The 56,665-nt window shown below is 71.1% G+C and carries 52 protein-coding genes, 1 pseudogene and 1 riboswitch (2 of these 54 only partly in view); of the genes and pseudogenes, 10 read left to right on the forward strand and 43 right to left on the reverse strand.

What is annotated here, in order from left to right; translation table 11 throughout:
• Both ACWCRD_RS35680 and ACWCRD_RS35685 read right to left on the reverse strand, forming a co-directional pair.
• A protein-coding gene (locus ACWCRD_RS35680) for a phosphotransferase family protein (protein ID WP_450969870.1) crosses the window boundary here: on the reverse strand, positions 1–542 show its 5' portion. It extends 556 nt beyond the left edge of the window; 542 of the gene's 1,098 nt are visible here — the first part of the coding sequence; its start codon is at positions 540–542; the stop codon falls past the left edge of the window.
• Between the two features lie 12 nt (positions 543–554).
• The gene (locus tag ACWCRD_RS35685; protein WP_450969871.1) at positions 555–1,655 is read right to left on the reverse strand and encodes a hypothetical protein; all 1,101 of its coding nucleotides are present in this window, start codon (positions 1,653–1,655) and stop codon (positions 555–557) included.
• A gap of 139 nt (positions 1,656–1,794) precedes the next feature.
• Here ACWCRD_RS35685 and ACWCRD_RS35690 point away from each other — a divergent pair, with 139 nt between their 5' ends.
• Positions 1,795–2,043: a hypothetical protein gene (locus ACWCRD_RS35690; RefSeq protein WP_450969872.1), complete on the forward strand. Its 249-nt coding sequence runs from the start codon at positions 1,795–1,797 to the stop codon at positions 2,041–2,043.
• Here ACWCRD_RS35690 and ACWCRD_RS35695 read toward each other — a convergent pair.
• The 5 genes from ACWCRD_RS35695 to ACWCRD_RS35715 all read right to left on the reverse strand — a co-directional run bounded on the left by ACWCRD_RS35695 (position 2,006) and on the right by ACWCRD_RS35715 (position 8,370).
• On the reverse strand, positions 2,006–3,178 hold the full coding sequence (locus tag ACWCRD_RS35695; RefSeq protein ID WP_450969873.1) for an acyl-CoA dehydrogenase family protein: 1,173 nt from the start codon (positions 3,176–3,178) through the stop codon (positions 2,006–2,008). The two genes, ACWCRD_RS35690 and ACWCRD_RS35695, sit on opposite strands and share 38 nt — an antisense overlap.
• 313 nt (positions 3,179–3,491) lie before the next feature.
• Positions 3,492–4,151 (reverse strand): TetR/AcrR family transcriptional regulator, encoded by a 660-nt coding sequence (locus ACWCRD_RS35700; RefSeq protein ID WP_450969874.1) that lies wholly within the window; start codon positions 4,149–4,151, stop codon positions 3,492–3,494.
• Positions 4,152–4,317: 166 nt separating this feature from the next.
• Positions 4,318–5,691: a peptidase C39 family protein gene (locus ACWCRD_RS35705; protein ID WP_450969875.1), complete on the reverse strand. Its 1,374-nt coding sequence runs from the start codon at positions 5,689–5,691 to the stop codon at positions 4,318–4,320.
• 204 nt (positions 5,692–5,895) lie between these two features.
• Positions 5,896–7,350 (reverse strand): amino acid permease, encoded by a 1,455-nt coding sequence (locus ACWCRD_RS35710; protein ID WP_450969961.1) that lies wholly within the window; start codon positions 7,348–7,350, stop codon positions 5,896–5,898.
• Positions 7,351–7,419: 69 nt separating this feature from the next.
• The gene (locus ACWCRD_RS35715; protein WP_450969876.1) at positions 7,420–8,370 is read right to left on the reverse strand and encodes a hypothetical protein; all 951 of its coding nucleotides are present in this window, start codon (positions 8,368–8,370) and stop codon (positions 7,420–7,422) included.
• Between the two features lie 219 nt (positions 8,371–8,589).
• Between ACWCRD_RS35715 and ACWCRD_RS35720 the strand changes: the two genes are divergently transcribed.
• Positions 8,590–9,243 carry a uridine kinase family protein gene (locus ACWCRD_RS35720; RefSeq protein WP_450969877.1) on the forward strand — a complete coding sequence of 218 codons (654 nt, stop codon included), beginning with the start codon at positions 8,590–8,592 and terminating at the stop codon, positions 9,241–9,243.
• 427 nt (positions 9,244–9,670) lie between these two features.
• Positions 9,671–11,536 (forward strand): AAA family ATPase, encoded by a 1,866-nt coding sequence (locus ACWCRD_RS35725; protein ID WP_450969878.1) that lies wholly within the window; start codon positions 9,671–9,673, stop codon positions 11,534–11,536.
• 130 nt (positions 11,537–11,666) lie between these two features.
• Here ACWCRD_RS35725 and ACWCRD_RS35730 read toward each other — a convergent pair whose 3' ends face one another.
• The 9 genes from ACWCRD_RS35730 to ACWCRD_RS35770 all read right to left on the reverse strand — a co-directional run bounded on the left by ACWCRD_RS35730 (position 11,667) and on the right by ACWCRD_RS35770 (position 18,984).
• Complete coding sequence (locus ACWCRD_RS35730; RefSeq protein ID WP_450969879.1) at positions 11,667–12,752, reverse strand: hemolysin family protein; 1,086 nt, start codon at positions 12,750–12,752, stop codon at positions 11,667–11,669.
• The gene (locus ACWCRD_RS35735; protein WP_450969880.1) at positions 12,749–14,074 is read right to left on the reverse strand and encodes a hemolysin family protein; all 1,326 of its coding nucleotides are present in this window, start codon (positions 14,072–14,074) and stop codon (positions 12,749–12,751) included. The genes ACWCRD_RS35730 and ACWCRD_RS35735 overlap by 4 nt, the downstream gene beginning before the upstream one ends.
• A 176-nt stretch (positions 14,075–14,250) precedes the next feature.
• The gene (locus ACWCRD_RS35740) at positions 14,251–14,694 is read right to left on the reverse strand and encodes a PH domain-containing protein (protein ID WP_450969881.1); all 444 of its coding nucleotides are present in this window, start codon (positions 14,692–14,694) and stop codon (positions 14,251–14,253) included.
• Positions 14,695–14,718: 24 nt separating this feature from the next.
• Positions 14,719–15,567 carry an ATP phosphoribosyltransferase gene (gene hisG, locus ACWCRD_RS35745; RefSeq protein ID WP_450969882.1) on the reverse strand — a complete coding sequence of 283 codons (849 nt, stop codon included), beginning with the start codon at positions 15,565–15,567 and terminating at the stop codon, positions 14,719–14,721.
• A gap of 64 nt (positions 15,568–15,631) precedes the next feature.
• Positions 15,632–15,904 carry a phosphoribosyl-ATP diphosphatase gene (locus tag ACWCRD_RS35750; protein WP_344405831.1) on the reverse strand — a complete coding sequence of 91 codons (273 nt, stop codon included), beginning with the start codon at positions 15,902–15,904 and terminating at the stop codon, positions 15,632–15,634.
• Positions 15,905–15,938: 34 nt separating this feature from the next.
• Positions 15,939–16,424: a 6,7-dimethyl-8-ribityllumazine synthase gene (gene ribH, locus ACWCRD_RS35755; RefSeq protein ID WP_450969883.1), complete on the reverse strand. Its 486-nt coding sequence runs from the start codon at positions 16,422–16,424 to the stop codon at positions 15,939–15,941.
• 30 nt (positions 16,425–16,454) lie between these two features.
• Positions 16,455–17,744 (reverse strand): bifunctional 3,4-dihydroxy-2-butanone-4-phosphate synthase/GTP cyclohydrolase II, encoded by a 1,290-nt coding sequence (locus ACWCRD_RS35760; protein WP_450969884.1) that lies wholly within the window; start codon positions 17,742–17,744, stop codon positions 16,455–16,457.
• Positions 17,741–18,382 (reverse strand): nicotinamide riboside transporter PnuC, encoded by a 642-nt coding sequence (pnuC, locus tag ACWCRD_RS35765; protein ID WP_450969885.1) that lies wholly within the window; start codon positions 18,380–18,382, stop codon positions 17,741–17,743. The genes ACWCRD_RS35760 and pnuC overlap by 4 nt, the downstream gene beginning before the upstream one ends.
• On the reverse strand, positions 18,379–18,984 hold the full coding sequence (locus tag ACWCRD_RS35770) for a riboflavin synthase (RefSeq protein ID WP_450969886.1): 606 nt from the start codon (positions 18,982–18,984) through the stop codon (positions 18,379–18,381). Before ACWCRD_RS35770 ends, pnuC begins: the two co-directional genes overlap by 4 nt.
• A gap of 149 nt (positions 18,985–19,133) precedes the next feature.
• A riboswitch (FMN riboswitch) is annotated at positions 19,134–19,264 on the reverse strand.
• A gap of 231 nt (positions 19,265–19,495) precedes the next feature.
• On the opposite strand from ACWCRD_RS35770, the gene ACWCRD_RS35775 reads away from it, so the two are divergent.
• Both ACWCRD_RS35775 and ACWCRD_RS35780 read left to right on the forward strand, forming a co-directional pair.
• Entirely contained in the window at positions 19,496–20,386 is an 891-nt protein-coding gene (locus tag ACWCRD_RS35775) for an RNA polymerase sigma-70 factor (RefSeq protein ID WP_450969887.1), read from the forward strand.
• 91 nt (positions 20,387–20,477) lie between these two features.
• Positions 20,478–21,218, forward strand: a complete 741-nt coding sequence (locus ACWCRD_RS35780; protein ID WP_450969888.1) for an SDR family oxidoreductase — start codon at positions 20,478–20,480, stop codon at positions 21,216–21,218.
• A gap of 34 nt (positions 21,219–21,252) precedes the next feature.
• On the opposite strand, the gene ACWCRD_RS35785 is transcribed toward ACWCRD_RS35780, so the two are convergent.
• Complete coding sequence (locus ACWCRD_RS35785) at positions 21,253–22,713, reverse strand: ROK family transcriptional regulator (RefSeq protein WP_450969889.1); 1,461 nt, start codon at positions 22,711–22,713, stop codon at positions 21,253–21,255.
• 142 nt (positions 22,714–22,855) lie between these two features.
• On the opposite strand from ACWCRD_RS35785, the gene ACWCRD_RS35790 reads away from it, so the two are divergent.
• Complete coding sequence (locus tag ACWCRD_RS35790) at positions 22,856–24,067, forward strand: MFS transporter (protein WP_450969890.1); 1,212 nt, start codon at positions 22,856–22,858, stop codon at positions 24,065–24,067.
• Here ACWCRD_RS35790 and ACWCRD_RS35795 read toward each other — a convergent pair.
• Together ACWCRD_RS35795 and ACWCRD_RS35800 are read right to left on the reverse strand one after the other, a co-directional pair.
• Positions 24,027–24,485, reverse strand: coding sequence for an acyl-CoA thioesterase (locus ACWCRD_RS35795; protein ID WP_450969891.1), 459 nt, complete (start codon positions 24,483–24,485; stop codon positions 24,027–24,029). The two genes, ACWCRD_RS35790 and ACWCRD_RS35795, sit on opposite strands and share 41 nt — an antisense overlap.
• A gap of 99 nt (positions 24,486–24,584) precedes the next feature.
• Positions 24,585–25,844, reverse strand: a complete 1,260-nt coding sequence (locus tag ACWCRD_RS35800) for an alginate lyase family protein (RefSeq protein ID WP_450969892.1) — start codon at positions 25,842–25,844, stop codon at positions 24,585–24,587.
• A 124-nt stretch (positions 25,845–25,968) separates the two neighbouring features.
• Between ACWCRD_RS35800 and ACWCRD_RS35805 the strand changes: the two are divergent.
• A pseudogene (locus ACWCRD_RS35805) lies at positions 25,969–26,248 on the forward strand (nitrate reductase); the annotation flags it as partial.
• 87 nt (positions 26,249–26,335) lie between these two features.
• Here ACWCRD_RS35805 and ACWCRD_RS35810 read toward each other — a convergent pair.
• Positions 26,336–27,451, reverse strand: coding sequence for a glycoside hydrolase family 6 protein (locus ACWCRD_RS35810; RefSeq protein ID WP_450969962.1), 1,116 nt, complete (start codon positions 27,449–27,451; stop codon positions 26,336–26,338).
• Positions 27,452–27,613: 162 nt separating this feature from the next.
• Here ACWCRD_RS35810 and ACWCRD_RS35815 point away from each other — a divergent pair, with 162 nt between their 5' ends.
• The gene (locus ACWCRD_RS35815; RefSeq protein WP_450969893.1) at positions 27,614–28,300 is read left to right on the forward strand and encodes a DUF5995 family protein; all 687 of its coding nucleotides are present in this window, start codon (positions 27,614–27,616) and stop codon (positions 28,298–28,300) included.
• A 34-nt stretch (positions 28,301–28,334) separates the two neighbouring features.
• The gene (locus tag ACWCRD_RS35820; protein ID WP_450969894.1) at positions 28,335–29,264 is read left to right on the forward strand and encodes an LLM class F420-dependent oxidoreductase; all 930 of its coding nucleotides are present in this window, start codon (positions 28,335–28,337) and stop codon (positions 29,262–29,264) included.
• Here ACWCRD_RS35820 and ACWCRD_RS35825 read toward each other — a convergent pair.
• From ACWCRD_RS35825 to fmt, 14 genes are all read right to left on the reverse strand, one after another.
• Positions 29,261–30,961: a flavin monoamine oxidase family protein gene (locus ACWCRD_RS35825; protein ID WP_450969895.1), complete on the reverse strand. Its 1,701-nt coding sequence runs from the start codon at positions 30,959–30,961 to the stop codon at positions 29,261–29,263. The genes ACWCRD_RS35820 and ACWCRD_RS35825 overlap by 4 nt on opposite strands.
• 55 nt (positions 30,962–31,016) lie before the next feature.
• Positions 31,017–31,805: a carbon-nitrogen hydrolase family protein gene (locus tag ACWCRD_RS35830; RefSeq protein WP_450969896.1), complete on the reverse strand. Its 789-nt coding sequence runs from the start codon at positions 31,803–31,805 to the stop codon at positions 31,017–31,019.
• 289 nt (positions 31,806–32,094) lie between these two features.
• Complete coding sequence (locus ACWCRD_RS35835) at positions 32,095–32,472, reverse strand: DUF742 domain-containing protein (protein ID WP_450969897.1); 378 nt, start codon at positions 32,470–32,472, stop codon at positions 32,095–32,097.
• Entirely contained in the window at positions 32,469–34,406 is a 1,938-nt protein-coding gene (locus ACWCRD_RS35840; RefSeq protein WP_450969898.1) for a nitrate- and nitrite sensing domain-containing protein, read from the reverse strand. Before ACWCRD_RS35840 ends, ACWCRD_RS35835 begins: the two co-directional genes overlap by 4 nt.
• A gap of 56 nt (positions 34,407–34,462) precedes the next feature.
• Entirely contained in the window at positions 34,463–35,671 is a 1,209-nt protein-coding gene (locus ACWCRD_RS35845) for an MFS transporter (protein ID WP_450969899.1), read from the reverse strand.
• 135 nt (positions 35,672–35,806) lie between these two features.
• Complete coding sequence (locus tag ACWCRD_RS35850; protein WP_030946804.1) at positions 35,807–36,259, reverse strand: Lrp/AsnC family transcriptional regulator; 453 nt, start codon at positions 36,257–36,259, stop codon at positions 35,807–35,809.
• A 10-nt stretch (positions 36,260–36,269) separates the two neighbouring features.
• Positions 36,270–37,772: an amino acid permease gene (locus ACWCRD_RS35855; protein ID WP_450969900.1), complete on the reverse strand. Its 1,503-nt coding sequence runs from the start codon at positions 37,770–37,772 to the stop codon at positions 36,270–36,272.
• Between the two features lie 233 nt (positions 37,773–38,005).
• The gene (locus tag ACWCRD_RS35860; protein ID WP_450969901.1) at positions 38,006–38,494 is read right to left on the reverse strand and encodes a GNAT family N-acetyltransferase; all 489 of its coding nucleotides are present in this window, start codon (positions 38,492–38,494) and stop codon (positions 38,006–38,008) included.
• A gap of 73 nt (positions 38,495–38,567) precedes the next feature.
• A complete protein-coding gene (locus tag ACWCRD_RS35865) occupies positions 38,568–40,010 on the reverse strand; it encodes a GuaB1 family IMP dehydrogenase-related protein (protein WP_450969963.1) in 1,443 nt (480 codons plus the stop codon).
• 131 nt (positions 40,011–40,141) lie between these two features.
• Positions 40,142–40,453 carry a barstar family protein gene (locus ACWCRD_RS35870; protein ID WP_450969902.1) on the reverse strand — a complete coding sequence of 104 codons (312 nt, stop codon included), beginning with the start codon at positions 40,451–40,453 and terminating at the stop codon, positions 40,142–40,144.
• A gap of 46 nt (positions 40,454–40,499) precedes the next feature.
• Positions 40,500–41,543 carry a sugar-binding transcriptional regulator gene (locus tag ACWCRD_RS35875; RefSeq protein ID WP_450969903.1) on the reverse strand — a complete coding sequence of 348 codons (1,044 nt, stop codon included), beginning with the start codon at positions 41,541–41,543 and terminating at the stop codon, positions 40,500–40,502.
• 78 nt (positions 41,544–41,621) lie between these two features.
• Positions 41,622–42,308, reverse strand: a complete 687-nt coding sequence (gene rpe, locus ACWCRD_RS35880; RefSeq protein ID WP_450969904.1) for a ribulose-phosphate 3-epimerase — start codon at positions 42,306–42,308, stop codon at positions 41,622–41,624.
• An 89-nt stretch (positions 42,309–42,397) separates the two neighbouring features.
• A complete protein-coding gene (locus ACWCRD_RS35885; protein ID WP_450969905.1) occupies positions 42,398–43,825 on the reverse strand; it encodes an RsmB/NOP family class I SAM-dependent RNA methyltransferase in 1,428 nt (475 codons plus the stop codon).
• Positions 43,826–43,881: 56 nt separating this feature from the next.
• Positions 43,882–44,814, reverse strand: a complete 933-nt coding sequence (gene fmt / locus ACWCRD_RS35890; protein WP_450969906.1) for a methionyl-tRNA formyltransferase — start codon at positions 44,812–44,814, stop codon at positions 43,882–43,884.
• A 244-nt stretch (positions 44,815–45,058) separates the two neighbouring features.
• On the opposite strand from fmt, the gene ACWCRD_RS35895 reads away from it, so the two are divergent.
• Complete coding sequence (locus tag ACWCRD_RS35895) at positions 45,059–45,601, forward strand: hypothetical protein (protein ID WP_450969907.1); 543 nt, start codon at positions 45,059–45,061, stop codon at positions 45,599–45,601.
• A 373-nt stretch (positions 45,602–45,974) separates the two neighbouring features.
• On the opposite strand, the gene ACWCRD_RS35900 is transcribed toward ACWCRD_RS35895, so the two are convergent.
• The 9 genes from ACWCRD_RS35900 to carB all read right to left on the reverse strand — a co-directional run.
• Positions 45,975–48,128: a primosomal protein N' gene (locus ACWCRD_RS35900; RefSeq protein WP_450969908.1), complete on the reverse strand. Its 2,154-nt coding sequence runs from the start codon at positions 48,126–48,128 to the stop codon at positions 45,975–45,977.
• Between the two features lie 394 nt (positions 48,129–48,522).
• Positions 48,523–49,731, reverse strand: coding sequence for a methionine adenosyltransferase (metK, locus tag ACWCRD_RS35905; RefSeq protein WP_450969909.1), 1,209 nt, complete (start codon positions 49,729–49,731; stop codon positions 48,523–48,525).
• Positions 49,732–49,970: 239 nt separating this feature from the next.
• A complete protein-coding gene (gene coaBC, locus ACWCRD_RS35910; protein ID WP_450969964.1) occupies positions 49,971–51,173 on the reverse strand; it encodes a bifunctional phosphopantothenoylcysteine decarboxylase/phosphopantothenate--cysteine ligase CoaBC in 1,203 nt (400 codons plus the stop codon).
• 146 nt (positions 51,174–51,319) lie between these two features.
• On the reverse strand, positions 51,320–51,592 hold the full coding sequence (rpoZ, locus tag ACWCRD_RS35915; protein ID WP_003977348.1) for a DNA-directed RNA polymerase subunit omega: 273 nt from the start codon (positions 51,590–51,592) through the stop codon (positions 51,320–51,322).
• 53 nt (positions 51,593–51,645) lie between these two features.
• Positions 51,646–52,239 carry a guanylate kinase gene (gene gmk, locus ACWCRD_RS35920; protein ID WP_450969910.1) on the reverse strand — a complete coding sequence of 198 codons (594 nt, stop codon included), beginning with the start codon at positions 52,237–52,239 and terminating at the stop codon, positions 51,646–51,648.
• 59 nt (positions 52,240–52,298) lie between these two features.
• On the reverse strand, positions 52,299–52,622 hold the full coding sequence (locus ACWCRD_RS35925) for an integration host factor (RefSeq protein WP_003977346.1): 324 nt from the start codon (positions 52,620–52,622) through the stop codon (positions 52,299–52,301).
• Positions 52,623–52,964: 342 nt separating this feature from the next.
• Positions 52,965–53,810 (reverse strand): orotidine-5'-phosphate decarboxylase, encoded by an 846-nt coding sequence (pyrF, locus tag ACWCRD_RS35930; RefSeq protein WP_450969911.1) that lies wholly within the window; start codon positions 53,808–53,810, stop codon positions 52,965–52,967.
• Entirely contained in the window at positions 53,807–54,913 is a 1,107-nt protein-coding gene (locus tag ACWCRD_RS35935) for a quinone-dependent dihydroorotate dehydrogenase (RefSeq protein WP_450969912.1), read from the reverse strand. Before ACWCRD_RS35935 ends, pyrF begins: the two co-directional genes overlap by 4 nt.
• Positions 54,914–54,987: 74 nt before the next feature.
• Positions 54,988–56,665, reverse strand: partial view of a carbamoyl-phosphate synthase large subunit gene (gene carB / locus ACWCRD_RS35940; protein ID WP_450969913.1) — the 3' portion only. The gene runs 1,631 nt beyond the window's last position; only the last 1,678 of its 3,309 coding nucleotides appear in the window; the start codon falls outside the window, past its right edge; it ends in the stop codon at positions 54,988–54,990.

A 56,665-nucleotide genomic window follows, 5' to 3' on the forward strand; every position in this document is an offset into this window, starting at 1 on the left:
CCAGGGAGCGCGAGGAACTCGGCGGCCTCCGGCGGCACTTGGTCGTGCAGTCGGGCCAGGAGCCAGATCGAGGCAGCCTCCAGGCGCTCGCGCTCGGCGTCGCTCGCCGCGTGCAGCCAGTTGCCCTCGTAGGTGTAGGGCATGACGTCGGGCGGCACGCGGCCCTCGGCGCGCTCCATCACGAAGAAGGGCGCCCCGAGCGGCCGGGGGTCCTCCTCCAGCCACAGCACCTTCGGCACGGGCAGGTCCGAGTACTCCGCCACGACGCGCATCGTGCGGTACTGGCGCTCCATGTCGTACACCGGGAAGACGGTGTACGCCGCCGGATCCGCCGCGAGTCTCAACGCGCAGCGGTGCACGGGTGGTTCGGAGTGTTCGATGTCGAAGAGCAGGGTCTCGCTGGACATGCCGTTGGACTCGGGGACGGTGACTCCGGCCGCCTTGGCGCCGGGCAGCCGGGTGGAGAGCCAGGCGGTGAGACGGCGGGCGAGCTCCTCCGGGTCCCGGGTGGTGGTGCGGGGACGGGGTGCAGTGGATGCCATGTCACATACCGCCTACGGTGCGACCGAAGTGAAGTCCGTGAACCCGCTCGGATCGTGCCGCCCGAACGAGCCGTGCTCGAAGATGCCGTGGCCCGTCCGGCCGTCCAGCCGGAAGCGGGCGGCATGGTCGGTGACCCCGTAGGCGGCCGGCGCGTGCGGCTGCGTCAGGTCGTAGGTGCGGCGGTCCGTCCAGCCGCGGCCGCGCCAGGTGCCGTGCTGCCAGTCGTCGGCGGGCGGATAGCCGGCGCCGATCGCGAGCGGCGAGGAGGTGAGGATCTCGACCTCCAGCTCCTGCGGTTTGCGCAGGTCACCGAGGTGGATGAGGGCGCGGTCCGGGTGGCGGGTGCCGGAGCGGTAGGTGATCTCGGGCTGGGGCCAGCCGAGTTGGCGGTCGCGGTGGCCGGGGCGCACCAGGGTGGCGTCGTTCAGGGAGCGGTAGCCGTCGGCGTCCTCCTGGACGACGACCATGAGGAAGCGGTCCTCGAAGCGCACCGGGCACCACAGCCAGTGGAAGCCCTCGGTCGGGTGCTCCTCCGCGAGGCGGCCGCCCTCCTCCCCCGGTATGGGCCGCACGCCCCAGCTGCGGTCCCGAGTGCCGGTCCACCCGGCGGCGGTGACCCGGAACTCCTCACCCGCGGCGCGGATCACGCCCTCCACGCCGCCCGCCTGGACGAAGCGGCGCCCTTCGAGGGTGAGCCGCTCGCCGCGGCGCTGGAGGTGGTGGGGTTCCCACAGGGCGGGGAAGGCGGCGGTCCAGGTGAGGTCGTACGACAACAGGTCGTCGTCGCCCAGCAGCCGCAGCCGCCGCAGCGGCTCCTCGACCTCGATCCTGAGCGGGCCGACGGCGAGCCGCATGCGGTCCTCTCCGAGGGCATCCGAGGCGCGCACCGCGTGCAGGGTGTCCCCGGTCCGCAGGGTCGCGTACGCGTCGATCACGCCGAGGTTGGGGTAGACGCCGAGGCCCACGATGAGCAGGGCGCGCCCCTCGTGGTCGAGGACGTGGAAGATGCAGCGGTCGTAGGCGTTCCGGTCCCCGGTCGCCACGTGCTTCATGGACAGCGGGACCTGGTGCACGGGGTACTCGTCGAGCGGTACGGGGCGGTCGTCGGCCACGCCAAACCTCCCTGGAGACGGCTTGGCTGACGGTACGTCAGACAGTCGGCGGAGGCCAGAGAGGGAGCCGGACGTCCGGGAACTCACGCTCGATTCCGCGGATGGGTGACCTGTCCGCCTACCTCCGCGTTGCCCTGGTATGACCCCCACCTATTCCGTGATCGGGCGTCAGCGCCGTGTGTTCGTTCCGCCGCCCGCAGGAACGGCCCGGCCGGTGCCGCCGCATCTGCAGGACCCGCCGATCTACAGCGCTCTGATGCGCGCCTGGGCCGACCGGGGCCGCACCCTGCCGGGCCGCCACGACCCGGAGTGGATCAGGCTGGCGGCCCCGCAGGTCACCAGAGGGCAGTTCAGCGCGTTTCAGGACCCGCAAGGTGACGGGCGATGACCATGCGCTGGATCTGGTTGGTGCCCTCGACGATCTGCAGCACCTTGGCCTCGCGCATATAGCGCTCCACCGGGAAGTCCGCGGTGTAGCCGTACCCGCCGAGGACCTGGACGGCGTCCGTGGTCACCTTCATCGCGGTGTCCGTGCAGTGCAGCTTGGCCATGGCGGCCTGCTTGGCGAACGGCCGCCCCGCGTCGCGCAGCCGCGCCGCCGCCAGATACAGGGCCCGGCCCGCCTCGATCTGGGTCGCCATGTCGGCGAGCATGAAGCGCAGCCCCTGGAAGTCGGCGATGGGCCGCCCGAACTGCTGCCGCCCGGTGGCGTACGCGACCGCCTCGTCCAACGCCGCCTGGGCGAGGCCGATCGCACAGGCGGCGATGCCGAGCCGGCCGGAGTCGAGCGCGGACAGGGCGATCGCGAAGCCCTGGCCCTCCTCGCCGATGCGCCGCTCGTCCGGGACACGGACCCCGTCGAGGTGGACCTGCGCGGTGGGTGAGCCCTTCATCCCCATCTTCTTCTCGGGCAGCGCGCCGCTCAGGCCCTCGGCGTCGCCCGGGACCAGGAAGGCGGTGATGCCGCGCGGCCCCTCCTCCCCCGTGCGGGCCATGACCGTGTAGAAGTCGGCGATCCCGCCGTGCGTGATCCAGGCCTTCGTGCCGGTGATCACCCAGTCCTCGCCGTCGCGCACCGCCTTCGTACGAAGAGAGGCGGCATCGGATCCGGACGACGGCTCGGACAGGCAGTAGGCACCCAGCAGGCCGCCGCCCAGTATCGCGGGCAGGTGCTCGACCTGCTGCTCCTTGGTGCCGTAGGCGGCGAGCGCGTAGCAGGCGAGCGTGTGCACGCTGACGCCGAGGCCGACGGTGAGGCGGGCCGCGGCGAGCTCCTCGAGGACCTGCAGATAGACCTCGTAGGGCTGGTCGCCGCCGCCGTACTCGGAGTCGTACGGCAGGCCGAGCAGTCCCGACTCCGACAGCAGTGTGAAGACCTCGCGCGGGAAGCGTCCGGCGTCCTCTTCCGCGGCCGCCTTCGGGGCGATCTCGCGCTGGGCGATGTCGCGGACGAGCGAGATCAGATCCCGGGCCTCGTCCGTGGGCAGTTGACGGTCCACCGGCTGCGGGGCGCGGTCGGGCATGGCGACGCTCTCCTCCCTGTTCGGGCACATCGGCCGACGTGCGCCTTGGGTCGGGGCGGCTCCGCCGGGTCTTTCCGGGCCGGCCGATGCTCCGCTCTCCCGGGTCTCGGAAGCTGCTGACCAGCGGCTGTGCGCTGTGAGTATGCCCGATTGCAGGCATCCCGTCACCAGTTAACGACCGCTTACTTCAAGAATATCCCGGCCACCGACTGCATGCGAGGTCCAGCGGAACGTGACGGAGCGCGCCTGGACCTCGGCGCTACGGAGGTGACGTAGAAAAGCAGCCGAGCGTGCGGGAGCCTTCGCCCCTCGCTCAGGCGTCTCGGCGGGCCGGGGCCGGAGTGGGGTAGGCCGGGTCCAGTTCCTCGATGGCGCGCAGGGCGCCGCCGAGCTGCTTGACCAGGAGTTCGCGCATCTGTTCGCGGGACAGCTGGGGGCGGTCGATCCAGTCGAGGGTGGCGCCCTCCACGCCGCACACCCAGGCGAACAGGCCCATGCGGGCCAGCGGGGCGATGTCCGTGCGGCCGTACGCCCCCTCGGCGACGGTCGCCACTATCGCTTCACGCACTCCGTCCCGGATGGCGTGCACCTCGGCGTCGAAGCCGACGCCGCCGCTGACGATCGCGCGGAAGGCGGCCTGGTTGTGCTCGGCGTAGCGCAGATAGCCCTCCATCGTGCGATGGACGCGGTCCAGCTGCTCCAGTTCGGCCTCGCTCGCCGCGAAGGTGACCAGGTCGGCGACCGAATCGTTGATGATCGCCAGGTAGTAGCCGCGCTTGGACTGGAAGTAGTAGTAGATCAGCCCCTTGGCGACATGCGCCTGCCGTGCGATGTCGTCCATCGAGAGCGCGTCGTACGACCTGTCGGCGAACAACTTCCGCCCGATGGCGATGAGTTCGGCTCGGCGCGCCAGCGAGCGCTCGGTGCCGCGCGCCCGGGGTCGGGTGGCGTCTCTCTGTTCGCTGATCTTCAATTTCGACCCTGGTCTCGGGCAGGCTGCGGGACATCCGCAGTATGTCAGAACAACCACGTCCACTCGTTCGAGTCCACTCGACGTGCGGCCGCAGGGGGGCTGCCCGGAGACGGAGACCTCGTACACGGGCGAAGGGCCCGGTTTCCCCCGGCCCTTCGCCCGTCGCTCAGCGCACGCCGACTGTCGCGAGCGCCTTGCGCTGGCGGGGTGTGGGCCGGGCCGGGAAGTACAGGTAGCAGACGCCGCCGGTGCCGGAGACGACCTTGCCGGAGGCGTTGTACCGCTTGGTCCTGAGCCAGATGTTCTCCCACTCGCGCCGCTTGTAGACACGGCGCACGGCGTCGTCGCTCGGTGAGAACGGGTCATTGGCGATCACATCGCCGTCCCCGGTGAAGCCGATGACGGTCATCAGGTGCCCCGCGGTGCCGTAACCCGCCCCCGTCAGCTCCTCCTTGAGGAACGACTGGGACGTTATGGCCGGGATGCCGGCCGCGATCAGCGTCTCCAGGTCGGTGAGCGAGCCGAGCCGGGTGACCACGCCCTGCAGGTCCTGGTACGTGGCCGCGTAGGCGGCGTTGAAGGGCCAGTTGCCGCAGCCCTGGTACTGGTAGTCGTAGGTGAAGCGGGCCGCGTGGTCGACCTGTGGGTCGGCGTAGCTCGGGTCCACCCAGGCCAGTTGCTCGCGGGTGAGCCGGCCTCCCCAGTACTCGATGATCATCTGTGAGGATGTGGGGCTGCACCAGGCCTCGCCGCCGTTGTCGTACTCGGGGTACTGGCCCTTGTGGATCTCCTGCGAGTAGCGCGGGACGATCAGTTCCTTGGCCAGGCCGGGCGTGGAGGCCGGGACGGTGAAGCGGTCGGGGATGTCCGAGCCCATCGCGCCGAGCCGCCACACCGTGGGGGTGAGCTTGGTGCCGGGCTTGCGGTAGAGGGTGAGGCGGAGGCGGTACGAGACCAGGCGCAGGCCGGTCGTGGCGTCGTCGATGGCGAAGGTGTCCGTCCAGATGGCGCTCTTGCCGTCCTTCTGGTCGTCCACCGAGGTCCGCTTGATGTCCTGGTCACCGGCCGCCCAGCGGCCCATCACGTACCAGGGGGTCTGCGTGCCGTCGGAGTACGTGCCGTGCAGCTCGACCTGGAGCCAGGTGCCGGCCGGGGTGTGCGCGTTCCAGGAGGCGATCACCTCGGTGGCGGGGACGCGGAGCCGGTGCACGGGGGACGTCCAGGTCGCATACTCCCAGGCGGCGGTCGTGCCGGTGTGCGGGTCCGTGTAGTCGGTGGTGCCGGCCGGGGCGGCGATCACCGCGCCGGGGCGGGCGCCCGCCACCGCACGGGTGCCCTGCGTGGTGCCGGCGCGCCAGTCCCGGTACGAGGTCCAGGAGTGGTAGTCGACCGTGGGGGTTCCCTCGGAGCGGGGAAGGGTCGGGGCCACGGCGGACTCCTCGGCGTGGGCCACGTCGGCGGTGACGGCGGGGCCCACCACCGCGGCGGCCACCGCGGCGGCGAGGACGGTTCTGCGGGACGGCTGTTCGGCTCTGCTCATGGGTGGAACGCCCCCAGGTGTCCGAGTCGGGCAGGTCCAAATGCGCGGTTGCGCTGCATGGTTGTGCGCCAACTATGGCCGCGGGCGGCACCTCCTGCCAGCACTTCGGCCCATGCCACGCCCACCAATATTGGCCTGGACCACTGGCATGACCTGCTGGGCCGCCCCGCCCGGCGCACGCGGGCGGGCGGCCGCGCGCAGCGCTCAGATCAGGTCCATCGCCGCGACCTCGTCGGGGCGGCCGTAGCTGACCGGACCCTGGAAGCGGCGGCGGGCGGTGGCGAACCACCAGACGGTGGCGACGACCAGGACGACGACGAGGGCGATCGGCGCGTAGTTGAAGGAGTCGACGGTGATCGGCGAGGCCTGCGGAAGCATGAACAGGACGCTGCTGAGCAGGATCCAGGCCACCGCGATCACGCCGACGGGCTTGCTCCAGCGGCCCAGGTGCCACGGCCCCCGCTGGAACTCGTCGCCGAGGCTCAGCCGGAGCAGGATCGGCACGGCGTAGGCGAGGAACAGCCCGACGACGTTGACGCTGACGATGGCGGTGAACGCCGTGTGCGACCACCAGCCGGGCAGGACGAGGGCCAGCGAGCAGGCGACCGCGAGCCAGACGGCCTTCACGGGGGTACGGGTGCGGGGCGACACCGAGTGCCACAGCCGGGAGCCGGGCATGGCGCCGTCGCGGGAGAAGGCGAAGATCTGCCGGGTGTTGCTGGTGAGATTGGCGAGGCCGCAGAAGAGCATCGCGCCGATCACGATCAGCAGGAGCACCTTGGCGGTGGTCATGCCCAGACCGTCGATGAGAATCTGGACGGGCGGAGCGGATGCGCTCGCCACATGGTCGTAGTCCCGAATGCTGTAGACCAGTGCAAGCATCAGGATCAGACCGGTGATCGCCGAGTAGCCGATCGCCCGTGTGATCCCCTTCGGGGCGTTGACCGTGGCCCGCACCGTTTCCTCGGACATGTGGAAGCTGCCGTCGAAGCCGGTGAAGGTCCAGCTGGTGACGAGCAGGCCGAGCATCCCGCCGTAAAGTCCGTTCGTGAAACCGGTGTTGTTCGCGAAATGCGTGACGAAGGAAGCGGACTGGTGCTGGTCGGGTCCGACGGCCAGCGCGCCCACGATCACCACGAGACCGATCAGCAGCCACCACACGGAGATCCGGTTGAGGAGCGCGACCAACTGGACGGTGTAGGTGTTGGCCAGCCCCTGCAGCACGATGAGCACTGCCGTGATCAGCACCGTCTGGTGGGTGGTCGGCACGTAGGAGGGCCACTGCAGGGCGATGAAGGCCTGGATGAAGGTGGCGGCCGCGTAGCCGGTGGCGGCGGTGCCGCCGATCTGGCCCACGAAGTTCAGCCAGCCGGTGTACCAGGACCAGGCTCCCTTGTGCCGTCTGGCGAGTTTACCGGCGGAGAAATACAGGGCGCCGCTCGTCGGATAGGCGGAGGCGACTTCCGCCATGGCGAGGCCGACGAAGAGCACCATGGCGGAGACGCCGATCCAGCCGAAGACGAGAATGCGAGGGCCTCCGGCGTTCAGCCCGAATCCGAAACTGGAGAAGATTCCCGAAATGATGTTGATGATGGTGAATGAGATGGCGAAATTGTCGAACGCCTGAAAGCGACGGGTGAGTTTTCTCGGGTAGCCCATCTCATGGAGTACGGCGTCGTCGTCCGATATCCGTTCGGGCACAGTTCGGCCTTTCTCTCTGCGGGGGGTCTACGGGGGGACGGGGAGGCCGCAGGCGCGGCGGGCGCGGGACAGCTGGTCGGCCGGCTCGCCGAAGGCGGACCAGGGCATACGGGAGGCGTACGGCCCCATCGCCGTGAAGACCGCGCGGGCCTCGAACTCGCGCTTGCCCATGACCAGGGCGTGTGCCAGGTAGGCCAGGTCGAGCACCGGTGTGAAGCGGTAACCGGGAATCGTGGGCAGCCAGTTCTGGTAGATCGCGAGGGCGGTGGAGCGCCACTGCGGCTGCTCCCAGACCCGGTCGGCGAGCAGTTGGGTCGGGTTGTAGCTCTCGACGAGGGCGACGAGCGGCAGCAGGCGCAACGGGGAGTCGGCGGGGGCACGCTGGCCGAGGAAGGCGGCGACGTCCCAGGCGGCGTTCACGGAGCCGCCGTGGCGGGTGAAGAAGCAGGCCAGGAAGCGGTGGTGGGCCTCGCGGTGCCAGGGGTCGAGGGACAGGACGTGCGCGAACAGTCGCCACGGTCCGGGCGGCGCGGTGAGCAGCCCGCGCGGGGCGGGGTCGGTCAGCCGGTGCAGCCGGGCCATGGCCAGCCGGGCCGCCCAGGGCGTGGGATCGGCCGGGTTCATCGCCGCCGCCCGGTCGCAGGCGGTCAGGGCGATCCGCTCCAGCGCCTCGGCCCGATCGTCCCTCGCGTCGGCGGCGCGCACCGCGCGCAGCACCGCCACCCGCGCCCACAGCAGTGCCGCCTCGTGGGTCGGTTCCTCGGCCAGCCAGCGTTCGGCGAGGTCGGAGTCGGCGGCCTCGGAGGCAAGGACCAGGGAGCGGTGGGCGCGCAGACCGAAGTCGCCATGTGTTTCGGCGAGGGCTTCATGGGTGCTCCGGTATCGGCCGGCGCGTACGTCGACGCATACGCTCGCGAGCAAGCGGTCGTCGGCCGCCGGATGCCACACATACTGCCCCTCGAATAATCCAGCGGCCATCTGCTCCTGTCTCCCCGTACGACGCCTCGCAGTTGTGCACCCAGCACCTTACTCAGCGAAGAGCGCAACCGGAACGCGCTTTTCGAGATGGTGGTCCTAGGTTCCGGGACGGGATTAACACTGGCTCGCAGCCAGCCAACGACTGGTTCAATGCGGCACTATTTTCCGGCCCACCCATTCGCCCCGGTTTCACCCACCACTAGAATGTTCCTGTCGAATATGCCCAACTCTCCAGCCGGCCAAGGAACAGCCATTCACGACCTCGCCTCCCGGCTCCGCCGTCTGCCACCGTCCTGCGGCCCGGTCCGCCTGATCGGCGTCGACGGACACGCCGGCTCCGGAAAGTCCACGTTCGCCGGGCGGTTGGCCCGGGTCCTGGACGGGGCGCCCGTGCTGCACCTCGACGACATCGCCAGCCACGACGAACTGTTCGAGTGGACCGGGCGGCTGCTGGCCCAGGTGATCCAACCGCTGAGCCGCGGTGAGAGCGCCCACTACGCCCCCTACGACTGGCACACCCGCCGTTTCGGACCGCCCCGCACACTGCGGCCGGCCCCGGTGGTCCTCGTCGAGGGCGTCGGAGCCGGCCGCCGCGCGCTGCGCCCGCACCTCGCGGCACTGCTGTGGATGGAGTTGCCGCACGAGGAGTCCTGGACGCGCGGACGGCAGCGGGACGGGGAGGAGCAGCGGGAGTTCTGGGCCGGCTGGGTCACGGCGGAGCGGAAACACTTCGCCGACGATCCCTCGCGGGCGTTCGCCGACCTTCTGATACGGCAGTCGGAGAAGGGGTACGAGGTGCTCCCGGGACCGGTGAAGCCTATTGGACCGGACCAGACGCTCACACACGGTGACGGACCATCGGCAGTGTGCTGAACTTGTGAAGACGCCCGCCGGAGAACTTCGCGCGGTGCCTCAACTCCGCTTGACCGGGGGCCCGTACAGGACTTACGTTCTCAATGTGCGGCTATTCGAAGCCGCCCAGAGTCGCGAAGCCCCCGGTTGTTCCCCCGTGATCGGGGGCTTCGTTCTGCCCGCACCCCGTTTTGCGGACGCTCCACGACACATTTCGCTCACACACCGTCACCGTCCGAAGTGCGCCCCGTCTGCTCCCACCTCGCCAAACGGCCCGTGCGGCACCCTTCGGCGGGCGACACCCCCGCAGGTACGATGCCCTCGGTGCGACCTGATGGACGGCTGCGCGCACCGCAACTCCGGTCCGCGGTACGGCGGTTCGATCAAGGCGGCCGGCGGACATCGGTCCGGCGGTCAACCGACGGGGGCACGGTTTGTGGGGGACGTGATGGATTTCGGCACGCAGGGCCCCGAGGCCCCGGCCGACCTCGCCTGGCTGCGAGGTGTGGACGCCTACACGATGGGCGCCTATCCGCAGGCGGAGGAGGAGTTCCGGGCCGCGGTGCGGATGGATCCCGGGATGGCCGACGGCTGGCTCGGACTGCACGCGCTGCGCGTCGACACGACGACCGCGCTGTTACGGATGTTCCGGCACCGCGACCGCTTCGGTGAACAGCGCGCCCGGCACCGCCGCTCCCTCAACTCCTGGTACTGGCTGGGCTGGTGGGTGCAGCCCGTGCTGGAGAGCCCACGCGACCTGCTGCTCGCGCACGCCTCGCACTGGCTGGACGGCCGCCATGTCCCGGAACTGGACCGGGCGCTCGCGGGCCTGCCGCCCGTCGACACCGACCCGCAGGTCCGCTTTCTGCACGCCTGCCGCGCCTATCTCGTCAAGGACTGGGACCAGCTCGTCCGCCACACCGACCCGCTGATCGACGACGCCCTGCTCGGCATCGAGGCAGGCCTGTTCGGCGGCATGGCCCGGGTCCGCCTGGAGATGTACGGACAGGCCGAGCCACTGCTCTCCTCCGCCCTGATGCGCTGCCGCAGCGAGCAGCCGCAGCGCAAGGAGCTGCGCTACTGGCTGGCGCGTGCCCACGAGGGCACGGGCCGCTCGGCTGCCGCCCTCCCCCTCTACCGTGCCGTGCACCGCGTCGACCCCGCCTTCATGGACACCTCGGCCCGGCTCGCGGCGATCGCCGAGGGCGACGGGTACGACGAGGCCACCGACCTCGCCGCGATCACGCTCTCCGGCGGCCAGGACGCCCTGGAGGGCCCCGACACCCTGGACCCGCTCTTCGGCGCCGAGGGCCGGGACCTGAGGCTCTCCGAGTCCGACCTCCCGCCGGTGGGCCCACTGCCGTCCTCGATCGACCCGACGGTGCGCGAGAAGACCGTCGGCCCGCCGGGCTCCCCGCTGCCCGCGGGGCCCACCGACCCCGCCCTGCTCGAGGAGGCGCTCGCCGAGCTGGAGCGCATGGTCGGCCTGGAGCCGGTCAAGCGACAGGTCAAGGCGCTGTCCGCCCAGTTGAACATGGCGCGCCTGCGCGCCGGTCAGGGCCTGCCGGTCCAGCCGCCGAAACGGCACTTCGTCTTCTCCGGCCCCTCCGGCACCGGCAAGACCACGGTCGCCCGCATCCTCGGCCGCGTCTTCTACGCCCTCGGGCTGCTCGGCGGCGACCACCTCGTGGAGGCGCAGCGGGCCGACCTGGTCGGCGAGTACCTGGGCCAGACGGCCGTGAAGGCCAACGAACTGATCGACTCCGCGATCGGCGGTGTGCTGTTCGTCGACGAGGCGTACTCGCTCTCCAACTCCGGCTACGGCAAGGGCGACGCGTACGGTGACGAGGCGCTGCAGGTGCTGCTGAAGCGGGCCGAGGACAACCGCGACCACCTGGTGGTCATCCTGGCCGGCTACCCGGAGGGCATGGACCGCCTGCTGGCCGCCAACCCCGGGCTGTCGTCCCGCTTCACCACCCGCGTCGACTTTCCCTCGTACCGGCCGCTCGAACTCACCTCGATCGGTGAGGTGCTGGCTGCCGAGAACGGCGACGTGTGGGACGAGGAGGCGTTGGACGAGTTGCGGTCGATCGCCGGTCATGTGGTGGATCAGGGGTGGATCGACGAGCTCGGGAACGGGCGGTTTCTGCGGACGCTGTACGAGAAGAGCTGTGCGTATCGGGATCTGCGGTTGTCGACGTATCCCGGGGTTCTGTCGCGGGACGACTTGTCGACATTGCGATTGCCGGACCTGATGCAGGCGTACGGGGAGGTGCTGTCCGGGCGGGGGCCGCAGGATCCATCGGGGCTGTGAGCTGCGCCCACGAGCTCGGTCGAATGTGTTGTCTTGCGGGTGCGAGTGGATTGTGGCTGGTCGCGCCCACGCGGCGGAGCCGCAAATCAGACGCAGCCCCGCGCCCCTTCGGGGCACGGGGAACCCGGCGCTAACCTGCCAAGGCCTGTTCCGGCTCGCCGCTCGCCCGCGGCTCCGTCACCCGTACATCCGGGACCTCCCGGTGGGCCGGGTCCGTTACCTCGCCGACCAGGAGTTCCAGTACGTCCTCCAGGGCCACCAGGCCAAGGACCTTGCCGGAGGCGTCGGCCACCTGGGCCAGGTGGGTGGCGGCGCGGCGCATCACCGTCAGGGCGTCGTCCAGGGGGAGTTCGGAGCGCAGTGTCGTCATCGGCCGCCACAGCTGCTGCGGCACCGCCCGCTCCGAGTCCTCCAGGTCCAGTACGTCCTTGACATGCAGATAGCCCATGAAGGCGCCGTTCTCCGCCGCTATGGGGAAGCGGGAGTACCCGGTGCGCGCGGTGAGTTCGACGATGCGGCCCGGAGTGACCGACGGGGGCACCGTCACCAGGGACTCCCGCCGCAGGAGCACGTCCGTCACCGGGCGGGAGCCCAGTTCCAGGGCGTCCTCGAGGCGTTCCTGCTCCTCGGGGTCGAGCAGGCCCGCCTGGCCGGAGTCCTCCACCAGGCGGTTGAGCTGCTCGCTGGTGAAGACGGCCTCGACCTCGTCCTTCGGCTCGACCCGGAAGAGCCGCAGGATCGCCTGGGCGACGGCGCCGAGGGCGACGGTGATCGGCTTGCAGACGCGGGCGAAGGCGACCAGACCCGGGGCGAGCCATATCGCGGCCTTCTCCGGGGCCGCCATCGCGAGGTTCTTCGGGACCATCTCGCCGATGACGAGGTGGAAGAAGACCACGGCGGCGAGCGCGATGACATAACCCAGCGGGTGGATCATCCCGTCCGGGAGGTGGATCCACTCGAAGACCGGCTCCAGCAGGTGCGCGACGGTCGGTTCGGCCACCGCGCCCAGGGTCAGCGAGCAGACGGTGATGCCGAACTGGGCCGCAGCCATCATCTGCGGCAGCCGCTCCAGGCCGTAGAGGACCTGGCGGGCGCGGGCCGTGCCGAGCGGTTCGATCTGGCTGCGGCGTACGGACACGAGGGCGAACTCGGCGCCGACGAAGAAGCCGTTGGCCAGCACGAGCAGGCCGGCGAACAGGAGTTGGAGCACGCTCATCGGGCGACCTCCACGACCAGGCCGGTCCGCACCAGCCGGACCCGCTCGGCGCGGTAGTGGCCGACGCGGCGCACGGTCAGCCGCCAGCCGGGCAGTTCGGCCCTGTCGCCGACGGCCGGGATCCGGCCGAGCCGGTCGGCGACCAGGCCGGCGACGGTCTCGTACGGCCCCTCGGGCACGTCGAGTCCTATGCGCTGCAGGATGTCGACGCGGCAGCTGCCGTCGGCGTCCCAGGCGGGCCTGCCGTCCTCCGGCGGGGCGGCGGCGAGCTCGGGCACGTCCTGCCCGTCGTGCTCATCGCGGACCTCACCGACGATCTCCTCGACGATGTCCTCCAGCGTCACGACGCCCGCCGTGCCGCCGTACTCGTCGACGACCACGGCGATGGGCTGCTCGCTGCGCAGCTGGGCGAGGAGCGGCTGCACGGGCAGGGTCTCGGGGACGAGCAGCGCGGGACGGGCGATACGGCCGACGGGGGTGCGCAGGCGCTCGTGCACCGGGACCGCCAGGGCGTCCTTCAGATGGACCATGCCGACGATCTCGTCGATCCGCTCCTTGTAGACGGGGAAGCGGGACAGGCCGGTGGCGCGGGTCAGGTTCACCACGTCCTCGGCGGTCGCCGTCGACTGCAGGGCGCTCACCTTCACCCGCGGGGTCATGACATGCTGCGCGGTCAGCTCGGCGAGCGACAGGGTCCGTACGAACAGGTCGGCCGTGTCCTGTTCCAGGGCGCCGGCCTGCGCGGAGTGCCGGGCCAGGGACACCAGTTCGCCCGGGGTGCGGGCGGAGGCCAGTTCCGCGGCGGGCTCGACGCCCAGGGCGCGGACGAGACGGTTGGCCACCGCGTTGAGCGCGGCGATGACCGGGCGGAACAGCCGGGCGAACCTGTGCTGCGGGCCGGCGACGAAGCGCGCGACCTGCATCGGCTTGGACACCGCCCAGTTCTTGGGCACCAGCTCGCCGATCACCATCTGCACGGCGGAGGCCAGCAGCATGCCGACGACCACCGCGACACCGGAGACGGCGCCTTCGGGGATGCCGATCGCGGTGAACGGGCCGCGCAGCAGCTGGGCGAGAGCGGGCTCGGCGAGCATGCCGACGACGAGGGAGGTGATGGTGATGCCGAGTTGGGTGCCGGAGAGCTGGAAGGACAGCTCCCTGAGCGACTCGGCGACCCTTCGGGCCCGTTTGTCGCCTTCGGCGGCGGCCTTCTCGGCCTCCGTCGACTCGACCGTGACCAGGCCGAACTCGGCGGCCACGAAGAAGCCGTTGGCCAGGATCAGCAGGAGGGCCGCTCCCAGGAGCAGCAGGGGGGTGGTCATGATGCCGCAGCCTCGGTATGTCGTGAGGTGGCGGCGCAGGTACTACAGGACGATCCGTCCATCGCTGGAGGGAGTCACTCCTCGGGTAGCAGGGGCCTCTGAAGCCCGGCGGGAACTTCAGCGGCGGAGGCGCAACGAAAACGCCTCCGCCAACAGATTAATCAAGACAGGGGCCGTTACGGCAGATCCCTGGTCGAGCGGGCCTCGGCGAGTGCCCGCAGGGTGCGCGCATCGGCGATGGCACGCTCCTTGGCGATGCCCGGCTGGATGCCGAGCGCGGGCAGACTGGTGCCGTCGCTGAGGTTGAGGAAGACCCAGGGATCGCCCGGGCGCAGGTTCACATGGAGGATCTCGGCCCACTCCAGGTGCCGCCTGCTGGCGATGTTGACGACGGTGACGCCCGTCTCGTCGGCGACGACCTTCACCCGGGCGAGCAGCGCAAGGACACCGAAGAGGACCGCTCCGGTGAAGACGAAGCTGAGCTTCTCGCCGGGGCTGAGCTGCTCCAGGAGCAGCGCCACGGCCGTGATCACCGCGAAGATCACGGCACCGGAGGTGAGCAGGACGGCGCGGGTGCGGCCCGGCCGGAAAGTGACGGGGAGAGCGGGCAGGTCGGACATCTCTGTGTGCCTCTTCTTGTGCGCTCAGAGACGGCAGGCGTGGATGGCCGTGGTCAGGATGGCCCGGGCACCGATCGCGTACAGGTCGTCCATGATCCGCTGGGCGTCCTTGGAGGGCACCATGGCGCGGACGGCGACCCAGCCCTCGTTGTGCAGCGGCGAGACGGTCGGCCCTTCCAGGCCGGGGGTGATGGCGACCGCTTCTTCCAGGTGCTCGGCGCGGCAGTCGTAGTCCATCATCACGTACGTCCGGGCCACCAGGACGCCCTGCAGCCGGCGCAGGAACTGCTGGACCTTGGGCTCCTCGCCGTTCTCGCCGGTGCGGCGGATGACGACGGCCTCGGACTTCATGATCGGCTCGCCGATGACCTCCAGGCCCGCGTTGCGCAGGCTGGTGCCGGTCTCGACCACGTCCGCGATGACCTCGGCGACACCCAGCTCGATGGCGGTCTCGACGGCGCCGTCGAGGTGCACGACGGAGGCGTCGACGCCGTGGTCGGCGAGGTGCTTGGCGACGATGCCCTCATAGGAGGTGGCGACCGTCATCCCGTTCAGGTCCTCGACGCCGTTCGCCGTGCCCGGCTTGGTGGCGTAGCGGAAGGTGGAGCGGGCGAAGCCGAGCGGGAGGATCTCCTCGGCGTTGGCACCGGAGTCGATCAGCAGGTCGCGGCCGGTGATGCCGATGTCGAGGCGGCCGGAGGAGACGTAGATCGCGATGTCGCGCGGGCGGAGGTAGAAGAACTCGACCTCGTTCGCCGGGTCGACGATCCGCAGCTCCTTGGACTCGCGGCGCTGCTGGTAGCCGGCCTCATGCAGCATCTCCGCCGCAGGGCCTGACAGGGAACCCTTGTTGGGGACGGCGATGCGCAGCATGAGGTCGGCTTCCTTTGTTCGTGCGTACGGGGATGTGTGCGGGGTCTCTTGCGGCTGTGACGGCTCAGAGGTGGGCGTAGACCTCGTCCAGGGAGATGCCGCGGGCGACCATCATCACCTGGACGTGGTACAGCAGCTGCGAGATCTCCTCGGCGGCCGCTTCCTTGCCCTCGTACTCGGCGGCCATCCAGACCTCTGCGGCCTCTTCGACGACCTTCTTGCCGATGGCATGGACGCCCTTGCCGACCAGTTCCGCGGTGCGGGAAGTGGCGGGGTCGCCGTGTGCGGCCTTGTGCTGGAGCTCGGTGAAGAGCTCCTCGAACGTCTTATTGGACATGGTGACGCTCAGCCTATGCCAAACCCCGCAGACGTCAGTGCCACGGTTCAGATACTGAGCGGAGGGTCGCCGCGGTCGCCACCGCGGCCGTCACCGCCTCGTGCCCCTTGTCCTCGCCCGAGCCCTCGATACCGGCCCGGTCCAGGGCCTGCTCCTCGGTGTCGCAGGTCAGCACGCCGAAGCCGACGGGGACGCCGGTCTCCACGGAGACCTGGGTGAGGCCCTGGGTCACGCCCTGGCAGACGTACTCGAAGTGCGGGGTGCCGCCGCGGATGACGACACCGAGGGCGACGATCGCGTCGTAGCCGCGGCCCGCGAGGACCTTGGCGACGACCGGGAGCTCCCAGCTGCCGGGGACCCTGAGCAGGGTCGGCTCGTCGATGCCCAGGTCGTGCAGGGCGCGCAGGGCGCCGTCCACCAGGCCGTCCATCACCTTTTCGTGCCACTGCGCCGCGATGACGGCGACCCGCAGGTCACCCACATTGCGTACGGACAGCTCCGGTGCGCCCTTGCCGCTCACGCTCTCGTGTCTCCTCGGTGTGCTCTGGAATTACTGGTTGCTGCAGGTGGACACGGGGGCCGTGTCCAGCCAGGGCAGGTCGTGTCCCATCCGGTCCCGCTTGGTGCGCAGGTAGCGGAGGTTGTGCTCGCCCGCCTGTACGGGCATCGGCTCGCGGCCGGTGACCTTGAGGCCGTGGCGGACGAGCGCGTCGGTCTTGTCGGGGTTGTTGGTCATCAGGCGGACGCTGCGGACACCGAGATCCTCGAGGATCTGGGCGCCGGCGCCGTAGTCCCGGGCATCGGCGGGCAGGCCGAGCTCGAGGTTGGCGTCGAGGGTGTCGCGGCCGCGCTCCTGGAGCTCGTACGCCCGCAGCTTGGACAGCAGGCCGATGCCGCGTCCCTCGTGGCCGCGCAGATAGACCACCACTCCCCTGCCCTCTTCCTGGATGCGTTCCAGGGAGGCGTCCAGCTGGGGGCCGCAGTCGCAGCGCAGGGAGGAGAAGATGTCGCCGGTCAGGCACTCGGAGTGGACGCGGACCAGGACGTCCTCGCCGTCGCCGATCTCGCCGTGGACGAGGGCGACGTGCTCGACGCCGTCGACCGTGGAACGGTAGCCGTAGGCCGTGAACTCGCCATGGGCGGTGGGCAGTTGGGTCTCGGCCTCGCGGCGGACGGTGGGCTCGGAGCTGCGGCGGTAGGCGATCAGGTCCTCGATGGAGATGATCGTCAGGCCGTGCTTGCGGGCGAAGGGGATCAGCTCGGGCAGGCGCAGCATGCGGCCGTCCTCGCCGGCGATCTCGACGATCGCGCCGGCCGGGCGCAGCCCCGCGAGGCGGGCGAGGTCGACGGCGGCCTCGGTGTGGCCGTTGCGCACGAGGACACCGCCGGACCTGGCGCGCAGCGGGAAGATGTGGCCGGGGCGGACGAAGTCGTCGGCGTGGGTCTCTCCGCTCGCCAGCAGCTGGAGGGTGGTGGCGCGGTCGGAGGCGGAGATTCCGGTGGTCACGCCGTGTGCGGCGGAGGCGTCCACGGAGACCGTGAACGCGGTCTTCATCGACTCGGTGTTGTCCTCGACCATCTGCGGGAGCCTCAGCCGCTCCAGTTCGTCGGCCTCCATGGGCGCGCAGATCAGGCCGCGGCACTCGCTCATCATGAAGGCGACGATCTCGGGGGTGGCCTTCTCGGCGGCGATGACGAGGTCGCCCTCGTTCTCGCGGTCCTCGTCGTCGACGACCACGACCGGACGGCCGGCCGCGATGTCGGCGATGGCCTGCTCGATGGGGTCGAGCGACCAGTCCTCGATGCCGTCGGTGCTGTACAGGATCGGTGCCGTGGTCATGCCGGCGCTCCTTCCAGGACGGGCTGCGACGCCTGACGGGAGCGCAGCCACCAGTCGCGCATGCCCCACAGGACGAGTGCGCCGTAGATGACGTAGACGAAGCCGGAGAAGGCGTAGCCGTTGGCGAAGTTGAGGGGGACGCCGACGACGTCGACGAGGAGCCAGGCGATCCAGAACTCGGTCATGCCGCGGGCCTGGGCGTACATGGCGACGATGGTGCCGACGAAGATGTAGGCGTCCGGCCAGGGGTCCCAGGACAGGGACGGGTAGGCCTTGAAGAGCAGGGCGACGGCGACCGTGCCGACGGCCGCGGCGGCGACCATCGCGCCGCGCTCGCGCCAGGTGGCGAACCGCGGGGCTATGTGACCGTCCTCCGCCTGCCCCTTGTTGCGGTTCCACTGCCACCAGCCGTAGAGCGCCACGACCATGACGACGACCTGCTTGCCGGCGCTGCCGGCGAGGTGGCCGTAGAAGGCGATGAACAGGACGAGGCCGGAGAGGAACTGGACCGGCCAGGTCAGCAGGGAGCGGCGCCAGCCGAGGGCCAGGGTGATCAGGCCGAGTATGTTGCCGATCATGTCCGACCAGATGATGCGCTGGCCTAGAAGGGTGAAGGCCTGCGAGTTCAGCCAGTTCACCGGTCCGCCCCCTGACCGGTTCCGAGCAGGCGCTCGACGTACTTGGCGACGACGTCCACCTCGAGGTTGACCGGGTCGCCGGGCTGCTTGATGCCGAGCGTGGTCAGGGCGAGGGTGGTGGGGATGAGGCTGACCGTGAAGTAGTCCGGGCCGGCGTCGACCACGGTGAGGCTGATGCCGTCGACCGTGATGGAGCCCTTCTCCACGACGTAGCGGGTCAGGTCCGCGGGCAGGGAGATCTTGATGATCTCCCAGTGCTCGGAGGGCTTGCGCTCCAACACCTGGCCCGTGCCGTCGACATGGCCCTGGACGATGTGGCCGCCGAGGCGGGCGCCCACGGCCATGGGGCGTTCCAGGTTGACGCGGGAGCCGACACCGAGGGCGCCGAGGCTGGAGCGGTCGAGGGTCTCCGCCATGACGTCCGCGGTGAACTCGTCGCCCTCGTGTTCGACGACGGTGAGACAGACCCCGTTCACGGCGATGGAGTCGCCGTGCTTCGCGCCATCGGTGACGACGGGGCCGCGCAGCCGGAAGCGGGAGGCGTCGCCGAGGTTCTCGACGGCCGTGATCTCGCCCAGCTCTTCGACGATTCCGGTGAACACTTCCCGGGTCCTCCCTCTTCGGGCACGGACTCCGGGGCCTGTCGATGACGACAGAATGAACGAGCGAGGACACCGGGAGCGACGCCGGACGGGACCCGCCCCGAGGACGAGCCCAGATACGGCGGCGCGCATACATGGATGCCCGCCCGCCGCGCACTGCCTCCCATCCGGACTTTAACCGTCGGTCCAGGAATTTCACCTGGTCAACCGGCCGCTGGAAGCGGTCGGGTCGCGGACTGTAACCGCCGGTTCGGACTTTCACCGACCCCGGAGTGCGCTGCTTCTGGTACAGGCTCAGTGTGCCACGCCTGATCGAGGTCCATACGGGCGAACGGTGTGGGTTGGCTCACAGGCACTGCCGATGGACTTCTCAACCCGGCCCGACTGGTGGACTCTTTGGTCTAGTCCTTTCCGGATCTTCGCGGACCGGCCCGGCGGTGGTGACGACGGCCCTTGCCCACCGCCGGGCCTCTCAACTCCCCCGTGCACGGGCTCTGGCAGGGTGGTGCGCATGAGCAGCGCGATCGCCGAGGAGTTCGAGACGCACCGCCCGCGGCTGTTCGGCCTCGCCTACCGCATGCTGGGCTCGGCCGACGAGGCGGAGGACGCGGTGCAGGACGCCTATCTGCGTTTCAGCGGGGCCGACCGGACGGGCATCGAGTACCCGGCGGCCTGGCTGGCCAAGGTCGTCACCAACCTCTGTCTGACCCGTCTGACCTCGGCCCGCGCCCGGCGCGAGCACTACGTCGGAACCTGGCTGCCGGAGCCCGTGATCACCTCGGACGGCACGCTCGGGCCCCTGGAGTCGGCCGAGCAGCGCGATGCCGTGTCGATGGCGATGCTGATCCTGCTGGAGCGGCTCAGTCCGACCGAGCGCGCGGTGTACGTCCTGCGGGAGGCGTTCGGGTACGGCCACCGAGAGATCGCCGGCGTACTGGACCTGAGCGAGGCGAACTGCCGGCAGCTCTACCGCAGGGCGGTGCAGCGGGTGGGCGAGGACCGGTCACGTTTCGAGGCGGTGCCCGAGCGGCAGGAGGAGCTCGTCGTGTCGTTCCTGACGGCGGCCCGGGACGGTGATCTGGCCGGGCTGGAGAAGCTGCTGACCGCGGATGTGGTCTGGTCGAGCGACGGCGGCGGCAAGGTCAGTGCGGCCCGGCGGCCGGTCGAGGGGCTGGACAAGGTGGCACGGCTCTCGGTGGGCGGCGCCGAGCGGTTCGCGGCCGGCCTGCACTTCACGGCGGCCGAGGTCAACGGCGAGACGGGGCTGGCCGCGTGGGCCGGCGACGCGCTGGTCGGCATGGTGGCGTTCGAGGTGCGGGAGGGTCTGATCGCCCATATCCGGGTCGTGGTGAACCCGGACAAGCTGGGCTTCGTCCGGCGGCAGCTCATACGGGCGGCCTAGCGGCATGTCACATTCCACGCGGCTGCTCAGTCCTGGCTGACGTCAGGGCGCTCCACCCGGGAGCGCCCGGCGTCCGAAGGGGCTGAACAGCATGACCACGATCCTGGTGACCGGCGGCACCGGAACCCTCGGCCGGCTCGTCGCCGAGCGGCTGCGCACGGACGGGCACGAGGTACGGGTGCTCAGCCGTCACAGCCGGCCGTACGCCGTCGATCTGCGCGAGGGCGGTGCCGGGCTGGAGGCGGCGGTCGCGGGCGTGGACACGATCGTGCACTGTGCGACGACGCAGACCGGCGGTGACGACAAGGCGGCCGGGAACCTCGTCGCGGCGGCACGGCGGGCCGGGGTGGGGCACCTGGTGTACATCTCGATCGTCGGTGTCGACCGGGTGCCGTATCCGTACTACCGGACCAAGTTCGCCGTCGAGAAGGTGATCGAGGAGTCGGGTCTCGGCTGGACCGTGCTGCGCACGACCCAGTTCCACGACCTGCTCGCGATGGTGTTCAAGGCGCTGGCCAAACTGCCGGTCATGCTGCTGCCGGCAGGGGTGAGCGACCAGCCGGTCGAGGTGGCGGAGGTCGCGGCGCGGCTGGCCGAACTGGCCGCCGGTGCTCCCGCGGGACGGGTCGAGGACATGGGCGGGCCGGAGATCCGGACGTTCGAGTCGCTGGCGCGCGCCTATCTGAAGGCGACCGGGCGTCGGCGGGCGGTGCTGAACGTGCCGCTGTGGGGCAAGGCGTACCGGGCGTTCCGCAGCGGTGGGCACCTCGCGCCCGAACACGCCGTCGGCAAGGGCACGTTCGAGGATCACCTCGCCAGGCAGCGCGGATGAGCCCCTGCGGAGCCCGTCGCGGCGAAGCCACTGGCTACCGCCCGGGCGGCGCGAACAGCTCCTCCTGGGCGCGGTCCTGGGCGGTGAGCAGGGCTCCGCGGAGTACGGCACTGCCGCCGAGTGCGCTTGCCCGGACCTCGGTGGGGAGCGGGGACATACGGCGGACCCGTGCGGCCACGCGGGCGGCGAGTTCGTCGCCGCCCGCCCGGCCGACCTCGCCGCCCAGGACGAGGCAACCGGGATCGAGGATCGCCACCACGGACGCGACGCCGACGGCAAGGCGATCGGCGAGGGCGTCGAGGAAACGGTCGGCGGACCGGGCATCGACGGCGGATACGCCGTCCCGCGTCGGCGCCGCGCCCCCAGGGTCACCGGTCTCCCCGGCACGCCCGACGCCTCCGGCTGATGCGGGCCCGACCCTCCCTGCTTCATCACCGTGTGCCGGCATCGCAGCGGCCCCCTCCGGTGCAGCCCCACCCACCCGCACATCCCCCGCCGCTGCCGACCTGCCCCTCTCCGCCTCATCAGCACGCGCCCCCGCCCCAGCGCTCCCGCGTGATCGCCCGGACAGCGCTGCCGCCCCGCCATCCCCCGAAACCAGCACAACCGCCCCCCGCACCACCCCCGCAGCAACCGGCTCATGCCCCCTCGCCTGCGTCGTCAGCCCGTGTTGCCGTGCCAGGTCCGCGATCGCTGCCGAACCCGCCAGGGAGTGGAAGCCCCCCTCGCAGTCCGTCGCCGACGGCAGCGCGGTGGTTCCCGGTACGGGCAGGAAGCCGATCTCCCCCGTGCCGCCGGAGGCCCCGCGGCGCAGGGTGCCGTCCAGGACCACGGCCGCGCCGGTTCCGTGGCCGAGCCACAGCAGGACGAAGGTGTCGCGGTCCTGCGCCGCGCCGTCGCGCTGTTCGGCGAGTGCCGCGAGGTTGGTCTCGTTCTCGACGCTGACGCGGGCCTCGGGGAGGCGCTCCTGAAGCGTGGCGACCAGGCGGCGATGCCACTCGGGCAGGCCCGATGAGTTGCGGAGCTCGCCGGTGGACGGGTCGATCAGTCCGGGGGCGCCGATCCCGACGGTGTGGAGGCGGTCGGCGCCGGCCTCCTTCGCCACGCGTTCGACCAGCGCGACCGCCTGCTCCACCGCCGGACCCGTCCCCGTGTCGCCGTCGATCGGCAGGGACGCCTCCGCGAGCACGCGGCCGACGAGATCGGAGACGACCACGGACACGCCCTCGGTACGGACGTCCAGGGCGGCGAGATGCGCGCGGTCCGCGACGATGCCGTACAGCTTCGCGTTCGGTCCGCGCCGCTGCTCCCCTGCCTCCCCCACCACGGTGATCAGGCCCGATGCGGTGAGGCGCTCCACCAGGTCGGCGACCGTCGGCCGGGACAGGCCGGTCAGCTGCTTCAACTGGCCTGCCGTCAACGGGCCTTCCTGCTGCAGCAGACGCAGGGCGAGCCGGTCGTTGATGGCCCGGGCGGTGCTGGGGGATGCGGGCATGCCGGGATCCTTCCAGATCGGCGGGACCGGACCGAGGCGAGCGTGCGCCCGGGCGGCCGTAAATCCCCTATCTATCAGGCAGGGTTCCTGATAGTTTACGCGACGCCGATGGGCACCGTGTGGGAGAGGGGTGGGGCCGAGAATGGGCGACGTGGTCTACGACCTGCGCGAGGTGAGGCGGAGCCGGTACGCCGTGGCCGCCGTGTTCGCCGTGCACGGGGCCGTCACCGGTTCGTTCGCGACCCGCGTGCCATGGGTCCAGGACCATGCCTCGCTGAGTGCGGGACAGCTCGGCTTCGCCCTCGCCTTCACCGCGTTCGGCGCGTCCTGCTCCATGCCGCTGGCCGGGCGGATCAGTCACCGCTTCGGCAGCCGTACGGCGCTGCGCGGCCTGATCGCACTGTGGACGCTGGCGCTCGTCCTGCCGTCGCTCGCGCCGAACATGCTCACGCTGTGCCTGGCGATGTTCACCTACGGGGCGAGCGCGGGCATGGCCGACGTCGCGATGAACGCGCTCGGTGTCGAGGTGGAGCGGCTGCTCGACAAGTCGATCATGTCGAGCCTGCACGGCATGTGGAGCGCGGGCGCGCTGATCGGCTCGGCGGCCGGAACACTCGCCGCGCACCTCGGTTCGGACGCGCGTCTGCACTTCGCGCTGGCCTCGGCCACCCTCACCCTGCTCGGCGTGCTGGCCTGCCGCTGGGTGCTCGACGTGCAGGCGACCGAGGACGAGGAGCCGCCGCCGCGGTTCGCGCTGCCCCCGAAGTCCGCGCTGCTGATCGGCACCGTCGGCTTCTGCGCGGTCTTCGCCGAGGGAGCCAGTCTCGACTGGTCGGCGGTCTATCTGCGCGACCAGCTCGACACCTCGGCGGGCCTGGCGGCCGCATGCACGACCGGTTTCATGCTGACCATGGCGGTGGCCCGGCTCGTGGGAGACGTGGTCGTCGACCGCTTCGGTGCGGTCCGCACCGTGCGGGCGAGCGGCGCACTGGCGGTCATGGGCGGGCTGCTCATCGTCGTCGCGGGCCATCCGGCCGTGGCGATGGGCGGCTTCGCGCTGCTCGGCCTCGGTATCGCGGTCGTCGTGCCGCTGTGCTTCGCGGCGGCCGGTCGCAGCGGCCCGAACCCGAGTCAGGCCATCGCGGGCGTCGCGACCATCACGTACACCTCGGGCCTGATCGCCCCCAGCCTCATCGGCGGGGTGGCGCAGGCCACGAGCCTGGTGGTGTCGTTCGTGCTGGTGACGGCCCTGGTGTGCGGTCTTGCGGCCTTCGCGGGCGTCCTGCGCACCGGCGACCGCAGCCGCCCGGAGGTCAGCCGTCCGAGCGCAGCAGTTCCCGACCCGCGGCCCTGAACCGCTCGCTCCACGGCGCGGGCCGCATCGTCTCCGGGTCCAGCCGGACCAGCACCCGGATGCCGTGCGCGTAGGTCAGCGAGCCGTCCGCGGAGCAGAACCGGAAGCCGTAGGTCAGTCCGGTGGTGCCGAGCCGTTCCAGCCAGAGGTGGACGGCGTAGGCGCCCGGCCGGGTGACCGGGGCCTCGTAGCTGATCCGGAGCTCCTTGACCGCGTTGCAGGCGTCCCCTGCCGCGGCCCAGTCACCCTCGAAGCTGAAGCCGTGCTCCTGGAACAGCTCGGCCCAGGCCCGTTCGACCATCAGCGGGTAGCGGGCGTTGTGGAGCAGGCCGAGGGCGTCCAGGTCGTCGAAGTGGACGGTGACGGGGATCAGCCGGCCGTGGGACAGAGCGGGAGCGATCGTGGCTTCGGCGGTCACGGGTGGGGCTCCTGAGCAGGGGGACGAAGCGGTGGGGACACTCCATCCTAAGCGGACGCTCAGGAGCCCCGGCCGGGAGGGCCGTCGGAAAGGCCCTGGTCAGCCCGCTATCGAGTCCAGCTGCTCGGCCGCCGGGCGCAGCGCCCAGAGGTCGCCGCCGGGCGGTGTCTCCAGCTTGGGGACCGCCTGCTGCGCCGCCTTGTCGCCCGCGTCCGCCGCCGCGTGCACGACGTCGCTCGCCGCGTAGCGGTGGAACTCCAGCTCCGGGTGCGGCCATGCGGCGGAGCCGGTCGCGGCGGGCAGGAGGTAGTCGACGGCCTTGAACAGCCCCTGCCCGTCCGGGCCTTGATAGGTCCACAGGTTCACACCGACGTGCCGGCCGATCGCCGCGAGCCGGGTGTACGCGACCAGGTCGAAGGTCGAGTAGTGCCAGCTCCGCGTCCGGGCGAGTTCCTGCGGCTGGCTGCCGTCGGCGGCGATCTGCGGGTCGATGCGTCTGGTGCGCGCGTCGAGAACGGTTCGCCGGGCCAGTGCCCGGTCGCCGGTCGCACAGGCGAGGGCGGCGAGCTGCATGTCGTAGAAGGTGCCGTGGTTGTTGGCCGCCGCGCCCTCCTGTTTGCCGAAGGTGCTGTTCTTCAGCCAGTCGAGGAAGTCGGCGTTCCACTTCGCCATCCCCGTCCGGTCGGTCTTCGTCCAGCCCGGGGCGCCGGTGCCGAGGATCGCGAGGGCGTCGACGACACTGGTGTACGACTGCGAGAAGTCGATGATGCCGATGGCCCGGCCGTCGTATCTGCACGGGATGAACTGGGCGTGGTCGAGGTTGGGGTTCATACGCGTGGCCGGGGTGAGGAACCAGGTGCGCAGGACCTGGGCCGCCTTCTGGGCGTAGGCCCGCTTCCCGGTGTAGTACCAGGCCAGGGACAGGTCGTAGGTCGAGTCGAAGACCTTCCCGACGTCCTGACGGTCGGTTCCCGAGTCGACCTCGGGGTTGCGCTGTCCGTCCCGCTGGACATACGGGCAGCCCCACGGATTGTCGGCCGTCGGGGTCCGGGTGGGCCACCAGTAGGGGGCCTGGCTCAGATAGTCGTGGAGGTCGCCGCCGGGTGCCGGTCTGGGCTTGTCGACGACCGTCCAGGGGCCCTGCGTCAGCCAGTTGTCGGCGCGGGCTGTCAACCCCCTTAGGGCGAGCTTGAGTTGGGCATCGCCCTGGTCCAGGCGGAGCTTGGTCCGTTGCAGCCGGACGCCGTCGAGGACGGCCGTGTCGGGGACCCTGGGTGCCGCGTGCACGGAGGGGACGAGGACGGCCGCGAAGGTCACCGCCGCGGCCAGCAGGACGGCGGCACGGGATCTTCCACTCATCGAGCACTCCGATCCATCGAACGAATGGTCAGGAATGTGAACGCAGTTCATGAGTAGGGCCGTGCGAGCGTAGAGGCGCCAGGTAGCCGTGACAATGGTCCGGACAGCTTTCCATGTACGGAGAATCATGGTGCCGGGCGTCGCGACCGTGATCTTCCTGCTCGCGCCCCGCGGCCGGGTGCCCAGCTGTCTGGGCTGCTCACTGTCGTTCGTGGGGGGTGGCCGCCGTGATCCGCGCCCAGGACGGTACGAGCGCCACGGTGACCGGCGCGGTCCTGGTCGTCGGCGTCGCGCTGTTCCGGTGGGCCGCCGCCGGCTTCGCCCTCCTCTTCGGTCTCTGCCCGAAGTTCGGCGCGGTCGCGGCCGCGATCCCGGGCGGCGTCCTCGGCGGCATCACCGTCATCCCTCATCACCGGCCACCACACCCTGCGCGCCTTCGCGCCGGCGCATCTCAAGACCCAGCAGCCGCTCCTGGACGAGGGCGCGTCCTCCTACGACGAGGCCAAGTCGTAGGCGTACGACGGGCTGAACGTGCCCGGAGCCCCCTTGCAACCGTCCGACTCCCCCGGCAGCTTCACCCACAGATAGGCGTCGATGCGCGCCTCGCCGGTGCTGAGCGTGGGCGCCCGGCCGATCCTGCGGCCCGCCGGGTCGCACCACTCGCCGTCGGCGGGGGCGCCGTTGCCGTTGCGGCTGGTGTCGATGACCGCGCCCAGGCCCGCGGGGCCACCGAGGGCGGCGAGGACCTGGCGGTCGTAGGCGACCTCGTCGGGCGTCGTCCGGAAGTTGGAGACGTTGCTGAAGATTCCGTCGGAGGAGGCGGCCGAGGCGGCGCCCGCCTCCTTCAGCAGTGCCGCCTGCCGCGCGGCCGGGTTCCAGCCGGAGTGCCCGGCGTCGTAGTAGACCCGCGCCTTCGGGTCCGCGGCCTTCAGGACCCGGCCCGCGCGGGCGAGCGAGGCGAAGCGGTCGGCGCGGGCGCGGTCGGAGAGGCAGTGGGACTGGGCTATGGAGTCGGGCTCCAGCACGACGACGACCTCACCGGAGCCGAGCCCCGCCGCGAAGCCGTCGATCCAGGCGTCGTACGCGGCGAGGTCGGGCGCCCCGCCCTTGGAGGCGCCCCCGCAGTCGCGGCCGGGTATCGCGTACGGCACGACGACCGGCACCCGGCCCTCGGCCGCGGCGTCCGAGGTGACCGCGCGGACGCGGGACGTGATGGTCGCCGGCGTGTAGTCGGCGAACCACACGGCGGCCGGCTGGTCGGCTATCCGGGACTCGATGACCGGTGTGCGTGGGTCGTCCGGATGGTCGCGGACCCAGTCGAGCACCTGCGAGTCGGAGTGCCGGTAGAGGAGGGCGGACACCGCGGCGGGCTGCCGCTTCGGCTCCGTCCTGGTCGGCGAAGGACCGGCCTTCGTGGGGGAACCCGACGGCGGGGACGCGGACTTGGTGGCCGTGGCCGGTACGGAGGGCACCACCGGCAGCTGCTCGAGCTGCGGCGAACTGGTCACCTCGGGCTTCGCCTGCTGCGCGCCGCGTCCGTCGTCGAGCGCCGACATCATGCCGGTCGCGGTGCCGACGGCGACCACGACCCAGGCCGCCGCGGCCATGGCGCCGCGCCGTTTGGCCCGTCTGCGCTCGGCCCTGCGTGCGGCCAGCCGCTGCGCGCGTAAGCCTGACACCGTGCCGCTCCCCCCGCTCCGTTCCCCCGTTCTGGGGAAGCGCCGGGCCCGCCGACACCCCCATCAGCCTAGGACTGGGACCCTTCCCCCATGGCGCAATTGGAACAGTTCACCACTTCTGTAGACGCAGTAGTCTCCCGCATGCGCGCCCTCGACGCGACCCTGCCCGAACGGGACGGTGTCGCGGTCTTCAACCGCGTCTACCTCGCCGTCACCGAGGCCGTCGACCGGAGCATCGACGCCCACCGGTTCGCGGACGCGCGGGCGGCGACCACGCTGGACGTACGGTTCGCCGAGCGCTATCTCGCCGCCGTCGACGCGGTCACCGCAGAGCGGCACCCGCCGGCCTGCTGGCGGCCCCTGTTCCAGCTCCGCCGCCATCCCGGAGTACGACCGCTGCAGTTCGCCCTGGCGGGCATCAATGCGCACATCGGCCACGATCTGGCGCTCGCCGTCGTGGACAGCTGCCGTACGTTGGACTGCGAACCGGCCGAACTTGAGGACGAGTTCGATCGCGTGGGCGACCTCCTCGTCTCGCTGGAGGAGCGCATCCGCGAAGATCTGATGCCGGGCCCCGACCTCCTCCAGATCGCGGACCCGCTCACCCATCTGCTCGGCGCCTGGAGCCTGGAGCGCGCCCGGGACGCCACCTGGACCGCGGCACGGGCACTGTGGGCGCTGCGCGGACTGCCCGATGTCGCGGCGGAGTTCACCGAGCGGCTGGATACGGCGGTGGGCTTCGCAGGCCGCATGTTGCTCACACCGCTTCCGAGTTAAGTTGACTGTTGAACCGACGCAAAGGAGCAGACGCATGGCCATTCGGCTGGGGCTGAGCCTTCCCCAAGCGCGGCAGTACGACATCGGACGCGATGTGCCCGACGTGGCACGCACCGCCGAACAGATCGGCTATCAGAGCCTGTGGGTCTACGAGCGTGCCCTCTTCCCCGAACCCGCGACCCAGGGTCTGTACGGCGTCGAGGGCCTGCCGTGGCCCGACGTGTACCGGGGCGTGCCCGACCCCCTGGTGACGCTGACCCTGGCGGCCGCGGCGACCGACCGGGCCCGGCTCGGCACCAGCATCCTGGTGGCCCCGCTGCACAACCCCTTCCAGCTGGCCAAGTCGCTCGCCACGCTGGACGCGGCGAGCGGCGGCCGGGTGCTGGCGGGCCTCGGCACGGGCTGGTCGCTCGACGAGTACGCGGCCGCGGGCGTGGCACCCTTCGAGGAGCGGGGCCGGGTCCTGGACGAGATCATCGACGTCTGCCGGGCGGTGTGGGGCCCGGACCCGGTGGCGTACGAGGGCCGGATCACCAAGATCGCCTCGGCCGTGGTCGGCCCCAAGCCCGCCCGTCCCATCCCGATCCTGCTGCCCACCAACAGCAGGAAGGCGATGACCCGGCTCGTCGACCGCGCCGACGGCTGGATGCCGATCGCCATGGGTGCCGAGCAACTGGCCACGCAGTGGCGTCAGTTGCAGGACCTGGCGGCCGAGCGCGGCCGGACCGGGCCGATCGAGACGGTGGTACGGGTGAACGCCGGGTACACGCCCAAGGCGTACGACGGGGCCGACCGCTCCCCGTTCCAGGGCAGCGTCGCCCAGCTCGTCGAGGATCTCGCCGCCCACGCCGAAAGCGGCCTCGACGAGTTCTTCTTCGAGCTGCAGGGCGGCGCACGGGACGCCCAGGAGCTGAAGGACGTGGCCGCCGAGCTCTACGAGTCCGTGCGCGCCGCCGGTCTCTAGTCCTCCGGCAGCTCGACCGGCGCGATCTCGTCGTACACGTCGCCCGGCCCCGGGTTGGTCGCGTCGGTCCCGCCGCCGAAGTGGTGCATGACGCCCCAGACCGCGTTCAGCGCGGTCTGGATCGCGCCCTCGGCCCAGCCGGCCGTCCAGGAGATGTCGTCGCCGGCGAGGAAGATGCCCCGCTTGTCCTCGGGCAGCCGGTCCTGCATGAAGTGCGTGAACAGTCGCCGCTGGTAGCGGTAGTGGCCGGGCAGGTTGGCCTTGAACGCGCCCATGAAGTAGGGCTCGTTCTCCCAGGACACGGTCACCGGGCTGCCGATGATGTGCTTCCTGATGTCGACCTTCGGGTAGATCTCGCCGAGCGACTTCAGCATGACCTCCATCCGCTCGTTCGCGGACAGCGGCAGCCACTTCAGGCTGTCGTCGCACCAGGTGTAGGAGAGGCAGATGACGGCGGGCTTGTCCGGGCCGTCGTCCAGCAGGTAGGTGCCGCGGGTCATGCGGTCGGTGAGCGTCATCGACATGACGTCCCGGCCGGTCTCCTCGTCCCTGTCGAGCCAGAAGGGGCGGTCGACGGGCACGAAGAGCTTGCTGGACTCCATGTAGTGAGTGCGCTCGATCGCCGTCCAGTGGTCGATCGGGAAGAGCGAGTCGTCGCAGGCGATCTTCGACAGCAGCATCCAGGACTGGGCGGTGAAGATCGCCGCCTGGTAGGTGCGGATGTCGCCGTTCGCGTCGGTCACGGTGATCCGGTTGCCCGCCGTGCGGTGCAGCCGGGTCACGGCCGGGCGGGGCTCGCCGTCCACGTGCAGGGACTTCAGGGACGTCCCGTACGGCCAGTGGACGATCTTCTCGGGCTCACGCTCCCACAGCCGCAGCGGGAGCTGCTGGCTGCCGCCGACGATGCCGCGGTGGTGGTCGTCGGCCTCGGTGTAGACGACCCGCAGGATCTCCAGGATGGAGTTGGGGAAGTCGGTGTCCCAGCCGCCCGTCCCGAAGCCGACCTGGCCGAAGATCTCGCGGTGGCGGAAGGACTTGAAGGCCTCGGAGTCGCAGAGGAAGCCGTAGAAGGTCTGGTTGTCGAGCTTCTCGACCAGCTTCGCCCAGATCTCGCGGATGCGCGGCACGTCGCGCTCGCGCAGGGCGCGGTTCATGTCGGAGAAGTCGGCGCCCTCTTCGAGGCACCTGTTCCACGCCTCGGCGACATCGCGGTAGACCTGAGGCAGGTCGTCGACCGTCTCGGCGTAGTGCGACTCCCCCTTGAGGTCGACGACGGTCGAAGGGGTCGCCTCCGCAAGGGGGTTGGGGAACGGCCGGGTCTCGAGTCCCACCAGGTCGATGTAGTGCTGCAGGGCCGTCGAGGACGGCGGGAAGCGCATCGCGCCCATCTCGGCGGTCAGGGACGGGTCGCAGCCCTCGAACCCCACGGTCCGCAGGCGCCCGCCGATCCGGTCGGCCTCGTACACGACCGGCTTGAGGCCCATCTTCATCAGCTCGTAGGCGGCCACGATGCCGGACAGTCCGCCGCCGATGACCGCGACCTCGGCGCCGTGCTCGGTCGCCGGTATCTGGCCGAGGCCCGCGGGGTGGGCGAGGAAGTCGTCGTACGCGTACGGGAAGTCCGGGCCGAACATGGTGATCGGCGGCAGCTGCTGCTCGTCTGCGTGCTCGACGGCGTTGGGCACGGTGGACGTCATGGGGTACGGACTCCTTGCACGGAAAGTACGGGGTGAGGGGTTCGGGGCGAGGGACTCAGACGAGGGACCCGTAGAGGCCCGGGCGGCGGTCCTTCAGATACGGGTTCGCCTCGCGGGAGGCGGCGAGGAAGGCGGGGTCGGCGTCGGCGAACACCAGCTCCTCGCCGCGTCCGGCGCGGGCGCGGGCGACCCCGTCGGGACCGGCCAGCGCGGAGAGCCCGACGAAGTCGAACTCGCCTTCCTGACCGACCCGGTTGACGTACGCGACGTACAGCTGGCTCTCCCAGGCCCGGACCGGGATCATCGACTCGGCGACGAACTGGAACGGGTGCATCTGGGCCGTCGGCACGACGAGCAGGTCGGTGCCGGCCAGTGCGTGGGCGCGGACGTTCTCCGGGAACTCGACGTCGTAGCAGATCATGAGGCCGACGGTGAGCCCGCCGAGCTCGGCCTGGACGACCGGCTGCTCGCCCGGTGTGAAGTGGTCGCGCTCGAAGCCGCCGAAGAGGTGGGTCTTGCGGTAGTTCGCGAGACGGATCCCCTCGGCGGAGATCATCTGCGCGGAGTTGAAGACGGTCTCGCCGTCCCGCTCCGGGTACCCGTACGCGATCACGAGCCCGTGCCGTCCGGCGATGTCGGCGATCGCGTCCGCGGACTCACCGTCGGCGGGCTCGGCGAGGCGGCCGATGTCGTCGCCGATCGCGTACCCGGTCAGGAACATCTCCGGCGCGGCCAGCAGCAGGGCACCCGCGGCAGCGGCCCGCCCGGCAGCCGCGTCGAGCACCTTGAGGTTCTCGGCGACGGACCCGGGACGACCGGAGCTCTGGAGCAGGGCGGTACGCATGCGTGTTCCTCAGCGGTACGGAGGGGTTCTGGGGCCATTTAGACGGTACGGTCGCGGGCCTGGGCCCAGCAAGAAGAAGCCGTTGCGCGCTGGTGAGCGGTTCGTTGCGTACGGGGCCTGTCAGACGGCGATTCGTTGCGCCCCTTCAGCCGCCGAGCCCCGGAGCACCCTTCAGGCGCCGGGTCCTGCAGCTCCCCCAGGGGCGCGGGGCTGTGTCGATATGCGGCTCCGCCGCGCGGGCGCGACCAGCCACAACGCACCGACAGACGACCGACAACCTCACGCACCGCTAAAGCTCACGCAACCGCTCAATGATCTCCCGCAGCAATGCGGGATCATCCGCGGCCCCGCCCGCAGCGCCGCGCCCCGGCGCATCCACCCGCACCAGCCCGGCCTCGGCCAGATCCCCCAGCAACACCCGCAGCACCGTAAGCGGCAGATCCGCATCCGCAGCCAGCTCCACCACCGGCCGGGACCGACCCCGTAGCAGGGCAAGCAGCGCGGCCCCGGCATGGTCGACCCCCGGCCGCACCTCCCCACCCACGGCAGTGATCCGCGCCATCAGATCAATTCGATGCCCGTCGGAGGGGCGGGTCCGCCCCCGAGTGACGGTGTACGGCCGCACCATCGCCCCGGTCTCGTCCTCGTACCAGTGCTCGTCGCTCACGGCAGGGACGCCCGCGCCGCCACGCCCTCCTCCGCCATTACGCCCTCCGGCAGGGTCACCACCGCCGTCGTCCCGCCGTACGGCGACGGCCCGAAGGCCACCTCGATTCCGTGCCGGGCGGCGAGGCGCCCCACGACGTACAGCCCGAGCCGGTCGTGCCGGGTCGGATCGAAGCCGCCGGGATTCCCGATCGTCCGTTCCGCCTCCTCCAGCTGCCCGGCGTCGAACCCGAGCCCCCGGTCGTCGATCTGCAGGACGAAGCCGCCGTCGGCCCGTGCGGTGCGCATGGTCACGCGGGTGTCCGGCGGCGAGAACACCGTGGCGTTCTCGATCAGCTCGGCGATCAGATGGACGACGTCGGCGACGGCGTCCGCCGCGACGCCCACCGGGGGCATGGGCGGCACCTCGACCCGGGCGTACGCCTCGATCTCACCGACCGCGGAGGCGACGACGTCGGCGACCGGCACCGGGCGCCGCCATCTGCGGCCGGGCGCCGAGCCGGAGAGGACGATCAGGTTCTCGGCGTGGCGCCGCATCCGGGTGGTGAGGTGGTCGATGCGGAAGAGCTGTTCCAGAACGTCCGGGTCGTCCGTGCGCCGCTCCAGCGTGTCGACGAGCTTCAGCTGCCGGTGCACGAGCGACTGGTTGCGGCGGGCGATGTTGAGCAGCACCGCGGAGAGCCCACGGCGCAGGTTCGCCTGCTGCACGGCCGCCTCTACGGCCGCGAGACGCGCGGCGTTGAAGGACCGCCCCACGTCGCCGATCTCGTCGGCGCCCGCCTCCCCGTCCGCGAGCGGCGGCGCCTCGGTGACCGCGTCCACGTCCTCGCCCGCACTCAACCTGGCCATGACGTCGGGCAGTTGGCCGGTGGCCAGCAGATCGGCGGCATCCCGCAGCGTCTCGAGCCGCCGCGAGATCCGGCGCGCACCCCGCACCGCGAACCACAGCGACAGCCCTACGGCGGCCAGTCCGACCACTCCGACCGCCGCGGCCCTGGTCAGCTCCCGGTAGGCGAACTGCCGCCCGCGCCCGGCGGAGTTCATGGCGGACCGGGTGCACAGCAGCATGTACTGCTTGACCGCCCGGTCGGTGGTGGAACGCCAGGAGTCGGCCGCGACGGCGTTCCCCGCACCCGCAGCTCCGGCCCGCAGCAGCGCGTCCTCGCTCGTCACCAGCTTCCGGTGCAGCTGCCCGCGCTGGAACGCCTCGAACAGCGCCCGCGAGTCGCCCGGCAGGTCCGGCACATACGTCCGCTCGAAGACCCGTCGGTCCTCGACGGTCGCCGTGAGCGTGTCGTACTGCCGGTCGGTCAGTGTCCCGGCGGCCCGCGCCCCGGCGACCAGCGCGTCCTCCCGCGAGACGAACTCCCGTACCCGGACCAGCTCGACGACGACCTGGGCCTCCCGCGCGAGCTGCCCCGCCTGCAGGGCGGTGAGCGTCGACTCGACGTCGAAGGCGGGTTCCACCAGCGCGCTGTACTCACTCACCGCCCGGTCCCAGGAGATGTCCCGGGACAGCACCCGCTCCCGCAGCCCCTCCAGCCTGCCGACGGTCGTGGCCATGGCGTCCAGCGCCTGCCGCTGCCGGGCGGAGAGCCGGCCGCGGTCCCCGGACCGGATCGCGTCGCGCATGGCGTCCACGGCCCGGTCCGTACGGCGCTGCTGCTCCAGCAGGCCGGCGACGGGCGGCGTACGGCTGTCCGTGCCCAAGTACACGGCCGACAGCCGCCGTTCGATCTGGATCTGTCCGATCGCCGTGTCGACGGGGGTGCCGAACTCCTCGTAGACGCCCTGCACCCGGACGAGCGCGCGCAGCTCCCCGGTGACCGAGACCATGGCGAAGCTCCACAGCACCAGCAGCGCCAGCACGGGAGCGAACGCGAGCGCGACGATCCGGGCGCGTACCGTGCTGGGACGGCCGATGAGCCGGCGCATGCTCACTCCCCGGAGTTACTCGCCAGTGCTACCCGTCGGTAACGACGCCGCACAACCTACGGGAAGCTCCGCCGGAACCGCAATGGCCACTTGAGCACCAGCAGCATCGCCGTCACCAGATAAGGCACCGCGAACAGCGCGAACGCGGTGCTGTGCGCGGCTCTCGTCTCGATCGCCGCGTAGCCGCCGTACGCCGCGACTGTGGCCAGGTCGCTGCCCAGGCCCGCGACCGAGGTCAGGGTGGCCCGGCGGGTGTCGTCGATGCGCTGCTGGAGACGGACGTCGGCCAGTACGGTCGCCAGCTGGAAACCGCCGAAGGCGAGGGCGAGCAGGACGAGGGCGTGAGGGGTACGCGCCGCGGCGCCCACGGCCATGGCGAGGGCGGCCACCGCGAGGACCGCCGCCAGTCCTGCCGTACCCATGCGTTCCCAGGACCCGGCCAGCAGGCCTCCGGCGGTCGCTCCCGCCCAGATCAGCAGGAGCAGACAGGGAACCGTCGTCTCCGCCACGCCGGTGTCCCGCACCAGCAGGGGCGTGTACTCGTCGAGCGCCTCCCACACGGCCCCCACCGCCGGGACGAGCAGGAGCGCTCCGCGCAGCGACCGGTCGCGGCGGACCGCGGTGAGCCCCTCCCGCAGGGTCGTGGACCAGGCCTCCGCGTCGGCCTTCGGCGCCGCCCGGTCCTCCGGGAAGCGGGTCGCCGTCGCGGCGCTCGCCAGGCAGGCCAGCACGCTCGCCGCTCCTACGGCGGGGTAGCCGCCCCAGGCGAACACGGGTCCGGCGAGCGCCATGGCCGCCATGATCGCGACATGTCCGGCGGCCCGGGCCCGGCCCATGATCCTGGCGTACCGGTCGGCCTCACCGAGCCGTTCCAGTTCCTCGTACACCAGCGCCTCCAGCGCGCCGGAGCCGAGTGCCCCGCGGGCACCCCACAGGACGAAGCCCAGGGCGAAGGCCCAGTACGACGGGGTGAGCACCCACAGGGTGAAGCCGGCCGCGGTGAGCAGCGGGCCGAGCCAGAGCAGCAGCCGCCGGGAGACGGCGTCGGCCCAGGCGCCGGAGGGCAACTCCAGAACGACGCCCGTGATCGACCAGAGGGCGAAGAGGGAGGAGATCTGCCAGACGGACAGACCGGTGTCGCTGAACAGCAGCGCGTACACCGGGTAGAGCAGGACGAAGTCGTCGAGGAACGCGTAGCCGTACAGCGTGGCCGTGAGCCGGCGGACGCCGGTGACGGCGGGCACGCGCGCAGGTGAGAGTGTCATGAGGCCTTCCCGCAGGGACGGATCGGATGCCGGAGGTACGGCGTCCGAGGCGGCCCTCGGGAGGCACGGCTGGTGGATCAATGTCGCCAGGTCATGGCACCGATGGTAGGCGCGTGCGGCGATCCCGTCCGGTGATTATGTCGGTGACCCCGACGAGAAGCGGCGCAGCAGCGGCGACAGCACCAGCACGGACTTGGTGCGCTCGACGAACGGCTCCCCTGCGATGCGCTCCAGGACCCGCTCGAAGTGGCGCATGTCGGAGGCGAAGACCTGCACGATCGCGTCCGCGTCGCCGGTGACGGTGGAGGCGGCCACGACCTCCTGATAGCGCTCAAGACCTCGCCGGATGACTTCCGGCGAGGTGTTGTGCCGGCAGTAGATCTCGACGAACCCCTCGGTCTCCCAGCCGAGCGCCCCCGGGTCCACCCGTACGGTGAAGCCGGTGATGGCGCCGGTGGCGCGCAGCCGGTCCACGCGCCGCTTTACGGCGGGTGCGGACAGGCCGACGAGCTGCCCGATGTCCGCGTAGGAGCGGCGGGCGTCCTCGGCGAGGGCGTGCACGATGCGTTCGTCGAGATCGTTCAGCACTGCTGGTGGTTCACTTCTCTGGAGTCGCGTGTACGTCTGGAGTCGCGAGTTCTGCTCGCGTGGCAAGGCGGGAGCGGCGATAGCCGTACCCGAAGTAGAACACGAGCCCGACCGCCATCCAGACCCCGAAGACCACCCAGGTGACGGCGGACAGGCTGCCCATCATCCAGACGCAGAGGACGAAACCGATCGCAGGCAGGATCGGCGACAGCGGCACCCGGAAGGTGCGGGGCATGCCCGGCCGGGTCCGGCGCAGCACGACCACGGCGATGTTGACCAGGGCGAAGGCGAAGAGGGTGCCGATGCTGGTGGCGTCGGCGAGCTGGCCGAGCGGGATCGCCGCCGCGAGGACACCGCAGAACAGCGAGACGATGACCGTGCCCGCGCGGGGCGCGCCGGTCTTCGGGTGGACCTTGCCGAACACCTTGGGGACCAGCCCGTCCCGGGACATCGCGAAGAGGATGCGGGTCTGGCCGTAGAGCACGGTCAGCACGACGCTCGCGATGGCGATGACGGCGCAGGCGGCGAGCAGGGTGCCCCAGAAGGTCTGGCCGGTGACGTCGCGCATGATCTGGGCGAGTGCGGCCTCCGAGTCGTTGAACCGCCGCCAGGGCTTGGCACCGACGGCGACGGCGGCGACCAGCACGTACAGCGCGGTGACGATCACCAGCGACAGCATGATGGCCCGCGGCAGGTCGCGCTGCGCGTTCTTGGCCTCTTCACCCGCGGTGGAGGCGGCGTCGAAGCCGATGTAGGAGAAGAAGAGCGTGGCACCGGCAGCGCTCACGCCCGCCATGCCGAGCGGCATGAAGTGCGCGTAGTTCCCGGACCTGAAGCCCTGGATGCCGATGGCGCAGAACAGCACCAGCGCGGCGATCTTCACACAGACCATGATCGTGTTGGCGCGGGCGGACTCCCGTGCGCCACCCAGCAGGAACGCCATGGCCAGCAGGACCACGATCAGCGCGGGCAGGTTGAAGATGCCGCCGTCGCCCGGCGGGGCGGACAGGGCGTCCGGGATGGTGACGCCTATGGTCCCGTCGAGCAGTTCGTTGAGGTACTCGCCCCAGCCGACGGCCACGGCGGCGACCGAGACGCCGTACTCCAGGACCAGACACCAGCCGCAGATCCAGGCGATCAGCTCACCCATGGTTGCGTATGCATACGAGTACGAGGACCCGGCGACCGGGATGGTGCCCGCCAGCTCGGCGTACGAGAGGGCCGAGAAGAGCGCGGTCAGACCGGCGATCACAAAGGACAGGGTGACGGCGGGACCGGCCTTGGGCACGGCCTCGCCGAGGACCACGAAGATGCCGGTGCCGAGGGTGGCGCCGATGCTGATCATGGTGAGCTGCCACAGTCCGAGGGAGCGGCGCAGGGCCCCTCCCTCACCCTGGCCGCCCTCCGCGACCAGGCGTTCCACCGGCTTGCGACGCATGAGGCGCGCGCCGACGCCCGAAGACGGTGGGGCGTTCGTGGTGCGGTCCTGCGGGGGTGCGCCTTGATCGAGCACGCGCTGACTCCTTCGTCACTGCGGTCAGGGCGGCGGGGACCGGCGGCGTCCCCGCGCGAGCAGGGACCCACCGAGCGGGGTCCCTGCCACGCCACGTACAGGGCATGACCCTACGGGGCAGGCCTTCGCAGGCGAAATGCAGCAACCTTGCGCATACGTGCAAGTTCGTTGCGTTCATGGCATCCCGGCGGGCGTTCGTTGCACGGGGCTTGCCGAGTGTTGCGTACGGCTGCTCAGTGCAGCTCCTTCACCAGGAAGGTGCAGGCGTCGACGCACTCGCGCTCGGCGCCGTCCGCGTCGACGTACGTATAGCGGTCGAGGTAGTCCGTCACCGGGCGATACCCGAGCCGCGCGTACAGCGCGGCCGCCCGCGGATTGTCCCTGCCGACACCGATGCCGACGAGCGGCAGGGCCCGGTCCCGGGCCAACTCCTCGGCCGCTCGGATCAGTTGGGTGCCGATTCCGCGCGAGCGGAGGTGCTCGGGCCAGACGCCCAGCCCGCCGATCTCGGGGCAGTCCACGGCGACTTCGGGCGCCTCGCAGCCGATCCAGCGCATCTCCGCGTGCCCCACGGGCCGGCCCTCCAGCCAGGCGAGCAGATAGGTGCAGTCCCCCGCCTCCTGCCGGGCGAAGCGCCCGGCGTGGAATGAGGTGACTCCGGGCGAAGGGATGTACTGGTCGAGCAGCGCGACATCGGCAGCCCGGCAGACGGTGATCTCCATGCTCTCGACGGTAGAGCCCGGACATGCCGACGGCCCCCGATTTTCAACGGGGGCCGTCGGCAAGGGACTTGGCTCAGCTCCAGCTGGCGTGCAGCGGCTTGCCCTCCGCGTAACCGGCCGCGCTCTGGATGCCGACGACCGCCTTCTCGGCGAACTCCTGCAGGGAGTTCGCACCGGCGTAGGTGCAGGAGGAGCGGACGCCCGCGATGATCGAGTCGATCAGGTCCTCCACGCCGGGACGGGCCGGGTCGAGGAACATCCGCGAGGTGGAGATGCCCTCCTCGAACAGCGCCTTGCGGGCGCGGTCGTACGCCGACTCCTCCGACGTGCGGTTGCGGACCGCACGCGCGGAGGCCATGCCGAACGACTCCTTGTAGAGTCGGCCGTTCGCGTCCTGCTGCAGGTCGCCCGGGGACTCGTAGGTGCCCGCGAACCACGAACCGATCATCACGTTCGACGCGCCGGCCGCCAAGGCCATGGCGACGTCGCGCGGGTGCCGGACACCGCCGTCGGCCCACACGTGCTTGCCGTACTTCCTCGCCTCGGCCGCGCACTCCAGGACCGCGGAGAACTGCGGGCGGCCGACGCCGGTCATCATGCGGGTGGTACACATCGCACCCGGGCCGACGCCGACCTTGATGATGTCCGCGCCCGCCTCGATCAGGTCGCGCACGCCCTCGGCGGCGACGATGTTGCCGGCGACGATCGGGACCTGCGGGTCGAGGGCGCGCACCACCTTGATGGCGCTGATCATCGACTCCTGGTGGCCGTGCGCCGTGTCGATGACGAGCGTGTCCACGCCCGCGTCCAGCAGCTGCTTGGCCTTGCCCGCGACATCGCCGTTGATGCCGACGGCGGCGGCGATGCGCAACCTGCCCTGCGCGTCGGTGGCGGGCGTGTACAGCGTGGCGCGCAGGGCGCCCTTGCGGGTGAGGATGCCGGCGAGCCTGCCGTCCTTGTCGACGGCGGGCGCGTAGCGGCGGTTGGCGTGGTCGAGGCGGTTGAAGGCCTCACGCGGGTCGATGTCCGCGTCCAGGAGCAGCAGATCCCGGGACATGACGACCTCGAGCTGCGTGAAGCGGTCCACGCCGGTCAGGTCCTGGTCGGTGACGACGCCGACGGGCCGGCCGTCCTCGTCGACTACCACTCCGGCGTTGTGCGCACGCTTGGGCAGCAGGGCCAGCGCGTCGGCGACGGTCTGGTGCGGGGCCAGCACGATCGGGGTGTCCAGGACGTGGTGGCGGCTCTTCACCCAGGAGACGACCTCGGTGACGACCTCGATCGGAATGTCCTGGGGGATGACGACGAGGCCACCGCGCCGGGCGATGGTCTCGGCCATGCGGCGGCCGGCGATGGCGGTCATGTTGGCGACGACCAGCGGGATCGTGGTGCCCGTGCCGTCCGGGGAACTGAGGTCCACACCCTGCCGCGAGCCGACCGCACTGCGGCTCGGGACCATGAAGACGTCGTCGTACGTCAGGTCGTACGCGGGCTGGATGTCGTTGAGGAAACGCACGTGCTGCACATCCCAGTCGATCAGAGGTGGCCCCCGGACAGGTCAGCCAGGGGGAAGAGCACGTACTTCATTGTCCCATGTCGACCGGAACGCGATACACGGGCAGATCATCCAGGCAGGTCAGAGGGGCCTTAGGAGGTTCCTCCAAGGGCGAGTGCCACCGTGAGCGCCGGCATCCGGTCCATGGCCGCGGAGAACACCTCTCCCGCGACCTCCCACTCCTCGGGGCGCGCCTTCGCGTACGACTGCCAGTTCCGTACGACCACGAGCAGCCCGTCCACTGCTCCCTCGGGCCAGACAGAGATGTCGCTGAGGCTGTCGACGAGCGCGTCCCAGTTGCGGCCGAACCAACCGGGCAACTGGAGGGCGTCCACGCAGCGGTCCATCAGACCCGCCTTGTCCGTGACCCCGTCGAGGTCCAGCGTGACCACGAGTTCCGCCATCTCAGTACCGCCCCGAACGGGTCTTGGCGACTTTCCTGATCACCTGTCAGATCCCGTCCGGGTCGGCCCTGTTGAGCGCCGGCTTCGGCGTCGGGCCCGCCGTCATCAGGACGTCCGCGGCCGACGTGTCCGTCACCAGGCTGGTGACGAGCCCGGAGCGCAGCACCGCGTCGATGGCGGACGCCTTGCGCGCCCCGCCCGCGATCGCGACGACCTCGGGGACACGGCGGAGCTGGTCCGTCTTGACGGTGATGCACCGCTCGCCCAGGTCCCGTCCGACCCGGCGGCCCTGCGCGTCGAAGAGGTGCGCGGACATCTCGGCGGCGACACCGAGCGAGGCGTAGTGCGCGCGCTCCTCGTCGCTGAGCATGTCGTGCACCGTCGAGATGCCGGGCTCCCAGGAGCCGATGGAGACACAGGCGACCGTGACCTTGTCGAAGTACTCGAAGGCCCGGGCGATCCCGGTCTGGTGGCGCAGCGCGGCCGCGGTCGCCGCGTCCGGCAGCAGCATCGGCGCATAGATGGGGTGGGCGTCGCCGCCGGAGACCTGGGCGGCGCGGCGCACGGCCTCGACGGAGCCGCGCTCGGCGGTCCCGGCGTCGTACACGCCCGTCAGCTGCACCACCGTGCACGGCGGCAGCCGGTCCAGGGCCGCGGCCATGTGGATGGTGGAGCGGCCCCAGGCAAGGCCCAGCACATCGCCCTCGTTGACGAGCTCGCCGAGCAGGTCGGCGGCCACCTCACCGAGGTTCTCCGGGTCGGGCGTCTCCTCGGCCTCGGCCGGGGACTCCACCACGACGGCGTGCCTGAGGCCGTAGCGGGCGCGCAGCGCGTCCGAGCGCTCGGCGTCCAGCTCGGCCGGGACCCGGATCTCGATGCGCACGAGATCCCGTTCGAGAGCGGTCTCCAGGACCCGGGCCACCTTGAAGCGGCTGACGCCGAACTCCTCCGCGATCTGGATCTTGGACTTGCCCTCGAGGTAGAAGCGGCGGGCCATGGCCGCCGCCTGCACCAGCTCAGCGGGTCCCATCCGCACTGCTGACCGGCCCGCCGACATACCCGACACGGCGATCTCCTCACTGCTGTTCACACTCTGGATTCGCCGTTCATCCTTGCAGATTCGGCGCACTTGATCCGCCCTGATGGGCGCCGTTCACGTTGTCTTGGCTCAGTGGTCGCACGCCCAGCTCGCCCTGGCGGTCACCGTCTCCGCCTGGGTGCGCAGTGCACGTACCGCGTGCGCCGGGTCCTCCGCTCCGTACACCGCCGAACCCGCGACGAAGACGTCCGCACCGGCCTCGGCGCAGCGCTCGATGGTGGAGGCGGAGACTCCGCCGTCCACCTGGAGCCACATTTCGAGGCCGTGCTTGCTGATCAGCTCGCGGGTGCGGCGGATCTTGGGAAGCATGATGTCGAGGAACGCCTGCCCGCCGAAGCCCGGCTCAACCGTCATGATCAGCAGCATGTCGAGCTCGGGGAGCAGGTCCTCGTACGGCTCGATGGGCGTGGCGGGCTTCAGGGCCATGGAGGCGCGGGCGCCCTTGGCCCGGATCTCCCGGGCGAGCCGCACCGGCGCGGCGGCCGCCTCGACGTGGAAGGTGACGGAGGAGGCCCCCGCTTCGACGTACTGCGGGGCCCAGCGATCGGGGGCCTCGATCATCAGATGGCAGTCCAGCGGGGTGTCCGTCGCACGGGCCAGGGACTCTACGACCGGCACGCCGAGCGTGAGGTTCGGGACGAAATGGTTGTCCATGACGTCGACATGGAGCCAGTCGGCTCCTTCGACCGCCTTCGCCTCGTCCGCGAGGCGGGCGAAGTCGGCGGACAGGATGCTGGGATTGATCTGCACGGCCATGACCCAAGCCTGCCATGTCCGGGCACGTTTGTTCGCGCCGGTCCGGACCTGAGACGTTCATACGATGGTGCGGACGGCGCTGCGCGGAGTCAGCCGGTTCTCCGGATGAGCGCCAGATACATGGCGTCGGTTCCGTGCAGATGCGGCCACAGCTGTACGTCGGGGCCGTCGCCGAGGTCCGGTACGCCCGGCAGCAGGGGGCGTGCGTCGATCAGCTCGGCCTCGGGGTGCTGCTTGAGCAGGTCGTCTACCACGGCCCTGGTCTCGGCGAGGTGCGGCGAGCAGGTGGCGTAGCCGACGACGCCGCCGACCCGTACGGCCTCCAGCGCGGTGCGCAGCAGGGCCCGCTGCAGCGGCCCGAAGCCGTCCAGGTCCTCGGGACGGCGCCGCCAGCGCGCCTCGGGCCGCCGGCGCAGCGCGCCGAGCCCGGTGCAGGGCACGTCCATCAGGACGCGGTCGAAGGAGCCGGGCCGCCACGGAGGACGGGTGCCGTCCGCGGCGATGACCTGGTAGGGCCCCGGGTTGCCGCGCAGGGCCTTCGCCACCAGTCCGGCCCGGTGCGGCTGCTTCTCGGAGGCGAGCAGGGTCGCCCCCCGCTCGGCGGCCAGCGCACCCAGCAGCGCCGCCTTGCCGCCGGGCCCGGCACATCCGTCGAGCCACTTCCCGTCCGGCCCGTCCAGCGGAGCGTTGGCCAGCGCCAGCGCCACGAGCTGGCTGCCTTCGTCCTGCACACCCGCGCGACCGTCGCGGACGGCCTCGATCGCACCGGGCTCACCGCCTTCGCTGAGCCGCACGGCATAAGGCGACCAGCGCCCCGCGACGGCGGCCTCCTCCCGGAGCAGTTCCTCGGTCGTGGCCCGCCCGGGGCGCGCGACCAGGGTCACCTCGGGCCGCTCGTTGTCCGCCTCCAGCAGCCGCTCGATGCCGGTCCGCCCGCCGCCGAGCGAGTCCCACAGCGCGGAGACGACCCAGCGCGGATGCGAGTGCACGACGGCCAGATGATCCTCGGGGTCCTCGTCGTAGGGCGGTGCGACGCGCTCGATCCAGGTGTCCAGGTCGTCCTGCGCGACCTTCCGCAGCACCGCGTTGACGAACTTGGCCCGCCCGTCACCGAGCACGACCCGGGCCAGCTCGACGGAGGCGGAGACGGCGGCATGGGTCGGGATCCGCGTCCCGAGCAGCTGATGCACACCGAGACTCAGCACATCAAGCACCGGCGGGTCGACCTCGCGCAACGGCCGGTCCACACAGGCGGAGATGACGGCGTCGTAGGTGCCCTGCCGTCGCAGCGTCCCGTACACCAGCTCGGTCGCCAGCGCCGCGTCCCGCCCGTCGAACTTGTCGGGTCCCTCCTTCTCCCGCGCCTTGCGCAGCAGCGGCGGCAGCACGAGGTTGGCGTACGCGTCCCGCTCGTCCACGGCCCTCAGGGCCTCGAAGGCGAGGATGCGGACGGGGTCCTTCTTGGGCCGACGGTGGGGCTTGCCGGGCTTGCGGGGCCCATGGGAGGTGTCGCTCACGAAAAAGGTGCTCCGGATGTCTGATGTGGATACGCACCAAGGGTACGTCCCGCTCGCTACCCGCCGAGCGTCTCCCCGTCCGTGATCCGCACCCCGCGCGCCCAGTCCGCCGCCCGCATCGGCTTCTTGCCCTGGGCCTGCACCCACAGCAGCCCGACGGCGTGCGAACCGGTGCCGACGTGGACGCTGTTCTTGCCGACGGCCAACTGCGCCGGCGCGAGGTCGGTCCGGTCCGGAGTGGGCGTGACCTGGATGAGCTTGAGCCGCTCGCCGCGGAAGGTGGTCCAGGCGCCGGGCGCAGGAGTGCAGCCGCGCACCACCCGGTCGACGCGCAGCGCCGGGGTGGTCCAGTCGACCCGGGCGTCCTCGACGGTGATCTTCGGGGCGAGGGTGATGCCCTCGTTCGGCTGCGGTACGGCCTTCAGGGTGCCGTCCTCGATGCCGTCCATGGTCGCGGCGAGCAGCCCGGCGCCGGCGAAGGCGAGCCGGGTCAGCAGGTCGCCGCTGGTGTCGGTGTGCCGGATCTCCTCCGTCACGGTGCCGTAGACGGGCCCGGAGTCGAGCCCCTCCTCGATGAGAAAGGTGGACGCGCCGGTGATCTCGTCGCCCGCCATGATGGAGTGCTGCACCGGCGCAGCGCCCCGCCAGGCGGGCAGCAGCGAGAAGTGCAGGTTGACCCAGCCGTGGGCGGGGACGTCGAGCGCGACGCGCGGCAGCAGCGCCCCGTAGGCGACGACGGGACAGCAGTCGGGCCCGATCTCCCTCAGCCGCTCGAGGAACTCCGGGTCCCTCGGCTTGAGCGGCCTCAGCACCTCGATCCCGGCCTCCTGCGCCCGCTGCGCCACGGGCGAGGCGACCAGCCTGCGCCCCCGCCCGGCCGGCGCGTCGGGCCGCGTGACGACGGCGGCCACCTCGTGCCGCCCGGAGGCGATGAGAGCGTCCAGAGCGGGAACGGCGACCTCGGGGGTACCGGCGAAGACGAGCTTCATGGGTGGGCGGGGCCTCTCGGACGGGGGCTGTTGCGGCAACGCACAAGTCTATGACCACGCACGGAAAGCTCCACGCCTGCGCCCGAGGCGCGAACCTGCCCGTTGGGGGGCGTACGCATATGCCCCTACGCCCCCAGACCGTGACCCCCGAAGCAAAAACACGTTGGTCAAGAAAGAGTTGACCACAACGGGCCGCGATCGCGCGGCCCGGATCCTTTTCAACGCCGGTTCGAGAGGCTTGTTCATGGCCGACCACGCAACCCACGACGCCCAGGCTCGGGCCAGCCTGCACTTGCTGGTGCGGGACATCGAGCGGGTCCGCCGGCAGGTGGACGCACTGCGCACGCTCACCGCGCAGTTGGGGAATGTCTACCGCCCGCGCCGCTCCGGCCCCTCCACGGGCTTCGTGGTGTACGGGCGCGCTCCCGCCCCGACGGTCCGTCTCGCGCAGGAGCTGCGGGACAGTGTCGAGACCCTGGTCACGGCCGCGGTCGATTTCGACCGCTCCCTCGGTTTCTCGTGGGACGCGGTGGGTTCCGCACTCGGGGTCACCAAGCAGGCGGTGCACCGCCGTTACGGTGCCCGTCGCGCCGCGGCCCAGGCGGCCGCCGAGACCGAGCGGACCGCTGAGTCGGCGGGCTCCCGGACGGTCAGTGTCAACACCGGCATCGCGGCGGTGCCGACGGTCCCCGCCGCGCGCTCCATGCCGACCCAGCCGACGGCCGGCAGCCCGTCCCTGCGCGACGAGGCCAGGCCGACAGCCTTCCCCGGCCCCCGGAACGGCTGAACCACCTCTCCTCCTGCCCTCCCGGCCGGCCCCGGGAGGGCAGCTGCACGTCGGAGCACGACTCGGGGATCGGGGGCAAAATACGCCGCGCACAGCAGCGGCCACGCTCTCTCGGGAACACCCCGGGATGCGCCTTCGGGAACCGTCGGACGTGCCCGGGCAGCGGCCCCTCAGGCCGGGTGGCGGTCCCACCCGACGTCGCACAGCCTCGCCCGAGGCCCGACGGCCGCACCCGACCCCAGCCACTCGGCCTCAGTCGTTGGCCGGCGACCTCACCGAGGTCTCGCGGTTCACCCGCTTTCCGGCCGCGCACGGCGCCGGGGCTACTGCACTCGACGTCCAACGGTCCCAGCGCCCCCGGCGCCCGACCACCTCACCCGATGTCAGGCGGATCGATCCGCACCCGGACCGGGGCCTCGCCGGCCCCTCGTGCCATCCGCGCAGCCTGTGCGGCCTTCAGTGCCGAGGCCAGTGCGGCTCCGCGCCCGGGGGGTACGCGAACGAGTGCCCGCTCCCAGTGCTCACCGGGCGGAGGCGCTCCCACTCGCCGCGGCCGCCCGGCCTCCGTGACCGGCAGCGGCACGGGTCCCAGCACCTCGGCCTCCCGGGGCAGTTCGGCCGTGCGCAGGAATTCGGCGACCGCCTCGCCGTCCCCGGAGACCGCCGCCATCCGTGACACCGGCGGAAAGCCCAGCTCGGCCCGCTCGGCGAGTTCCCGCACCGCATGTCCGACGGGATCCCACCGCACCAGCGCCTGCACGGGCCTCAGTGTCGGCTCGGCGACGACCACCACGGTGCCGCCGGCGCCCTGCGGCCGGACGAGCGCGGCGGCCGCGAGCCAGCGCCGTAGCGCATCCTCGCCGGCGCGCAGGTCGGGGCGGCCGAGCATCGCCCAGCCGTCCAGCAGCAGGGCCGCCGCGTAGCCGCCCTCGGCGACGGGCTCGGCCCCCGGTGTGCTCACGACCAGCGCGGGTGTGCCCGGCACGGTGTCCAGCACATGCTCACGCCCGGAGGTCCGCACCGGAACGGCGGGAAACGCCCGCCCCAGCTCCTCGGCGGTGCGCCGCGCCCCCACGACCTGCGCCCGCAACCGGAACCCGCCGCACTCCGGACAGTGCCAGCCGCTCTCGTCCCGCCCGCACCACCCGCACCGCAGCGCGGCCCCGGACTCCTGCCCCTCCAACGGGCCGGAGCAGTGCCGACACCGCGCGGGCGCCCGGCAGTTGGCGCACGCCATCCGAGGGACGTAACCCCGCCGGGGCACCTGCACCAGCACCGGCCCCTGCCGCAGCCCGTCCCGCACGGCCTGCCAGGCGAGGGTCGGCAACCGGGCGGCCCGGGCCGCCTCGTCCCTCGCGAGGTCCGCGTCCCCCACGGTCCGCACCAGCGGCGCAGCCCCCCGCACCTGCTCCCGCCCGGCGACGAGCGGCCGGGCCCAGCCACTCTCGACCAGCTGCGCCGCCTCGACGGTGCAGCTCCAACTGCCCAGCAGGAATGCGCACTTGTCCAGGGCGGCCCGCAGCAGCAGCACTTCCCTCGCGTGCGGCTGGGGCGCGTGCTGCTCGCTGTGGCTGTCGTCCCCGTCGTCCCAGATGGCGACGAGGCCGAGATCCTGAACCGGGGCGAACATGGCGGCCCGGGTCCCGATGACCGCCCGGACGGAGCCCCGCCGCACCGCGAGCCACTCCCGGTACCGCTTCTCGGGACCGGCGTCGGCGGTGAGCACCGCATGCCGTCCTTCCCCCAGCAGCGCGGTCAGCGCCGCATCGACCCGGGCGACCGCCCGCCCGTCCGGCAGCACCAAGAGCGCTCCGCGCCCGGAGACCAGCGTCGCCGCCACGGCCCGCGCCAGCTCGTCGCTCCACTCGGACCCCGGCAGCGCATTCCACACCGCACGCGGCGCACCCCCCGAGGCGAGCGACTCCAGAAAGGCGGTCCCCCGCTCGTACCGCACCCAGGACGCCGCCTCCGGCATCGCCGGCGGCGCCAGCGGCTCGGGCGAGGGCCGCTGCTCGGCCCGCGCGCTGCGCGGCGGCACGGCGAGCTGGAGCACATCGGCCAGGCTCCCCGCATACCGATCGGCGACGGCCCGGGCCAGCCCCAGCAACTCCTCGCTCAACACCCGCTCGGGGGACACGATCTGGGCCAGCGCGGCAAGCGGCCCGGAGTAGTCGGACTCGGCAAGTCTCTCGACGAGGAACCCGTCGATCAGGCCGCCGCCCTCGCGCCGCCCTTCCCGCACCCGATGCCGCCCGGCCCCGAACCGCACCCGCACCCGCACCCCGGGCTGAGCATCCGCATCGAGTTCCTCCGGCACCGCATAGTCGAAGTACCGATCAAGATGCAGCACTCCCTTGTCGACCAGCACCCGGGCGACAGGCAGTTCCTTGGCCAGCGCGGCCCCCCGCCAGGTCCGCGGCTTGGCCCTCGGCACCTCGGCCTTGCGCACGCTCTCCCTGATGAGCGCAAGCTGCTCGGGCGGCGCACCCTCCGCCCCGCCGTCCGTCCGCCCGTTCTCGCTGCTCACGCTTGCATTCTTACCAAACGCCACTGACAACCGACGCCGCCCGAGATCAGTCCGGCCGCGGATCACGAACGCCGTCAGGCGCCTTTGCCTTGGGCCACTCGGCCATACCGGTCCAGGACCGGCAGCAGGATTCGAACCTGCGAGGGGTCAACCCAGAAGTATCCGCAACCATCGCACCGGACCACGTCGGCTCTCCCGAGATCGGCACGGCAGCGGCATAGGTTTCCAGAATCACCGCGCGCACGAAGCGCACTCCACCGAAGGAACCGCGGCCATCGCACCGGGAGATGATCAGCGTAGGGAGCGACCGGCACGGCGGGCGAGCGATTTACGACCGGAACGCACCGAGGCCCGGCTCCGCGAGGGAGCCGGGCCCGGTGAAGAACCGCGGAGCCTACAGCCCCGCCGCCTTGCGCAGCGCGTCCACGCGGTCCGTCTTCTCCCAGGTGAACTCGGGCAGCTCACGGCCGAAGTGGCCGTACGCCGCCGTCTGGGCGTAGATCGGGCGGAGCAGGTCGAGGTCGCGGATGATCGCGGCCGGACGCAGGTCGAAGACCTCGTCGATCGCCTTCTCGATCTTATCGTGGTCGATCTTGGCGGTGCCGAAGGTCTCGACGAACAGGCCGACGGGCTCGGCCTTGCCGATGGCGTACGCCACCTGGACCTCGCAGCGGGAGGCGAGGCCCGCGGCGACCACGTTCTTCGCCACCCAGCGCATCGCGTACGCGGCGGAGCGGTCGACCTTGGACGGGTCCTTGCCGGAGAAGGCGCCGCCGCCGTGGCGGGCCATGCCGCCGTAGGTGTCGATGATGATCTTGCGGCCGGTGAGGCCGGCGTCGCCCATCGGGCCGCCGATCTCGAAGCGGCCGGTCGGGTTGACCAGCAGGCGGTAGCTGTCCGTGTCGAGCTTGATGCCGTCGTCCAGGAGCGCCTTCAGCTCCGCCTCGACGACGAACTCGCGGATGTCGGGGGCGAGGAGCGACTCCAGGTCGATGTCGCTCGCGTGCTGCGAGGAGACGACGACGGTGTCGAGGCGGACGGCCTTGTCGCCGTCGTACTCGATGGTGACCTGCGTCTTGCCGTCGGGGCGCAGGTAGGGGATGGTGCCGTTCTTGCGGACCTCGGACAGCCGGTTCGCCAGGCGGTGCGCCAGGAAGATCGGCAGCGGCATCAGGGTGGGCGTCTCGTCGGTCGCGTAACCGAACATCAGGCCCTGGTCACCGGCGCCCTGGCGGTCCAGCTCGTCCTCGTCGCCCTCGACGCGGTTCTCGTACGCCGTGTCGACACCCTGGGCGATGTCCGGGGACTGCGCGCCGATGGACACCGAGACGCCGCAGGAGGCGCCGTCGAAGCCCTTCTTCGAGGAGTCGTACCCGATCTCGAGGATCTTGTTGCGGACGAGGGTCGCGATGTCCGCGTAGGTCTTGGTGGTGACTTCACCGGCGACGTGCACCAGGCCGGTGGTGATCAGCGTCTCGACGGCGACCCGGGAGGTCGGGTCCTCGCGCAGAAGCGCGTCGAGAATGGTGTCGCTGATCTGGTCAGCGATCTTGTCGGGGTGACCCTCGGTCACGGACTCCGAGGTGAACAGGCGACGGGACACAACGCTCCCTGGGGTTGCAGCGGCTGCTGGCTGATCATTGGCGGACGGCCCGGAGGCTGCGCCCGTGGTCGTCCGAGAACAGTTTATCGGTCGTGCTCGGCCACCGACCCCCCTATCTCGCCCCTCGGGAGTCCTGTGACCTGCGGCACGCGCATTCTGCCCAATTCGGAGCGGCCTTGGCCAGGGTTGCCACACCCTTGTCGCAGAGGTTTGAGGGGACCGGGAAGCGAATGAAACATTCAGCCGAGCCGCTCCGCCACCAGGTCCCACACAGTTTCGGCCAGATGTTCCTTAGGCCCGCGCTGCACGGGGGTCTCGCTGCCGTCGGCCCCCAGCACCACGGCCTCGTTCTCCTCGGAGCCGAAGGTCTTGCGCTCCCCCACCTCGTTCACGACGAGGAGGTCACAGCCCTTGCGCTCCAGCTTGGTGCGGCCGTTGGCGAGGACGTCGTCGGTCTCCGCGGCGAAGCCGACGATCACCTGTCCGGGGCGGGCGCGCTCCGCCGAGATCTCCGCGAGGATGTCCGGATTCCGCACCAGCACGATGGGGTCCGGGTCCTGGCCGTCCTTCTTCTTGATCTTCCCTGCCGCGTAGGTCTGAGGCCGGAAGTCCGCCACCGCTGCGGCCATGACGACGGCGTCCGCGTCCGGGGTCGCCTTCAGCACCGCCTCGCGCAGTTGCACGGCCGTGCCCACCTGGACGACGTCCACGCCCGCCGGGTCCGGCAGACCGGTGTTCGCGGCGATGAGCGTGACGCGGGCGCCGCGCGCGGCGGCGGTGCGGGCGAGGGCGTAGCCCTGCTTGCCGGAGGAGCGGTTGCCGAGGAAGCGCACCGGGTCCAGGGGTTCGCGGGTGCCGCCGGCGCTGACGACGACGTGCCGGCCCCTGAGGTCGGGCTCGGTGACGCCTCTGGACAGCACGCGGCGGCAGATCGCGTAGATCTCCGTCGGGTCGGGCAGCCGGCCCTTGCCGGTGTCGACGCCGGTCAGACGGCCGACGGCCGGTTCGATGACGACGGCGCCGCGGCGGCGCAGCGTGGCCACGTTCTCCTGGGTGGCCGGATGTTCCCACATCTCGGTGTGCATGGCGGGTGCGAAGACGACAGGACAGCGGGCGGTCAGGAGCGTGTTCGTGAGCAGGTCGTCGGCCAGGCCGTGGGCGGCCTTCGCGAGGATGTCCGCGGTCGCCGGGGCGACGACGACCAGGTCGGCGTGCTGCCCGATGCGGACGTGCGGGACCTCGTGGACGTCGTCCCAGACCTCGGTGGAGACGGGGTTGCCGGAGAGGGCGGACCAGGTGGCGGCGCCGACGAAGTGCAGCGCGGAGGCGGTGGGCACCACGCGTACGTCATGGCCGGACTCGCTCAGTCTGCGCAGCAGCTCACAGGCCTTGTAGGCAGCGATGCCACCGCTGACCCCCAGCACGACCTTGGGCTTGTCCACCGTCTCTCCCCGGCTCGGCAACGTACGAGTCATCAACGACTCCATGCTGTACCACAGCGGGGGACGACCCCCGCACCCCCGGCAGACCACAGGCCCGACAGTCGCGCTGTCGGGCCTGTGGAAAAGCCAACTGCAATACGAAAGTACTACTGTGCCGGGCCCTCGATGGCCTCGGACGTCAGCAGACCTGCGTTGATCTCGCGCAGGGCGATCGAGAGCGGCTTCTCGTGGACGTGGGTGTCGACGAGCGGACCGACGTACTCGAGGAGGCCCTCGCCGAGCTGCGAGTAGTACGCGTTGATCTGGCGGGCACGCTTGGCCGCATAGATCACGAGGCTGTACTTCGAGTCGGTGGCCTCGAGGAGCTCGTCGATCGGCGGGTTGATGATGCCCTCGGGCGCGGAGATGGAAGAGGACACGCTCTACCTTCCGATGGATGGGAAAAGATCGGTCGTGATCACATCACTCGTGATCACAGAACATCCATCAAGGCTAGCAGCTCGCGAGCCACGTCCTCGACGGAGGTGTTGACCAAGGTCATGTCGAACTCCGGCTCGGCCGCCAGCTCGATCTTGGCTGCGTCGAGACGGCGCTCGATCACCTCTGGCGGCTCGGTCCCCCGGCCGGTGAGTCTGCGCACGAGCTCCTCCCAGGAGGGCGGAGCCAGGAACACCAGCCGGCCGTCCGGCATGGTCTCGCGAACCTGCCGGGCGCCCTGGAGGTCGATCTCCAGGAGGACCGGCACGCCGTCCTCCAGGTGCTCAAGCACGGCCGCACGCGGCGTGCCGTAGCGGTTGCCGGCGAACTCGGCCCACTCCAGCAGCTCGCCGTTGGCGATCAGCTTGTCCATCTCGTCGTCGGTGACGAAGAAGTAGTGGACTCCGTGCTTCTCGCCGGGGCGGGGCTTGCGGGTCGTCGCCGACACCGAGAGCCAGACCTCGGGGTGTTCCTTGCGCATATGAGCGACGACCGTGCTCTTGCCGACCCCGGAGGGGCCGGAGAGCACGGTCAGCCGCGGACGTACGTCCGGGGGCTCGGGGGTCGTCCCCCGGAATGTTGCAGCCATGCAGCGATTATTCCAGCAATCCCGGAGTGCCCGGGACCCCCGGTCCCGGGCGGCCGGACTCAGGAGCCGGTGCTGCCGAACTCACGCTCCAGGGAAGCGATCTGGTTGGAACCGAGGCCGCGTACACGGCGGCTCTCGGAGATGCCCAGACGCTCCATGATCTGCTTGGCGCGGACCTTGCCCACGCCCGGCAGGGACTCGAGCAGGGCGGAGACCTTCATCTTGCCGATGACGTCGTTCTCCTGGCCCTGCTTGATGACCTCGTGCAGGGAGGCGCCGGAGTGCTTGAGTCGATTCTTGACCTCGGCCCGCTCCCGGCGAGCCGCGGCGGCCTTTTCGAGCGCGGCTGCGCGCTGTTCAGGGGTAAGGGGCGGAAGAGCCACGCCTACGTCACCTCGGATGTCGAACTGTCGGATACGGACCGGTGAGGAACCTAGTCGCCCCACACCTGGGGAGCCACGAGCAACACGCTTGCCCATTGTCCCCCACTACCTAAAGGGTGTGGGGGTGCCCCCACCCGTCGGAGACTAGCGGGCGAGCGCGCCAGAGTCAGCGAGAACAGCGGAAAAGTCCTGGTCAGCCTCTGCCAGGCCGGACATTTAGGACATAATGCCCCGGATTTGAGGATGTATTCAGACTCAAGCGGGCCTGGAAGCACCCGGCAGGCACTCATCGGAGGACTCGATCGAGCGCCCCGAACACCCGCTACGACCGTCGCGAGAGCCTCATACGGCTCCCACGGCGGCCCTGATCTCCTCCGCGAAGCGCTCCGCGGCCGCGCGCAGCGCCCCGGCGTCGGGACCGTGCCGCAGCACCCCCCGGCTGACGTTCGGCACGACATTGCGCGCGGCGGCTCCGAACACACCGGGAAGATCGGCCGCGGTGGCGCCCTGGGCGCCGATGCCGGGTGCCAGGAGCGGCCCGTTGATGTCCAGGTCGTACGACGACAGGTCGCCCAGCGTGGCGCCGACGACGGCCCCGAAGGAGCCCAGAGGCTCCTCTCCCGCGTTCTCGGCGGCAAGGTGCGCCAGCATCGTCGCGCCGATGTTCCGTCCGTCCGTGCGCACCGCGTGCTGCACCTCGCCGCCCTCCGGGTTGGAGGTCAGCGCCAGCACGAACAGGCCGGTGCCGCTCTCGCGGGCGAGCGCGACAGCCGGGGAGAGCGAGCCGTAGCCGAGATAGGGCGAGACGGTGAGCGCGTCCGAGAAGAGCGGGGAGTCCTTGTGCAGGAAGGTCTCGGCGTACGCGGCCATGGTCGAGCCGATGTCGCCGCGCTTGGCGTCCATCACCACCAGCGCACCGGCCGCCCGCGCCTCCGCCACCGACTTCTCCAGGACCGCGATGCCGCGGGAGCCGAAGCGCTCGAAGAACGCGCTCTGCGGCTTGAGGACGGCGACCCGGTCGGCCATCGCCTCGACGACCGTGCGGCTGAACCGCTCCAGACCGGCGACGTCGTCGTTCAGGCCCCACTCGGCCAGCAGGGACGCGTGCGGGTCGATGCCGACGCAGAGCGCCCCGCGCTCGTCCATGGCGCGGCGAAGCCGTGCGCCGAAGGGTTCGAGAGAGCTCATGCCGTCTTCCTCACGTCGGCGCCGACCGCGTCGGCGAGGGTGGCGTACGGGCTGGTGCCCAGGCGGGCGGCGAGGCCCTTGTGGATGGCGCGGCCCCAGAAGGGCCCTTCGTAGATGAAGGCGCTGTAGCCCTGGACCAGCGTGGCGCCGGCCAGGATGCGCTGCCAGGCGTCCTCGGCGTTCTCGATGCCGCCGACGCCCACGAGGGTGATGCGGTCGCCCACGCGCGCGTAGAGGCGGCGCAGCACCTCCAGGGAGCGGGACTTCAGGGGAGCGCCGGACAGTCCGCCGGTCTCCTTCACCAGCGAGGGTTCGGATTTCAGACCGAGGCCCTCGCGCGCGATGGTGGTGTTCGTGGCGATGATCCCGTCCAGGCCGAGCTCGACGGCCAGGTCGGCCACGGCGTCGACGTCCTCGTCGGCGAGGTCCGGCGCGATCTTCACGAGCAGCGGGACGCGGCGGGAGGGCACCGTGCGGTCGGCGGCCTCCCGGACGGCGCTCAGGAGCGGCCGCAGCGCCTCGGTGGCCTGCAGGTTGCGCAGGCCGGGCGTGTTCGGTGAGGAGACGTTCACCACCAGGTAGTCGGCGTACGGTGCCAGCCGCTCGGTCGACTTCACGTAGTCGCCGACGGCCTCCGCCTCGGGGACGATCTTGGTCTTGCCGATGTTGACCCCCACGACCGTCCTGAAAACCGGCTCACGGGACGCGAGACGGGCCGCGACGGCCAGCGAGCCCTCGTTGTTGAAGCCCATGCGGTTGATCAGCGCACGGTCCTTCACGAGCCGGAACAGCCGCTTCTTGGGGTTGCCGGGCTGGGCCTCCCCGGTGACCGTGCCGATCTCGACGTGGTCGAAGCCGAGCATCGACATGCCGTCGATCGCGACCGCGTTCTTGTCGAATCCGGCGGCGAGCCCGAAGGGGCCGTGCATCCGCAGCCCGAAGGCCTCCGTGCGCAGCTCCTGGTAGCGGGGCGCAAGGGCGGCGGCGACGAGGGTGCGCAGCACGGGGATGCGGACGGCGAGGCGGATCCAGCGGAAGGCCAGGTGGTGGGCCTGCTCCGGGTCCATCCGTTTGAAAACCAGACGGAAGAAAAGCTTGTACATGTCGGTGTCCTCTTGAAGCGTCGACGAGCCTCATGAAGAGGGGGACACCGTTTCCGGTGTCCCCCTCAGGGCTGCTAGTCGCGGGCCGCGGTCAGGTGTTCCGCGTGTTCCTGGAGCGAACGGACGCCCACGTCGCCGTGGTTGAGGGCGTCGATGCCCTGGACGGCGGCGGCGAGCGCCTGGACCGTCGTCAGGCACGGGACCGACCGCGCCACGGCCGCCGTACGGATCTCGTAGCCGTCGAGGCGGCCGCCGGTGCCGTACGGGGTGTTGACGATGAGGTCGACCTCGCCGTCGTGGATGTGCTGGACGATGGTCTTCTCGCCGTTCGGGCCGGTGCCCTCGGACTGCTTGCGCACGACGGTGGCGTTGATGCCGTTGCGCTTGAGGACCTCGGCGGTGCCGGAGGTGGCGAGCAGTTCGAAGCCGTGGGCGACGAGTTCGCGCGCCGGGAAGATCATCGAGCGCTTGTCGCGGTTGGCGACCGAGATGAACGCGCGGCCCTTGGTGGGCAGCGGGCCGTAGGCACCCGCCTGCGACTTGGCGTACGCCGTGCCGAAGACGGAGTCGATGCCCATGACCTCGCCGGTGGAGCGCATCTCCGGGCCGAGGACGGTGTCGACGCCGCGGCCGTGGATGTCCCGGAAGCGGGACCACGGCATGACGGCCTCCTTGACGGAGATCGGCGCGTCGAGCGGGAGCTCGCCGCCGTCGCCGTTGGCCGGAAGCAGCCCCTCCGCGCGCAGCTCGGCGATGGTCGCGCCCAGGGAGATCCGGGCGGCGGCCTTCGCCAGCGGCACCGCGGTCGCCTTCGAGGTGAAGGGGACGGTGCGGGACGCGCGCGGGTTGGCTTCGAGGACGTAGAGGATGTCGCCGGCCATCGCGAACTGGATGTTGATCAGGCCGCGGACGCCGACACCCTTGGCGATGGCCTCCGTGGAGGCCCGCAGCCGCTTGATGTCGAAGCCGCCGAGCGTGATCGGGGGCAGGGCGCACGCCGAGTCGCCGGAGTGGATGCCGGCCTCCTCGATGTGCTCCATGACACCGCCGAGGTAGAGCTCCTGGCCGTCGTAGAGCGCGTCGACGTCGATTTCGATGGCGTCGTCGAGGAAGCGGTCGACGAGGACCGGCCGGGAGGGGCTGATCTCGGTCGACTCGGCGATGTAGGTCGCGAGCCGGGTCTCGTCGTAGACGATCTCCATGCCGCGTCCACCGAGGACGTACGACGGCCGCACCAGGACCGGGTAGCCGATCTCGTCGGCGATGGCCTTGGCCTCGGCGAAGGTGGTGGCGGTGCCGTGCTTGGGGGCCGGCAGTCCGGCCTCGGCGAGCACCCGCCCGAAGGCGCCGCGGTCCTCGGCGGCGTGAATGGCCTCCGGCGAGGTCCCCACGATCGGCACGCCGTTGTCCTTCAGCGCCTGCGAGAGGCCCAGCGGAGTCTGGCCACCGAGCTGGACCACCACGCCCGCCACCGGGCCCGCCTGCTGCTCGGCGTGCACGATCTCCAGCACGTCTTCCAGCGTCAGCGGCTCGAAGTACAGGCGGTCGGAGGTGTCGTAGTCCGTGGAGACGGTCTCCGGGTTGCAGTTGACCATCACCGTCTCGTAGCCGGCGTCGCTCAGCGCGAAGGAGGCGTGGACGCAGGAGTAGTCGAACTCGATGCCCTGGCCGATGCGGTTGGGGCCGGAGCCCAGGATGATGACCGCGGGCTTCTCGCGGGGCGCGACCTCGGTCTCCTCGTCGTACGACGAG

This window comes from Streptomyces sp. NPDC002092, assembly GCF_053593775.1.

Bases quoted from the DNA above. Each gene is read 5' to 3' on its own strand.
- ACWCRD_RS35690 (WP_450969872.1), top strand. From the start codon at position 1,795: ATGACCCCCACCTATTCCGTGATCGGGCGTCAGCGCCGTGTGTTCGTT.
- ACWCRD_RS35695 (WP_450969873.1), bottom strand. From the start codon at position 3,178: ATGCCCGACCGCGCCCCGCAGCCGGTGGACCGTCAACTGCCCACGGAC.
- ACWCRD_RS35705 (WP_450969875.1), bottom strand. From the start codon at position 5,691: ATGAGCAGAGCCGAACAGCCGTCCCGCAGAACCGTCCTCGCCGCCGCG.
- ACWCRD_RS35710 (WP_450969961.1), bottom strand. From the start codon at position 7,350: ATGGGCTACCCGAGAAAACTCACCCGTCGCTTTCAGGCGTTCGACAAT.
- ACWCRD_RS35715 (WP_450969876.1), bottom strand. From the start codon at position 8,370: ATGGCCGCTGGATTATTCGAGGGGCAGTATGTGTGGCATCCGGCGGCC.
- ACWCRD_RS35720 (WP_450969877.1), top strand. From the start codon at position 8,590: ATGCCCAACTCTCCAGCCGGCCAAGGAACAGCCATTCACGACCTCGCC.
- ACWCRD_RS35725 (WP_450969878.1), top strand. From the start codon at position 9,671: ATGGATTTCGGCACGCAGGGCCCCGAGGCCCCGGCCGACCTCGCCTGG.
- ACWCRD_RS35730 (WP_450969879.1), bottom strand. From the start codon at position 12,752: ATGAGCGTGCTCCAACTCCTGTTCGCCGGCCTGCTCGTGCTGGCCAAC.
- ACWCRD_RS35735 (WP_450969880.1), bottom strand. From the start codon at position 14,074: ATGACCACCCCCCTGCTGCTCCTGGGAGCGGCCCTCCTGCTGATCCTG.
- ACWCRD_RS35740 (WP_450969881.1), bottom strand. From the start codon at position 14,694: ATGTCCGACCTGCCCGCTCTCCCCGTCACTTTCCGGCCGGGCCGCACC.
- hisG (WP_450969882.1), bottom strand. From the start codon at position 15,567: ATGCTGCGCATCGCCGTCCCCAACAAGGGTTCCCTGTCAGGCCCTGCG.
- ACWCRD_RS35750 (WP_344405831.1), bottom strand. From the start codon at position 15,904: ATGTCCAATAAGACGTTCGAGGAGCTCTTCACCGAGCTCCAGCACAAG.
- ACWCRD_RS35760 (WP_450969884.1), bottom strand. From the start codon at position 17,744: ATGACCACGGCACCGATCCTGTACAGCACCGACGGCATCGAGGACTGG.
- ACWCRD_RS35775 (WP_450969887.1), top strand. From the start codon at position 19,496: ATGAGCAGCGCGATCGCCGAGGAGTTCGAGACGCACCGCCCGCGGCTG.
- ACWCRD_RS35780 (WP_450969888.1), top strand. From the start codon at position 20,478: ATGACCACGATCCTGGTGACCGGCGGCACCGGAACCCTCGGCCGGCTC.
- ACWCRD_RS35785 (WP_450969889.1), bottom strand. From the start codon at position 22,713: ATGCCCGCATCCCCCAGCACCGCCCGGGCCATCAACGACCGGCTCGCC.
- ACWCRD_RS35790 (WP_450969890.1), top strand. From the start codon at position 22,856: ATGGGCGACGTGGTCTACGACCTGCGCGAGGTGAGGCGGAGCCGGTAC.
- ACWCRD_RS35800 (WP_450969892.1), bottom strand. From the start codon at position 25,844: ATGAGTGGAAGATCCCGTGCCGCCGTCCTGCTGGCCGCGGCGGTGACC.
- ACWCRD_RS35810 (WP_450969962.1), bottom strand. From the start codon at position 27,451: ATGGCCGCGGCGGCCTGGGTCGTGGTCGCCGTCGGCACCGCGACCGGC.
- ACWCRD_RS35815 (WP_450969893.1), top strand. From the start codon at position 27,614: ATGGCGCAATTGGAACAGTTCACCACTTCTGTAGACGCAGTAGTCTCC.
- ACWCRD_RS35820 (WP_450969894.1), top strand. From the start codon at position 28,335: ATGGCCATTCGGCTGGGGCTGAGCCTTCCCCAAGCGCGGCAGTACGAC.
- ACWCRD_RS35825 (WP_450969895.1), bottom strand. From the start codon at position 30,961: ATGACGTCCACCGTGCCCAACGCCGTCGAGCACGCAGACGAGCAGCAG.
- ACWCRD_RS35830 (WP_450969896.1), bottom strand. From the start codon at position 31,805: ATGCGTACCGCCCTGCTCCAGAGCTCCGGTCGTCCCGGGTCCGTCGCC.
- ACWCRD_RS35840 (WP_450969898.1), bottom strand. From the start codon at position 34,406: ATGCGCCGGCTCATCGGCCGTCCCAGCACGGTACGCGCCCGGATCGTC.
- ACWCRD_RS35845 (WP_450969899.1), bottom strand. From the start codon at position 35,671: ATGACACTCTCACCTGCGCGCGTGCCCGCCGTCACCGGCGTCCGCCGG.
- ACWCRD_RS35860 (WP_450969901.1), bottom strand. From the start codon at position 38,494: ATGGAGATCACCGTCTGCCGGGCTGCCGATGTCGCGCTGCTCGACCAG.
- ACWCRD_RS35870 (WP_450969902.1), bottom strand. From the start codon at position 40,453: ATGGCGGAACTCGTGGTCACGCTGGACCTCGACGGGGTCACGGACAAG.
- rpe (WP_450969904.1), bottom strand. From the start codon at position 42,308: ATGGCCGTGCAGATCAATCCCAGCATCCTGTCCGCCGACTTCGCCCGC.
- fmt (WP_450969906.1), bottom strand. From the start codon at position 44,814: ATGAAGCTCGTCTTCGCCGGTACCCCCGAGGTCGCCGTTCCCGCTCTG.
- ACWCRD_RS35895 (WP_450969907.1), top strand. From the start codon at position 45,059: ATGGCCGACCACGCAACCCACGACGCCCAGGCTCGGGCCAGCCTGCAC.
- gmk (WP_450969910.1), bottom strand. From the start codon at position 52,239: ATGGCTGCAACATTCCGGGGGACGACCCCCGAGCCCCCGGACGTACGT.
- pyrF (WP_450969911.1), bottom strand. From the start codon at position 53,810: ATGAGCTCTCTCGAACCCTTCGGCGCACGGCTTCGCCGCGCCATGGAC.
- ACWCRD_RS35935 (WP_450969912.1), bottom strand. From the start codon at position 54,913: ATGTACAAGCTTTTCTTCCGTCTGGTTTTCAAACGGATGGACCCGGAG.